Annotated in this window: 60 protein-coding genes and 1 riboswitch; of the genes, 20 read left to right on the top strand and 40 right to left on the bottom strand. The window is 37.5% G+C overall.

Annotation, left to right across the window (positions count from 1 at the left end):
- Positions 1-94: 94 nt before the first annotated feature.
- The 7 genes from KC820_RS05685 to KC820_RS05655 all read right to left on the bottom strand — a co-directional run bounded on the left by KC820_RS05685 (position 95) and on the right by KC820_RS05655 (position 4996).
- Complete coding sequence (locus KC820_RS05685; RefSeq protein WP_212369076.1) at positions 95-322, bottom strand: hypothetical protein; 228 nt, start codon at positions 320-322, stop codon at positions 95-97.
- 390 nt (positions 323-712) lie between these two features.
- Positions 713-1501: a membrane protein insertase YidC gene (gene yidC, locus KC820_RS05680; RefSeq protein ID WP_212369074.1), complete on the bottom strand. Its 789-nt coding sequence runs from the start codon at positions 1499-1501 to the stop codon at positions 713-715.
- Complete coding sequence (locus KC820_RS05675) at positions 1453-1821, bottom strand: hypothetical protein (protein ID WP_212369072.1); 369 nt, start codon at positions 1819-1821, stop codon at positions 1453-1455. Before KC820_RS05675 ends, yidC begins: the two co-directional genes overlap by 49 nt.
- 72 nt (positions 1822-1893) lie before the next feature.
- On the bottom strand, positions 1894-2424 hold the full coding sequence (locus KC820_RS05670; protein WP_212369070.1) for a GrpB family protein: 531 nt from the start codon (positions 2422-2424) through the stop codon (positions 1894-1896).
- Positions 2425-2539: 115 nt separating this feature from the next.
- Positions 2540-2803, bottom strand: a complete 264-nt coding sequence (locus tag KC820_RS05665; RefSeq protein ID WP_236782542.1) for a hypothetical protein — start codon at positions 2801-2803, stop codon at positions 2540-2542.
- A gap of 342 nt (positions 2804-3145) precedes the next feature.
- The gene (locus KC820_RS05660; protein ID WP_212369068.1) at positions 3146-3328 is read right to left on the bottom strand and encodes a hypothetical protein; all 183 of its coding nucleotides are present in this window, start codon (positions 3326-3328) and stop codon (positions 3146-3148) included.
- A 756-nt stretch (positions 3329-4084) separates the two neighbouring features.
- Entirely contained in the window at positions 4085-4996 is a 912-nt protein-coding gene (locus tag KC820_RS05655) for a helix-turn-helix transcriptional regulator (RefSeq protein WP_212369066.1), read from the bottom strand.
- Between the two features lie 139 nt (positions 4997-5135).
- Here KC820_RS05655 and KC820_RS05650 point away from each other — a divergent pair, with 139 nt between their 5' ends.
- Complete coding sequence (locus KC820_RS05650) at positions 5136-5321, top strand: hypothetical protein (protein ID WP_212369063.1); 186 nt, start codon at positions 5136-5138, stop codon at positions 5319-5321.
- Positions 5322-5435: 114 nt separating this feature from the next.
- Here KC820_RS05650 and KC820_RS05645 read toward each other — a convergent pair whose 3' ends face one another.
- The 4 genes from KC820_RS05645 to KC820_RS05630 all read right to left on the bottom strand — a co-directional run bounded on the left by KC820_RS05645 (position 5436) and on the right by KC820_RS05630 (position 10897).
- Positions 5436-6392 (bottom strand): acetamidase/formamidase family protein, encoded by a 957-nt coding sequence (locus KC820_RS05645; RefSeq protein WP_212369060.1) that lies wholly within the window; start codon positions 6390-6392, stop codon positions 5436-5438.
- Between the two features lie 208 nt (positions 6393-6600).
- Positions 6601-7056 (bottom strand): GrpB family protein, encoded by a 456-nt coding sequence (locus KC820_RS05640; protein ID WP_236782541.1) that lies wholly within the window; start codon positions 7054-7056, stop codon positions 6601-6603.
- A gap of 15 nt (positions 7057-7071) precedes the next feature.
- On the bottom strand, positions 7072-7638 hold the full coding sequence (locus KC820_RS05635) for a hypothetical protein (protein WP_212369057.1): 567 nt from the start codon (positions 7636-7638) through the stop codon (positions 7072-7074).
- Between the two features lie 103 nt (positions 7639-7741).
- Positions 7742-10897, bottom strand: coding sequence for a DEAD/DEAH box helicase (locus tag KC820_RS05630; RefSeq protein WP_212369053.1), 3156 nt, complete (start codon positions 10895-10897; stop codon positions 7742-7744).
- Between the two features lie 171 nt (positions 10898-11068).
- On the opposite strand from KC820_RS05630, the gene dndB reads away from it, so the two are divergent.
- The 5 genes from dndB to KC820_RS05605 are packed head-to-tail and all read left to right on the top strand — an operon-like array spanning position 11069 to position 17247.
- A complete protein-coding gene (gene dndB / locus KC820_RS05625; protein ID WP_212369050.1) occupies positions 11069-12175 on the top strand; it encodes a DNA sulfur modification protein DndB in 1107 nt (368 codons plus the stop codon).
- Positions 12165-13733: a DNA phosphorothioation system sulfurtransferase DndC gene (gene dndC / locus KC820_RS05620; RefSeq protein WP_212369047.1), complete on the top strand. Its 1569-nt coding sequence runs from the start codon at positions 12165-12167 to the stop codon at positions 13731-13733. Before dndB ends, dndC begins: the two co-directional genes overlap by 11 nt.
- A 19-nt stretch (positions 13734-13752) precedes the next feature.
- Positions 13753-15735 (top strand): DNA sulfur modification protein DndD, encoded by a 1983-nt coding sequence (dndD, locus tag KC820_RS05615; RefSeq protein WP_212369044.1) that lies wholly within the window; start codon positions 13753-13755, stop codon positions 15733-15735.
- The gene (dndE, locus tag KC820_RS05610; protein WP_212369041.1) at positions 15732-16100 is read left to right on the top strand and encodes a DNA sulfur modification protein DndE; all 369 of its coding nucleotides are present in this window, start codon (positions 15732-15734) and stop codon (positions 16098-16100) included. Before dndD (KC820_RS05615) ends, dndE begins: the two co-directional genes overlap by 4 nt.
- 19 nt (positions 16101-16119) lie before the next feature.
- The gene (locus KC820_RS05605; protein ID WP_212369038.1) at positions 16120-17247 is read left to right on the top strand and encodes a cysteine desulfurase family protein; all 1128 of its coding nucleotides are present in this window, start codon (positions 16120-16122) and stop codon (positions 17245-17247) included.
- Between the two features lie 71 nt (positions 17248-17318).
- Here KC820_RS05605 and KC820_RS05600 read toward each other — a convergent pair whose 3' ends face one another.
- The 8 genes from KC820_RS05600 to KC820_RS05565 form a co-directional block, all read right to left on the bottom strand.
- Entirely contained in the window at positions 17319-17783 is a 465-nt protein-coding gene (locus KC820_RS05600; RefSeq protein WP_212369035.1) for a DNA phosphorothioation-associated protein 4, read from the bottom strand.
- Positions 17784-19775: an AAA family ATPase gene (locus KC820_RS05595; protein ID WP_212369032.1), complete on the bottom strand. Its 1992-nt coding sequence runs from the start codon at positions 19773-19775 to the stop codon at positions 17784-17786.
- Positions 19775-19954: a hypothetical protein gene (locus KC820_RS05590; RefSeq protein WP_212369029.1), complete on the bottom strand. Its 180-nt coding sequence runs from the start codon at positions 19952-19954 to the stop codon at positions 19775-19777. The genes KC820_RS05595 and KC820_RS05590 overlap by 1 nt, the downstream gene beginning before the upstream one ends.
- A 16-nt stretch (positions 19955-19970) precedes the next feature.
- Positions 19971-22073 carry a DEAD/DEAH box helicase family protein gene (locus KC820_RS05585; RefSeq protein WP_212369027.1) on the bottom strand — a complete coding sequence of 701 codons (2103 nt, stop codon included), beginning with the start codon at positions 22071-22073 and terminating at the stop codon, positions 19971-19973.
- Positions 22074-22089: 16 nt separating this feature from the next.
- On the bottom strand, positions 22090-22518 hold the full coding sequence (locus KC820_RS05580; protein WP_212369024.1) for a hypothetical protein: 429 nt from the start codon (positions 22516-22518) through the stop codon (positions 22090-22092).
- The gene (gene dndD, locus KC820_RS05575; protein WP_212369021.1) at positions 22518-24497 is read right to left on the bottom strand and encodes a DNA sulfur modification protein DndD; all 1980 of its coding nucleotides are present in this window, start codon (positions 24495-24497) and stop codon (positions 22518-22520) included. Before dndD (KC820_RS05575) ends, KC820_RS05580 begins: the two co-directional genes overlap by 1 nt.
- The gene (locus KC820_RS05570; protein ID WP_212369018.1) at positions 24472-24753 is read right to left on the bottom strand and encodes a hypothetical protein; all 282 of its coding nucleotides are present in this window, start codon (positions 24751-24753) and stop codon (positions 24472-24474) included. The genes dndD (KC820_RS05575) and KC820_RS05570 overlap by 26 nt, the downstream gene beginning before the upstream one ends.
- 118 nt (positions 24754-24871) lie before the next feature.
- Complete coding sequence (locus KC820_RS05565) at positions 24872-26341, bottom strand: o-succinylbenzoate--CoA ligase (protein ID WP_212369015.1); 1470 nt, start codon at positions 26339-26341, stop codon at positions 24872-24874.
- Between the two features lie 319 nt (positions 26342-26660).
- Between KC820_RS05565 and KC820_RS05560 the strand changes: the two genes are divergently transcribed.
- Positions 26661-26927 (top strand): AbrB/MazE/SpoVT family DNA-binding domain-containing protein, encoded by a 267-nt coding sequence (locus tag KC820_RS05560; protein ID WP_212369012.1) that lies wholly within the window; start codon positions 26661-26663, stop codon positions 26925-26927.
- A 1-nt stretch (position 26928) separates the two neighbouring features.
- The gene (locus KC820_RS05555; protein WP_212369009.1) at positions 26929-27264 is read left to right on the top strand and encodes a type II toxin-antitoxin system PemK/MazF family toxin; all 336 of its coding nucleotides are present in this window, start codon (positions 26929-26931) and stop codon (positions 27262-27264) included.
- A 29-nt stretch (positions 27265-27293) separates the two neighbouring features.
- On the opposite strand, the gene KC820_RS05550 is transcribed toward KC820_RS05555, so the two are convergent.
- The 6 genes from KC820_RS05550 to KC820_RS05525 all read right to left on the bottom strand — a co-directional run bounded on the left by KC820_RS05550 (position 27294) and on the right by KC820_RS05525 (position 33210).
- On the bottom strand, positions 27294-27887 hold the full coding sequence (locus KC820_RS05550; protein WP_212369006.1) for a class I SAM-dependent methyltransferase: 594 nt from the start codon (positions 27885-27887) through the stop codon (positions 27294-27296).
- 210 nt (positions 27888-28097) lie between these two features.
- Complete coding sequence (gene menB, locus KC820_RS05545; protein WP_144163438.1) at positions 28098-28916, bottom strand: 1,4-dihydroxy-2-naphthoyl-CoA synthase; 819 nt, start codon at positions 28914-28916, stop codon at positions 28098-28100.
- Between the two features lie 12 nt (positions 28917-28928).
- Entirely contained in the window at positions 28929-29750 is an 822-nt protein-coding gene (gene menH, locus KC820_RS05540) for a 2-succinyl-6-hydroxy-2,4-cyclohexadiene-1-carboxylate synthase (RefSeq protein ID WP_212369003.1), read from the bottom strand.
- A gap of 5 nt (positions 29751-29755) precedes the next feature.
- Entirely contained in the window at positions 29756-31483 is a 1728-nt protein-coding gene (gene menD, locus KC820_RS05535) for a 2-succinyl-5-enolpyruvyl-6-hydroxy-3-cyclohexene-1-carboxylic-acid synthase (protein ID WP_212369001.1), read from the bottom strand.
- The gene (locus tag KC820_RS05530; RefSeq protein ID WP_212368998.1) at positions 31484-32875 is read right to left on the bottom strand and encodes an isochorismate synthase; all 1392 of its coding nucleotides are present in this window, start codon (positions 32873-32875) and stop codon (positions 31484-31486) included.
- A 137-nt stretch (positions 32876-33012) separates the two neighbouring features.
- Entirely contained in the window at positions 33013-33210 is a 198-nt protein-coding gene (locus KC820_RS05525; RefSeq protein ID WP_212368995.1) for a YwbE family protein, read from the bottom strand.
- A 447-nt stretch (positions 33211-33657) separates the two neighbouring features.
- Here KC820_RS05525 and KC820_RS05520 point away from each other — a divergent pair, with 447 nt between their 5' ends.
- The 4 genes from KC820_RS05520 (at position 33658) to KC820_RS05505 (ending at position 36761) form a co-directional block, all read left to right on the top strand.
- Complete coding sequence (locus tag KC820_RS05520) at positions 33658-34593, top strand: 1,4-dihydroxy-2-naphthoate polyprenyltransferase (RefSeq protein WP_212368992.1); 936 nt, start codon at positions 33658-33660, stop codon at positions 34591-34593.
- Between the two features lie 48 nt (positions 34594-34641).
- Positions 34642-35022 (top strand): hotdog fold thioesterase, encoded by a 381-nt coding sequence (locus tag KC820_RS05515; protein WP_212368989.1) that lies wholly within the window; start codon positions 34642-34644, stop codon positions 35020-35022.
- A 22-nt stretch (positions 35023-35044) separates the two neighbouring features.
- The gene (locus tag KC820_RS05510; RefSeq protein WP_212368985.1) at positions 35045-35398 is read left to right on the top strand and encodes a TraR/DksA C4-type zinc finger protein; all 354 of its coding nucleotides are present in this window, start codon (positions 35045-35047) and stop codon (positions 35396-35398) included.
- Positions 35399-35768: 370 nt separating this feature from the next.
- Positions 35769-36761 (top strand): potassium channel family protein, encoded by a 993-nt coding sequence (locus tag KC820_RS05505; RefSeq protein ID WP_212368981.1) that lies wholly within the window; start codon positions 35769-35771, stop codon positions 36759-36761.
- 1 nt (position 36762) lies between these two features.
- Here KC820_RS05505 and KC820_RS05500 read toward each other — a convergent pair whose 3' ends face one another.
- The 3 genes from KC820_RS05500 to yugI all read right to left on the bottom strand — a co-directional run bounded on the left by KC820_RS05500 (position 36763) and on the right by yugI (position 38961).
- Positions 36763-37155 (bottom strand): YugN family protein, encoded by a 393-nt coding sequence (locus KC820_RS05500; RefSeq protein WP_144089316.1) that lies wholly within the window; start codon positions 37153-37155, stop codon positions 36763-36765.
- A 135-nt stretch (positions 37156-37290) separates the two neighbouring features.
- Complete coding sequence (locus KC820_RS05495; RefSeq protein ID WP_144089315.1) at positions 37291-38448, bottom strand: iron-containing alcohol dehydrogenase; 1158 nt, start codon at positions 38446-38448, stop codon at positions 37291-37293.
- A gap of 126 nt (positions 38449-38574) precedes the next feature.
- Positions 38575-38961, bottom strand: coding sequence for a S1 domain-containing post-transcriptional regulator GSP13 (gene yugI / locus KC820_RS05490; RefSeq protein WP_144089314.1), 387 nt, complete (start codon positions 38959-38961; stop codon positions 38575-38577).
- A gap of 302 nt (positions 38962-39263) precedes the next feature.
- Here yugI and KC820_RS05485 point away from each other — a divergent pair, with 302 nt between their 5' ends.
- Positions 39264-40433, top strand: a complete 1170-nt coding sequence (locus KC820_RS05485; protein ID WP_212368979.1) for a MalY/PatB family protein — start codon at positions 39264-39266, stop codon at positions 40431-40433.
- A 130-nt stretch (positions 40434-40563) separates the two neighbouring features.
- Here the strand turns inward: KC820_RS05485 and KC820_RS05480 are convergent, their stop codons facing one another.
- Positions 40564-40872 (bottom strand): hypothetical protein, encoded by a 309-nt coding sequence (locus KC820_RS05480; protein ID WP_212368977.1) that lies wholly within the window; start codon positions 40870-40872, stop codon positions 40564-40566.
- 265 nt (positions 40873-41137) lie between these two features.
- Positions 41138-41692 carry a DUF7010 family protein gene (locus tag KC820_RS05475; protein ID WP_144089586.1) on the bottom strand — a complete coding sequence of 185 codons (555 nt, stop codon included), beginning with the start codon at positions 41690-41692 and terminating at the stop codon, positions 41138-41140.
- Positions 41693-41903: 211 nt separating this feature from the next.
- Between KC820_RS05475 and KC820_RS05470 the strand changes: the two genes are divergently transcribed.
- Positions 41904-42737, top strand: coding sequence for a DUF5700 domain-containing putative Zn-dependent protease (locus KC820_RS05470; RefSeq protein WP_212368976.1), 834 nt, complete (start codon positions 41904-41906; stop codon positions 42735-42737).
- Positions 42738-42860: 123 nt separating this feature from the next.
- Here KC820_RS05470 and KC820_RS05465 read toward each other — a convergent pair whose 3' ends face one another.
- The 6 genes from KC820_RS05465 to ribD form a co-directional block, all read right to left on the bottom strand.
- A complete protein-coding gene (locus tag KC820_RS05465; protein WP_212368974.1) occupies positions 42861-43442 on the bottom strand; it encodes a superoxide dismutase family protein in 582 nt (193 codons plus the stop codon).
- A 95-nt stretch (positions 43443-43537) separates the two neighbouring features.
- On the bottom strand, positions 43538-43762 hold the full coding sequence (locus KC820_RS05460) for a hypothetical protein (protein ID WP_144089583.1): 225 nt from the start codon (positions 43760-43762) through the stop codon (positions 43538-43540).
- Between the two features lie 93 nt (positions 43763-43855).
- Positions 43856-44323, bottom strand: coding sequence for a 6,7-dimethyl-8-ribityllumazine synthase (ribH, locus tag KC820_RS05455; protein ID WP_212368972.1), 468 nt, complete (start codon positions 44321-44323; stop codon positions 43856-43858).
- Between the two features lie 45 nt (positions 44324-44368).
- Positions 44369-45556: a bifunctional 3,4-dihydroxy-2-butanone-4-phosphate synthase/GTP cyclohydrolase II gene (locus KC820_RS05450; RefSeq protein WP_212368970.1), complete on the bottom strand. Its 1188-nt coding sequence runs from the start codon at positions 45554-45556 to the stop codon at positions 44369-44371.
- A 15-nt stretch (positions 45557-45571) separates the two neighbouring features.
- Positions 45572-46222 carry a riboflavin synthase gene (ribE, locus tag KC820_RS05445; RefSeq protein WP_212368967.1) on the bottom strand — a complete coding sequence of 217 codons (651 nt, stop codon included), beginning with the start codon at positions 46220-46222 and terminating at the stop codon, positions 45572-45574.
- A gap of 11 nt (positions 46223-46233) precedes the next feature.
- On the bottom strand, positions 46234-47325 hold the full coding sequence (gene ribD / locus KC820_RS05440; RefSeq protein ID WP_236782540.1) for a bifunctional diaminohydroxyphosphoribosylaminopyrimidine deaminase/5-amino-6-(5-phosphoribosylamino)uracil reductase RibD: 1092 nt from the start codon (positions 47323-47325) through the stop codon (positions 46234-46236).
- 45 nt (positions 47326-47370) lie between these two features.
- Positions 47371-47504, bottom strand: a riboswitch (FMN riboswitch).
- A gap of 359 nt (positions 47505-47863) precedes the next feature.
- Here ribD and KC820_RS05435 point away from each other — a divergent pair.
- The 4 genes from KC820_RS05435 (at position 47864) to KC820_RS05420 (ending at position 51070) form a co-directional block, all read left to right on the top strand.
- A complete protein-coding gene (locus KC820_RS05435; protein WP_144089579.1) occupies positions 47864-48526 on the top strand; it encodes a DUF4352 domain-containing protein in 663 nt (220 codons plus the stop codon).
- A 143-nt stretch (positions 48527-48669) separates the two neighbouring features.
- Entirely contained in the window at positions 48670-49479 is an 810-nt protein-coding gene (locus KC820_RS05430) for a VLRF1 family aeRF1-type release factor (RefSeq protein ID WP_212368965.1), read from the top strand.
- 104 nt (positions 49480-49583) lie between these two features.
- Positions 49584-50294 carry a purine-nucleoside phosphorylase gene (gene deoD / locus KC820_RS05425; RefSeq protein ID WP_212368963.1) on the top strand — a complete coding sequence of 237 codons (711 nt, stop codon included), beginning with the start codon at positions 49584-49586 and terminating at the stop codon, positions 50292-50294.
- 173 nt (positions 50295-50467) lie between these two features.
- Entirely contained in the window at positions 50468-51070 is a 603-nt protein-coding gene (locus KC820_RS05420) for a biotin transporter BioY (protein WP_212368961.1), read from the top strand.
- A gap of 327 nt (positions 51071-51397) precedes the next feature.
- On the opposite strand, the gene KC820_RS05415 is transcribed toward KC820_RS05420, so the two are convergent.
- Entirely contained in the window at positions 51398-52879 is a 1482-nt protein-coding gene (locus KC820_RS05415; RefSeq protein WP_212368959.1) for a leucyl aminopeptidase, read from the bottom strand.
- A 167-nt stretch (positions 52880-53046) separates the two neighbouring features.
- Between KC820_RS05415 and KC820_RS05410 the strand changes: the two genes are divergently transcribed.
- Positions 53047-53520 (top strand): divergent PAP2 family protein, encoded by a 474-nt coding sequence (locus KC820_RS05410; RefSeq protein WP_212368956.1) that lies wholly within the window; start codon positions 53047-53049, stop codon positions 53518-53520.
- Between the two features lie 50 nt (positions 53521-53570).
- On the opposite strand, the gene KC820_RS05405 is transcribed toward KC820_RS05410, so the two are convergent.
- The 3 genes from KC820_RS05405 to KC820_RS05395 all read right to left on the bottom strand — a co-directional run bounded on the left by KC820_RS05405 (position 53571) and on the right by KC820_RS05395 (position 55992).
- Positions 53571-54200 (bottom strand): 3D domain-containing protein, encoded by a 630-nt coding sequence (locus tag KC820_RS05405; RefSeq protein WP_212368953.1) that lies wholly within the window; start codon positions 54198-54200, stop codon positions 53571-53573.
- A 95-nt stretch (positions 54201-54295) separates the two neighbouring features.
- Entirely contained in the window at positions 54296-54613 is a 318-nt protein-coding gene (locus KC820_RS05400; protein ID WP_212368952.1) for a YuiB family protein, read from the bottom strand.
- Positions 54614-54771: 158 nt separating this feature from the next.
- Positions 54772-55992, bottom strand: a complete 1221-nt coding sequence (locus KC820_RS05395; protein ID WP_212368949.1) for an NAD(P)/FAD-dependent oxidoreductase — start codon at positions 55990-55992, stop codon at positions 54772-54774.
- Positions 55993-56410: 418 nt separating this feature from the next.
- Between KC820_RS05395 and KC820_RS05390 the strand changes: the two genes are divergently transcribed.
- Positions 56411-57397: an NAD(P)/FAD-dependent oxidoreductase gene (locus tag KC820_RS05390; protein WP_212368946.1), complete on the top strand. Its 987-nt coding sequence runs from the start codon at positions 56411-56413 to the stop codon at positions 57395-57397.
- Positions 57398-57671: the final 274 nt, after the last annotated feature.

Here is a 57671-nt window from a genome sequence, read left to right as displayed (position 1 = left end):
TTTTTTTGCTTTATGTATTATCTTTTTGCTCACCAATCGCCGATTGCTTAACAACGATCAATGGTTCAAAAAAGAGTGCGTATTTATGCACTCTCTAGTTATTATTTTTTGTTTTTAAAATATAAAGTTCTTTCTCCATTTTATTTACTTTGTCAACAATAAAATCCATTTCATTAATTCTCGATTCGTTCGTTAATTCAAACTGGTTTCCAACACCTTCCAGCTTTGCTTCTATAGAGTCAAACCGGCTATGCATTTCTGATTTCATACTTTTCATTTCTTTGTTCATTTCTGTAAGCAAATCAAAAATGTCCTTATCCACTCGTATCGCCTCTGTGATAATTATAATATAGATTAACCAAATAATCACTGTTAAAACTTACTCGTTAATTATGTAATCAGGCCATATGGAGTGTAATTATTGCTTACTCTTAATCTCTTCTAAGAGAGAAATAATCTTATCATTCTGTTCAATCACTGTTTGATTCTGTTTTCTGATTTTAGCAAAGTCAAACAAATATACTATCAAAATTACTATCACAAATATCGCTAACACTTCTATCCCTCATTTTTCACAACGTTCAGACAAAAATATCTTGAACCTCTCCCTTAAAAGACCTTTTAATTGCAGTGCTATGTGTATAATCCTTCATACCTGAAAAATTAGGGTGCTAAATCCATTACGATTTGCACCCCTAAACAATATGCTACTTTATGTTACGTGGATGGTTTTCTTAATAATCAGCGTCTGAATGATTACAAATAAACCACTCACTGCCCAATATAACGGTAAGGCTGCTGGTACGTTTAACGAAATGATTCCGATCATAATCGGAGAGATTACAGCCATCATCGCCATTTGTTTTCGTTGGGGTTGCTCCAAGCCAATCAAACTGACTCTTGCTTGCAGATAGTAAATAATCACAGCCAATAAAACGAATAAAATATCGGTTCCCCCGAGACTAAACCATAAGAAAGATTGCTCGGCAATTTCAGGTGTGCGCCTAATCGCATAATAAAAACCAATTAGAATCGGCATTTGAAGAATCATAGGCAGACAACCTGTTACCATTTTCACCGGATTAAAATCATGTTTTTGATAAAGAGCACTCAGTTCCTTTTGCATACTCAGCCGATCTTCTGGGCTGTTCTTTCCTTTGTACTTCTCTTGTATCGCAGTCATTTCCGGTTTGATCAATGCCATTTTCCCTTGGGATTCCTTACTATTCTTCGATTGCTTAATGAAGAATGGCAATAGCGCAAAACGAATCCCGATTGTAATAACAATAATAGCCACTGCATAATTTCCTTGTAAAAAAAGAGCAGTTTTTTTAATCAAAAGTGACAGCGGATATACAAAGTAATGTGAAAAGAACCCTGTAGATGAACTATCCACAGGTGTAAAGTTATTGCTACACCCGCTGAGTATAAGCAAAAATGCCAGTAGTAAAATTAAAAAAGAATACTTTCTGAAGAAAGTGAGTAAGCTGTTTTGTTCCATTCTTGTCCTCCTCTTATTTTAAAAATCTGTTTAAAATAAGAGGAATTGTCATCTGCTTTGTCGTCTTTTTCATCTATTCTTTTAAACGTCATGATCAGCCATACGACAAATGATTCATTGGTTATAATCGGTTTCTCAAATGGGTTCATATTGACCTTGGTGTTTTGGTGACTATCTGTAAATAAATAACTACTGTTGTGAAGTTGTTTGTTGTAAAGGTGGTTCACATAGATTGCACCAAAAACAATCAACAAAATCCCTAAATAGAGATAAAAGGTAGTCGCATCAATAAACAACGTGTTTAACAAGTCTAGAAACATACTTACTCACCTCCTTTAGCAATATTTAAATAAATGAAATTAACAACAGCGCCAAATTGCGAAACGGATTACTTAATCAGTTCTTTTCTTAAAAATTTCTTTAACAAATTCCTCTTTAAAATCAGTATATTCATTTACCCCTGTCGAAGAGTCTTTTAGGTACTCTCGTTTTATTTCTAAGTATCGTTCTCTTGCTGCTTCATTCGAATTCAAATAATCTCTAAAGAACACCAGATTCTTCCAAAGTTCTTTTTGATAGTCTACTAAGTGGATAAAATGTGTTTTTTCTTTGTAGGTATCGTCGGTAAACTTCGCTAGCACAATCTCTCCAGGTCTTTCAACTTTTAATTTTAAGAAACCTGCTTCATAAAATTTCTTCATTAAAGGTTTATCTACTATTTGTAAATCGTCTACACCCACTATTATGTCTATGATTGGCTTCGCAGACATACCTTTAATCGCTGTACTCCCAATATGTTCAATACGATTATCCTCAAGGTTTGTATGTTTCATTAATTCATTTTTTACTTTTATAAATTCTTCTTTCCATTCGGGTGTATAGCTAGCTAATCTGACTTCATCATACCCTAACCCTAATTGCATGGTTTATTCCCCCTGACACAACTTATGAATATGTTTCAGACTTGCTCCATAACCTGGCTCCGTTTTTGTCACAACTTAGTGCAACAATCGCGCCCGATTGAAGAATAGATCAGGCTCAACCGAGATAAGTAATTTCGCCTTCTTTTTCTTTCGCTCTAATGGTGATTTTTGCAGTTAGTTGTTCAGGTTGTTGTCCATAATCACCCTTTACCTCTTCAAAGATGGTTGATATGTAATTTTCAAGCTCCCCCAATGTTATTTCTTTTGACAACACCTTATTTCTCGCAACTTCATATCCCTTAAATGAATCATTATAATCATCTATTTTTTCTTCTCCAAAAGCTTTTATTTCGAATTCGACTTTAATATCATTAGACACATTTTTTCGCTCCTTTACGATCTCTATCAAGAATATATCTTGCATAAGACATTATTAAATTAACGCGCCCTATAATGGTACCAGTAATACTAAGAATAAAATACTTGCTACCAAATCATATGAACTTAATAACGTGTAACCTAATTTTTTAAGAAAGTTCCTTTTTCTTTGCTTTCTTTATATAGCCTCCATACGCCAATACCGGCCATTAATAAGGCTGCTAAAGAAAGAAAAATGTTTCCCAATTTAATTCCATCCTTGTTTTACTTTGCATACAACAAATTCAATACTATGACTTTAGAACAGCCAAATTTTTTGCCAAATAAGTGCCTACTAATGGAACTAAAGCGGAAGACTTTGAAAAAGCGAAATGATTATAATTGATGTTGATAAAGAACCTGCAAACAATAAGGTTAACATCTTTCGCCAATTTAGCTCTTTTGGAGGTTTTACAGACTCTTGGGAAACCGCTATCCATATTACAGCAGAGACTATTCCTACTATCGCAATAACACCATTAGACATATTTAGCACTCCTCTGAATTATATATGGCTTAAACTTTAGTTCACGAACTGGCCCGCTTGTTAAACATAAGTAGTTATATTCTTATAATCATTTTAACATAATTATGTTGGTACATTCTGAAAAATCTGATATCCATTTGCAGAAAAATACTGTAGTGATTCATGGGGACTTGTGGAACAATCATCAATTTAATATTAATAAAAAAACAGGGTGCTAAACCTATTGTGATTTGCTCATCAATAATATATTATGCGCTTTTCCTCTATAACTGGACCCTTTTCCTATATTCTCGGTTGATTTCGCATCAATATAGGTGGTGTGTTATGCAATTAAATGAATGTTTCATCAAAAGTAACTTATTCCACAGAAGAAAGCTCACTTTCAGTTACCTTTTACACAAAAAAAGAAACGACAATGAGCTCTCGTTTCTTTCACAACCTCTTTTATAATGCAACAGAATTAAAATATAGCTTTAATTAAATTGATCACTAGCCTAGGAATACAAAAGTGCATCTGCACTCCAACCGATCAGCGTACTAATCATATTGGTTTTAGTTTCATCATTTTTGTTTTTACGTAATGATTTCACCATCCTTCTCAGCAACCTCGTACGAAGTTCAATGCGCGACTACCTTTGTTTTATTTCTCGGTCTTCTCCAAACAAAAATCCAAGTCCAATAAGATAAGTTACTGAATTAATAAGTACTAATAAAACCGATAATATTTTTCTCACGAATCATTAACTCCTCTCCCCATCAATTGGTTTTCTCTGTTGCAGTATTATCTTCAAAATTTAAATTTACAGGTTCACTGGATAAACCTTCTGTGGCGCGTTGGTCTGTAACGGGAACATCATCGCCTACCATTTCAAAGCCAAGTTCATCTATCCAAATTTGGCCTGGTCCGTTGAGCAATACGCCAAATGAGATTACTTCACTTTTTACTGGAATATCCAATACGACGCTAAAATGATTCCATTCATTTGTTCCCTTGATCGGACGATCCATCATATTATCAAAAGCAAGGACCTCTCCAGAAGAATGGTCGATCCGCATCCACAAGCCAGCAGCTTCTTTAATATCTACGCTTTTTACAAATGCAGAAAAACGAACTCGTTCTCCCCGATAGTGAACTGCCTTGATTTGTTGCATGAGTGTTGCGAAACCTCTTGCTTTTTCATGCTTTGATTTCAAATAAGCGGCGTAATTTCCACTATGCACAATGTTATTGTCTAATCCGGTTTCATAATCAAATGGATTTTCCCCAGTCATAAGCCAACCATTCGGTGTGTTACTCGTCTTACTCACAATGACCTCTCCTTTGCTAACTAATTGTTTAAGCAATTTCCTATATTCACTAGGTGTTACGTCATAAACTTTTTTAAAAGCTCTCGTGAAGGATTCTTGCGACTTAAACTGATAAGTCATCGCAATGTCAATCACTCGTTGATCCGTCGTAATTAACTCCCTCGCACTTTGTGTCATACGCTGCTCTCTCACATATTCAGCAACTGATTTCCCAATGATTTTTCGAAAAACACGTTGAAAATGGAATCTCGAATAACCAGCATGTTCAGCCAAACGGTTGAGCTGCAATGGTTCAGTCAGATGTTGTTCAATAAAATTCAATGATCGTTGAATAGCCTGTTCATGATCTTGATAGGACATTGGATCACCTCTTACTCTTACATACCAGTATAACTGAATGATTCTGGGAAACTTGATTTTTTGTGCTAATGTGAAAAAGAACGTTGAGAAGTGATATTATATGAGCATATGATTATACAAAATAAGTAGGTGGTTATTAATGGATCTTTTTCAAATCGATAGTTGTTACTACCTAACGGATGCTAATGAAGAAGAGTTGAGGAATATCGTCCATGAAGTTAATCAATCAGGTGGGTATGTCTTGGAAGTTGAAGAGGAACTGATTCGTTTAGGATACAAGGTGAAGTTTTTTGATGATGTTCAATTAATTCAATTTCCTCGTTAAAGTTATGTAATGATATCCTGGCTGAACAGACTATAATTAAAATAGAACTCCGAGGTCGTCTGGAGTTCTATTTTTAACTTTTCTATTCAATTGTCCATCGAGCATTATATTAACCTATCTAAAAATAGACTTCGGTAAAAACGCAGATACCAATCGGTTCGGTGAATTGACGATCTCGCTAATTCTTAAATCTACCGAGATACTACAAAGCATATAAGCTTCTTCTTCTGTCATGCGGTATTCACTCACCAAGTGCTCAATCATATAGCGGATCGCATTTTGAGAAGCTTTGAAGAGATCTTCTCCATGTCCAGTCGTCACAAAGTAGCCCCGGCTATCCGCTTCAGGTGTTGGTGGTCCAGGAATTTCATAACGCGGCTCGGCAATCGTTTTCCCTTTATGCAACTTAAAGCGAACGGTTGCCTCCATCGAAGCTTCAATAGCCGTACCACATACTTCACCGTCTCCTTGAGCGGCATGCGTATCACCTATGGAAAACAACGCGCCCTCTACCCATACAGGTAAGTAAAGCTTTGCTCCTTTTGTCAGGTGGCGGATATCCATGTTACCTCCATTTTTACGTGGAGGTACAATACTGAAATCCCCTGCTTCAGGAAGCGCAACTCCGACTGTACCTGGGAAAGGTTTTAGAAATAAATCAATGCCATCTAAAAATTCAGTTGTGTTTCTCTTTTTCAAATCAAAAATTTTAATCGCTGGGTCTTTAAAATCCTCTGCAAGTAAACCAAAGCCAGGAATGAGTGCCGTCCAACCCCAATCCAATTGTTTAAAGTCGAGAAATTCGACCTCTAACGTATCGCCAGGCTGAGCACCTTTCACATATACAGGCCCTGCTACTGGATTCACTTTTGTGAAATCAATGTTTGCTACATCTTGTGCTGTAGATCCCTTTGTGAATTGACCGCCAGACGCCTCGGTGATCTCATAAGTTACCACTTGTCCAGATTCCACTTCAGCTATCGGCTTTAATGAATTGTCCCACCCAATATGACTGTGCTCGTTGAAATCATGAATCGTCATGTACGGATGATTGTGATGATGAATACCCATTGAATATGCCCCCTATGCTGTATCGTCCTTTGTAAGATGAAATATAAAAAGAAGTTTCTCAATAATTGTCGAAACTCCTTTTTTCTTAAAATTATATAAATTGTAGTAATTTTGTGTGGGAAAGTCAATGGGTGGTTGGAAGTTTTACAAACTTAGCGATTTCACTGTTAGCACTAAAGTTATAAACGCTTATACTCCGGCGACGACATCAACTTTTCAAAGAAATCACTTTTAGCATCTCGGTAGGCTTCCATATCTTTCTTTTTAAATCATCGTATTCTTGTAAGAACTGGTCATTTAACTTTAATACATCTCGAATCTTCCAAAAGAAATCAAGCTCAGAATCAATAACCGTTAATTGGATGCCTAACTGTGGGTCTGCTCTATCGTCTTGAAATGCTCGAAATGTATCTGTTTGTGTACTTCCCTCATTAACCCCGTAATGTTTCGCTAACGCAGTAACAGCGCTCGGAAACTCTGCAGCTGTCACTCTCACTTGAATATCCAAATCCCCTTTGGTTAGACTTCGTGGGATTGCTGTACTGCCGATATGTTGGATGTCTGCTTTCGGAAGTAACTTTTGAAGGAATGCTTGATGTCTAACAAAGGATTCTTCCGCTCTTTTGTATAATTCTTCATCTGAAATGAAATGGACTGTTTCCATTGGATTCCTCGATTCTTATAAAATAAATTTATATGCAAAAGCATCATTTTTCTTGTTCAATAACTCTCTTTTATCGATCATCACATTTCTGAAATCAATCTCTAAATAATAAGTTGCTTGGCTAAGCCTGTCATAAAAGAAATGTATAAACTCTAATTCTCTAAAATAAAAAACTTCTATCTCAGGATTATTACTTCGATTCGTTTCAAAAATTCGATGATTTCCATTAATACAAAACGGCTTATTATCAGTTAGAAACTCACTTTGAAGCACCATCACAGGATTTTTGTGATTTGGTTTAATACGTGTTGAATCCTGATTGATATTACCCGGGTCTACTGCTTCGTTAATCTTAGCCGGAGACACCTTGAGCGGCTCTATGGCTTTCTCCCTTATGAACGTAGTAGCCCCGTCGATGTCCAATGCATATTCAAATACACCTGTTGGAAACTCTTTATATAGAGAAAATGTCTCTCTGCCGATTGGGTGTACAGTCGGATATAATTCATTAACAATCGATTCATTTAAAATCTCTGTCCATTTGGATGCAATCTCCGTTCCATAGTCGGAATGTTCCTTCATGACTTCAATTCTAGAAGTAAAGTGTTCAAGCGGGTTAAAATTTTGAGATTCATTTTCATAGTATGCTATTTTACATTAGTTTCCCCTTACCTTACTAGATTCATTAGAGAATATGTTTGTTAGCTTGTGTGACTAAATATGAAGGCATCTCCTGTCTCAACCTCCATGTAATACTCATCGGTTTCTCGCCGGAGTGTTTAACATAATCAACTGTACCTAAAAATACATACGGTGACGGATAACCGTTTTGGTTTTTGTATTCACGAACGAACAACGCGATCTGTGTTCCCTTTTTTCGATGGTGTATATATCGTTGACCGACATCAGTCTTGCTCGATGTTTTATTTTGAGATTGCCAATGAAAGAGCTTTTCATTAATGGCATAGTCTTCATACAAAGTAGAAGGTGAAAAATCTTTTTCTGATTTATTTAACGTCACAAACAGAGCATCTACATTTTTCTCTTTAATATACTTAACTCCTTCTCTAAAATCAGGTCGTTTTTCTTCGTTGTAGTGCCCTAAAGCTGCCATAATCTGATCAGAGGTGTATAGTGAGTGGACCATTAATGGCGTGACAAAATTTAGATCAGTATCCCACTCTCTTGTTTCAATCTTCGAGTAGTTATATTTCAAAATGGACCGTATTTCTTCTTTTAATTCAATAGATGATAAAATTACATCTAATCCTTCTTCAATTGTTGAAAAGCCTAACTTCTCAGGTGTTGCTCGGTAATACGTATAATAAAAAACATTTCGCATTAACGCTTCTTCTTCATTTTCAACTTTACGATGATCAATATACTTCAACAAAAACGCTAATAGTTTCCTAGAGTTTAAGTGGATTAAATAAGGAAGACGCTTGACGATTTCTTCTTCCTGTTCAAAATAAAAATCCTCTTTCAAATCCGCTTCTACCAACAATCTAGCGAATGAACGATTTCCACTTCTTCCGTATAAATCATAAAGTGACATCTGATAATGATCCAAAAAGTTTGCCAGTGTTAACTCACGATCGGAGTCAAAGCGGAAGTTCTTTAGCTTCTCAATCAAACTGGCTTTTGTGTACGTAGCAGATTGGATATTACGCAAAATATATTTCTTCGCTTGCTTCTCCAATTGAATGAAGCTACCCTTTGGTAAATTCGCAAATCCGTTTTCTACGTAGTGCTTAACCGAGTGCTTTGCTTTCCCGATTAATGCTTTATACTTCTTCTCAAAGAAATCATAATTTTTATGAGCCTGTCCGATGAAATCCAATACAGTTAAACATTCTTTCCCGTCTGCCAAACGAAGCCCTCGTCCAAGCTGCTGTAAAAACACGGTTAAACTCTCTGTTGGACGTAAAAACATCACCGTGTTTACATCCGGCAGATCAACCCCTTCATTATAAAGATCGGCAACGAAAATGAACCGAATTTCCCCGGCTAATAATTTTTGCTTTGCCGTCTCACGAACGTTACGTTCAGAGCTTCCGTGCAATGAAATAGAAGGGATCCCAAAATCATTGAAACTTTTAGCCATGTATTTGGCATGTTCTACGCCCACACAGAATCCTAAACCTTTGACCTCATCAATGTCCGTCACATACTTATATAGGCTATTAACAATTTGTCTTACACGAATTTTGTCGCTAGTATAGACATTTTCTAGCTCCCGAAGATCGTACCCTTTTTTTCTCCACGTCACATTGGAAAGATCAACAGTATCAGACACACCAAAGTACTGAAAAGGACTTAGCAGTTTACGATCAATTGCTTCTGTTAGTCGAATTTCCGCAGCAATCCGGTCATCAAAATAGGTTAAAACACTCTTTCCATCCATACGCTCTGGGGTAGCAGTAAGGCCAAGTAAGATTTTTGGTTTGTAGTAATCTAGTAACTCTTGATAAGATTTTGCAGCAGCATGATGAAATTCATCTACAATTATAAAATCATAGAAATCTTTATCCGTCTTTTCCGTCAATTTTGTACTATTTAAACTCTGAACACTTATGAAAAGATGATCCAGGCTTTCCGGCTTTTCTCTCCCTACAAGCAAATCAGCAAAGTTAAAATCCTTTAAGATCGTACGGAACGTTTCTAAACTTTGTTTAAGGATTTCCTCACGATGAGCAACAAATAATAATCTAGCAGGTCGACCATTCTCCTTTAAAAATCGTCTATAATCAAAGGCAGAAATTACTGTTTTACCTACACCTGTTGCTGCAACGATTAAATTTTTAAATTTCCCATGGATATCTCTTTCTGTACTAAGCTTTTCTAATACCTCTTTTTGATAATGATACGGTTTAATATCAAATAAAGCCGTCCGGCGGATATTTTCTTCTTTCGACTTTTTCAACATTGTTTTTAAATGGTCGTGGTCTTCTTGACGATTAAAATGAAAAGTCACGAACTCCTGGTCATTCCAATACGATTCAAATGTCGCATACACTTTTTGCATAACATCGAAAGAATCCTTTTCTGTCACCTTCACATTCCACTCCAAACCGGAAGTCAGCGCAGGATTAGAAAGATTGGAGGAACCGATGTAAGCCGTACTGAAATTCGTATCTCGCTTAAAAATATACGCCTTCGCATGTAAACGAGTCCGATTCGTATCGTAGGAAACTTTCACTTCAGTATTGGCTAACTGACTCAACTCATTAATTGCCTTGTAGTCCGTCGCTTCCATATAGGAGGTCGTGATGACTTTAAGCACTCCACCTCGATCAGTGAACTCTTTCAATTCTTCTATAATTACCCGCAGACCACTCCATTTAATGAACGAAACAAGCATATGTACTTCGTCTGCAGTTATAATCTCCTTCTTTAATTCATTCATCATATTCGGTTCATTCTGTGCACCAGTAAATAAGCTACTCTCAGAGATCGGCGTTACAGGACGAATCGGTTTATCATCCTTTATACCTTTGATCGAATTCATTTTTGAATACAAAGAAGTTAAGACTTCAGCCTCTTCTTCGATCTGAAGTTCATTAAGCTCCTCTTGCCCCAACTCCCGACTTAAATAATGGATAATTTCATTGCATAAGCGGATTTGCTCGATTAATGATCCATCTGTTTTCTTTTTCGTTGTATCTCTAACATCCGTTAACGCTTTCCTCGTTATATATGATATATATGCAGCTAGTTTTTTACTCGCTTCTTCTTGATCAATCGGCTCTTTGCCAATCGCAAATTTCTCTTTTTCCAACTCAGATAATGAATGAGCTAGCTTTTGATTAATAACTTCCTCATAGATTCCTTCTCTCAGCATCTCCCTCACCTCTTGGGTGCATTATAACAAATTTTGAATATTATGATAGTTGATTAACAAGTTACACTAAAAAATATATAAATTCTGTAGTAAATTATTTAAATTCTTTTGCTTATGTAATATACTTAGTGTAAGAATTACGTACGTAATAAATGGAAAGGAATTTTACTTATGGATACTGCATTTAGCTATACTTTTCCAGCTTTAAGAGGCTACCAGGCAGAAAAAGAGTATTATGTTGTTATGTGTCCTCTTCGTTTGATACCTAAAATCTTTCTTTTCAATGAAGAAGAAATTCCTGCTCAACATCGAGCACAAAGAATTCTAAATAAGAATAGGGTACCGGAAATAACCAATTACATACTAGACAATACAGATAACTATGTATTTTCGTCTTTGACCGCTTCAATTGATGGCGAAATGGAATTTCAGCCATTTAGCGAAGAAAAAACCTGGGATGATCTTGGACGCTTACAAGTTTCACTTGATTCTAGATTTCTAATCAATGATGGTCAACACCGAAGAGCAGCTATCGAAGAAGCGTTAAAAATCTCTCCAGAACTTGGTGAAGAAACAATTTCAGTTGTATTTTTTGCTGACGAAGGATTGAAGAATTCTCAGCAGATATTCGCAGACCTAAACAGACATGCAGTGAACACAACTACCTCAATAGGTATCCTTTACGATCACCGTGATCAACTTGCATTACTCACAAAGGATGTAGTTTCTGAAAATGAACTATTAGCCAGATATACTGATACAGAACGAGTTAACTTATCTAAGAATTCTCCAAAGTTAGTTGCCTTAAATCATATTTTTAACACGATTCTCCGGTTGTTAGGCAAATCTAAGGGAGATTTATTGGATGAAACTGAAGAAAAATTTGTAAAAGAATTTTGGGAAGTTCTTTGTGAGAGCATTCCAGAATGGAAGATGGTATTCAATAAAGAGATGAGTCCTAAAGAGTTAAGAACAAACTTCATTGTCGGACATGGAGTTTTTCTTGAAGCTGTGGGTTTAGTTGGTAAAGCAGCATATGAACAAGATCCAAGTAAATGGAAAAATTATATAAGATCACTTAAGAAGATTGATTGGAGTAGAACGAATACCAAAGATTGGGAAGGTCGTGCTTTTTCAACAAAAGGAAGAATTCAAAAAACCAATTTGACCATACAGCTCACTGCTAATCTTATTAAAGAAAAAGTAGGGCTTAAGTTATCTGAGAGCAATAAGAAACAAGAAAGAAAATTTAAGGAGGCTAAAGGCCATGCAAAGTAATATCATAGACACTATGTTAAATAAAAATAAATCTCTAATCGAAGAAGCTAAAGAACAAATAAAAGAGGTTTATTTAGAAGACGATAGACCATGGGTAGTTGGTTATAGCGGTGGAAAAGATTCAACTGTTGTCAGTCAAATTGTTTTTGAAGCCCTAAAAGAATTAGACTCTAATCAACTCCATAAAAAAGTGTATATTATTTCATCTGATACATTAGTAGAAACACCTTTAATTATTCAATCGATTAATACGACGTTACATCGCATTCAATCAGAAGCACTAAAACTGGGTTTACCTATTGAAACACACAAGGTTAAACCTGAACCAGAACAATCATTTTGGGCTAATATCATCGGTAAAGGGTACCCTTCTCCTAATCAACAAATGCGCTGGTGTACTGACAGAATGAAGATCGATCCTGCTAACAAATTTGTTAAGGACAAAGTTTCTAAATTCGGCGAAGTTATTATGTTGTTAGGTGTTCGTGAAGATGAGAGTGCAACTAGAGCAAATGTAATTAACTCTCATACTGTAGAAGGAAAACGGTTGATGAAGCATTCGACTTTAACGAATGCATATGTTTTTGCTCCCATTAAGAAATTTAAATTAGATGATGTCTGGGAATACCTTTTAAATAATACTTCTCCTTGGGGAGATGACAACACGGAATTATACAAATTGTATTCAGATTCAAATAGTGGTGAATGTCCGTTAGTAATTGATAAGACTGTAAAAGAATCCGCAGGCTCTTGCGGTAATAGTCGTTTTGGTTGCTGGACATGCACCGTTGTGAACGAAGATAAAGCTTTAAATGGTTTTATCGAAAATGGAGAAGAATGGATGCGTCCTTTACTAGAATTCCGAAATTGGTTAGCAGGAATTCGTGATGACCGTACAAGAAGAATGAAATACCGCATGGACGGACAAATTTACTTCTTAAATGTTCAAACTGAAGAAATCGATGAAAAATTATATGCTGTCCTACCTAAAAAAGGAAGTCGAGCCAAAAAAGTTATTCCTGTCGATCAATTTAATCTTGTTCAGGAAAACGAGCTAAGTAATTACTTAGCAGAAAATAATATCGACCTAAGTGCACCAGGAGACGATAATATTCTTATTGAAAAAAATGATGGGAACTATGCTCAATTGGGATTAGGGCCTTTCACAATGGAAGCTAGACAGGAAATCTTAAAATATTTGTTGGAAATTCAAAGAGATCTTAACCACCCATCCGACCCATCTTTTGAGCTTATACAAGAAGAAGAATTAAGAATTATTAGAAGGTATTGGCTAGAAAAGGGTGACTGGGAAGATAAATTGCCTGAAATCTATCAAGAAGTTATGGGATACGATTTAGATTGGGATTTTGATGATCAGCCACTCTTTGACCGCGAACAAATTACCGATCTGGAGATTTTGTGTGAAAGAAACAATATAGACTTTAAATTAGTACAAAAGTTAATCGGCATAGAAAAGAATTACTCTGGTTATAAAATTAAGCGCGGTATTTATGAAGAAATTGAAAAAGCTTTAACACAAGATTATTTACACATCTAACACGAAGGGATCAGAAATTATGCAATTAAAATCTATAACCCTCGAAAACTTTGGCGCTTATAGAAAGAAAAATACAATTGCTTTTAGTATTAACAACCCTAAGAAAAATATTATTTTAATTGGTGGTCAAAATGGTGCTGGAAAAACTACACTTCTAAACGCAATCAAGATAGCACTATTTGGCCCCTATGCTTATGGTTATAAAACGGAAAACAGTAAACCATATATTGAAAAAATCACAAACTATTTAAATACAAATGCTATAAAAAATAATGAGAATCAGTTTTCCATTACACTAGATTTTTCGGAAGTAGAAGATTACAAAAAAGCTGATTTTAGCTTTACTCGTTCTTGGAAATTGAAGGGAAACAACTTTGGAGAAAGCTTAGTTATTAAAAGAGATAACATTATATTAAATGAAACAGAAAAAGAACTCTATCAGTCAAAACTAAATGAAAATATGCCTCCAGAATTATTTGATCTATGTTTATTTGATGGTGAGGAAATTTCTAGAATAATCAACGATAACTTACTTTCAACTTATTTACAGAACTTATCAAGAGTCGTATTTAATCTAAGTTTATTTGAGAACTTAGAAAACGATTTAGATACTTTCTCTACTCGTAAAGTAAACAGTGATCAAGCCAGTAAGGTAGATAAAGAAATTATCGAATTAAAGAATTTAGTAAACGAAAAAACTGAGGTTATAAAAGACTTCCAATCCAAGATCAATCATAAAGAAGAAGTTATAGCTAAGTTATCTAGTGACTTATCTTCTATTGAGAAGGACTTTGAAACACACGGAGGCCTTTATAAAGAGCAAAGAGATGAACTCCTTGTCAAACTAAATACGATTGAGAATAGGAGAAAAGAAATTAATAATGAAGTTAAAGAATATATTGCCACAATTCTTCCCTTCTATATCAATAAAGAGTTACTAGAAGAAACGACAAAACAACTTGAGGATGAAAACACTCAAAAAATATTTAAAGAGTTCTCCAAGAGTCTTTCTGAGGATAAGTTAAATAAGATTCAAACCGACTTAGGACTTGAAAACCAAGAAGACAAACTAAAAAATAGTTTGTTAGCTCATATGAAACCAGAAAAAGAGCTCATTCTACATGATGCTTCAAATGATCAACGTAACAAAGTATTTCAAATGAACAGTATGGTTTCAATAAATACTTCAGATTATTACACTCAATTACTAAAAGAGAACCAAGACTTATTAGAAGAGGCACAAAATATTAAGAAAAAATTAAAGACTCATGATGAAACTAACGAATTCACTCAAATGATCAAACAAATCGAGCAGTTAAAATCGAACATCGAGAAAGAAGAAAATACACTAGAAGAACTAAAACTTTTACTTACTGAACACTCCCAGAATGTTGAAGAACTACAAGTGAAACTAGAAGAGAGACAAAAAGAAAGACACAAACAAAGTAAGCAAATGAACGCATTTGGTCTTCTAGACAACTTAATAAATACAAGTAAACAATTCAGAGAAATACAGGTTCAAAAAAAATTGCAAGAAGTTGAATCTGAGGCTTTACGAATGTTAAAGCGTTTAATGCGTAAACAAAATTATATTTCACACTTATCGATCTCACATGAAGATTATGAAATATATGTTTATAACCAGAGCATGGAAGAACACAATATTAATAATCTATCTGCAGGTGAAAAAGAAATAATTTTACTCTCGATCATATGGGCGATGTTTAAAGCATCAGGCCGGAGAGTTCCATTTATTTACGATACTCTACTTGGAAGACTAGACAAAAAACACAAGGCTACGGTTCTCAGCGAATTATTACCATCAAGTGGCGAACAAACCTTAGTATTATCTACAGACACAGAAATTGATGAGAAGCATTATAATTTAGTTGAACCATATCTATCACAAGCGTATACGCTAGATTTTAATAACGAAACCCAAAGTGTCACTATTCATGATGAATATTTATTTATAAATGAGGAAGATGGTGTTAGAACATGAATTTCAGATTAAGGACTTCTTCTAAGACAGCAGAAAAACTAAAAAGTCTACAAGCATCAACCAAACTAACACCAAATATCCTTTCGAGACTAGCAGTTTCACTTTCACTTAAAATAGCCGAAGAGCCGCAATTAGAATTAACAGATACTTCAGGTTTAGAGTTTAATAGAAATACATTGACCGGGGAACATGATTATGTATTTAAAGCATTAATTACTCAACGAATGCAAAAAGAAATTTCGGATGAAGAGTTTTTCCCAGATTTATTTAATGCTCATTTAGAACGAGGCATTACAATTCTCGATAATGAATATCGACATGCAGGTAATCCCGATCGTTTTATAAATAATCTTTTAAAAATATAAGTTAAATGGGGTGAAGTTTATGACACTTTACTTGGATAATAGTGCGACAACCCCTGTACTACCAGAGGTTAAAGATGCTATGCTCCCCTATCTTTTAGAGGAGTTTGGCAACCCATCTAGCAAATATTATTCAGAGGCAGAAAATGCCAAAAATGCTGTTAATAATTATAGAGAAAATGTTGCAAATTTAGTTGGGTGTAAGTCAAGAGAAGTTGTTTTTACAAGCGGTGCTACTGAAAGTAATAACATGATTATTAAAGGTGTAGCAGATTACTATGCTGATAAACGAGGAAAGCATATTATCACTTCACAAGTCGAACATCCAGCTGTGTTAGAAACATGTAGATATCTTGAATCAAAAGGTTTTCTAGTAACCTATCTAGATGTCGATCAATATGGCAGAGTTGATATTGAACAACTTAAAGAATCCGCAGAAGAAAACCCTCCTTTATTAATTACTTTAATATGGGGAAATAACGAAATTGGTTCGCTAAACCCTATTCGTGAAGTCGCTCAATATTGTAATAAGCGCAATATCTTATTTCATAGTGATGCAACTCAAGTAGTAGGGAAATTTCCAATTAATCTTGAAGACTATCCTGGTTTAAGATTCTTATCTTTGTCTGCTCACAAATTACATGGTCCAAAAGGAATTGGGGCTGCAATCATTCGAGAAGATGAGTTAGGACTACCTACTAAATTAACACCACTTCTACACGGTGGTGAACAAGAAAATGGGTTTAGGAGTGGTACCTTAGCTGTACATAATATTGTAGGCTTTGGAAAAGCTGCTGAAATTGCCTTGCAAAATTTAGAGGATAACATTTTAAAGCTTAAACAAAATGAAGAATACCTATGTAATATACTTAAAGAAAAATACAATGATCGAGTACAGTTTAATCACTCAAAAGAGAACAAAATTCCTGGTATTCTAAGCATTACTTTTCCCGGTGTTAACAACGAATTGCTTGTAAAGAACTTAGCTCCATACGTTGCTGTATCTACCGGTTCTGCTTGTAGTACTAGTAAACCAAGCCATGTATTAAAAGCTATGGGGTATGATTTAGAACATATCCGTTCAACAATTCGAATCTCTATGTCGCCAGAAATTAAAAAAGATGATTTAGACATATTTAATAACTTATAGAGTTAATTAGAAAAAAGGAACCGCATTAGGCTCATAAAGTCCTGTGGCGGTTCCTTCTTGATTTTATGAGGTTAATCAAAAGAGATAATATCCGCGATAGCAGCAATATCTCGATCTTGACTACCTCGTTGCTGTTTTGCCTCCATTAACAACTCAAATAAACTATTTACTGCAAACCGTTTATTTTCAACTAATTTTTCATAAAGTATAGTGGCTCCGCCAGCAGCAAACTCCTCAAAGATGGTTATTTTTTGATCAAATTTTTCTTCATCTTCAATTAGTATGCTTGGATCTTCCGACGTATTTAGTGCTACGGCATTAATAACCGTTTCATCTGTTTCTAAATTAAAAACAGTCCAAGAAATTGGTTCTAAGGAATTTTCGAAACTAATCCTCTTATCATTGAGATATCCTATTAAACCCGAAATCATGAAAATATCTTTATATGAATTAAAAACTCCAAATTCATCTTTATCTGTTAATTCCCTATAGATCTTTTCTTGATCTTTTGGACGTCTAATTCTTCGTTGACTCAATTAATTGACCTCCTTTACGTTCGTATATTCATACGGTTTATCCTTATTATAACGTGGATCATTGTACTCTAATTTGTATTCTTTACCAACTAGGCTCTTCATCTGTTCTTCAACTTCACCTTCCCACTGTGAAGTTGAGACGATCACTATTACCTGATCAGCTAGTTTGTAGATCCCCTTAGCTACTCTTTCTCTATGGTCTGAGTCTAATGCACCAAAAGGCGAGTCCATTACAAGTGGATATATTCCGCCTTCATCGAAAGCATTTTGAGTCTCTTTATTGAATGTTTCCCTTGCAATATCCACGATTGCTCCAATAAATGAAAGAGATGTAATTTGTCTCTCTCCTTGTGACATAGCAACAGGGTTCCCTTTTTCATTAAATACGTTTAACATATAATCTTCAGATAAATTAATACTATAATTCTTACGTAGAAATTGTGAATAAACCTTAGAAATTCGATCCTGTAACTGTTCTTTTACTATAGTTTCCCTAATTTCTAAGATATTTTCCATAACATCTATTAAGTTCCTACAAGTTTGCATCCGTTTTTGTGCTAAATTCGACTTCGTTTCTTTTAATTCCATTTTTTTCTGTTCGTTCTCTAATTCTACGATCTCTTCATCCAATCGCTCTATATTTCCGTTAATAGACCCAATATCCTGGTTAATTTTATCTTTTTGATTTGAAAGTTCTTTTCTTCTCTCTTCCAAAGCAGCTATATCTTCTGTTGTATGTTCACTTAGTTGTGTGCTAATCTCTTGTATTTTTTCATTTAGGAGTCGAATGTTAGTTGATTCACTACTTTGAGCTTTTTTCAATCGATCTAAATTTTTAAATAAATTTTCTTTTCTTTCTTCCACAGTTCTTCCATTTTGTTTAAAGTAATTTACTGTATTAATAAGCTGATTAGAGGTAGTTGCTTGTGCTAACTCCTGCAAATGGTTCAAATGAATTGAGTCTTCTTTAATTTCTTCTCCACAGATACATTTACCATCTTGGATCAATTTATCAATGAAATCTTTTGTTATTCCTTTAACAAATTGTTCTTCTGGTCCATTACTATCCAATATTTCATCGGCTTTTTCCATAATTGGCGATGTAAAAGCTAAATATCCTTGTTTACTCATAGTATTTACTAATTCTTTTTCAATTTCTTTCAGTCTACTTTCAGCCTGATAAAGCTCTTCTCTTTTGCTTTCTCTTAATTCTTGTAACTTCTTAGCCCCTTCTAACTGAGTTAGACGGATTTCTCTTTCTTCAATTTGTTTATCAAGAACTTTTATATTATCCTGCTTTATTTGTCTCTTCTCAATATAAGTATCTCTTTCCTGCTCAAGTTTCTCTAGTTCACTATAAACCTCTTGAGTTTTAGCATCACCTAATTCTTTAAGTTCTTCTCTAAACCTTTTTCTAGCTTGGTCAGTATGTCTTATAGATCTTTCCAAAATCTCTAAACCCATCATACTTTTAATTGCTTTCTCTATATCTTCATTGTTACCACTTTTTGTTAAGTTATCTATTCTTTCTCCGTCAAAAAAGAAATACGTACGTAAATCTTTGGGTAAGATTCTATTAATTTCTTCTGTGTAATTCTCTATTCTCTCGGACTGTCCTTCATGACCTATAAATTGCATAGAGACTTGGGGTTCTCCGTAGAGAATTCTATCGTCATTTGTTCTCTCGACAACAATAAAGCGCTTTAAAGAATATTTTTTAGAAAAAGCTTCAAAATGTAACTCAACATAAGATTCAATTGATTGATCCTTTTGTAGGTTACTCAACGCATGTTCATTACAAATGTTTTCTGGGTTTGGTAGGTTCAAATCACCGTACAGACACCAACCAAATGAATGTAGCAAAGCAGTTTTCCCTGAACCATTCTCACCATGTACTACTGTTACATTTTTGTTTTGTAATTGTGAAAACTCTAATTCTTGATAACCATAGTATTGTCTAAAATTATTTAAAACAATTTTCTTTAATAACACTATTCATCAACCCTCTCTTTCACTATGTCCATAATTTGTGAAACAATCGGTGTGCCTTGCAAGTTTTCTCTATGCAGGAATGACTTTTCTGCCTCCAAAATTTCTTTCAAAATTTTTGTTTGCTCACCCGATAACCCTTTCAAGATTGCTTGAAACTCTTCATTCTTTTCTTCTATCATAGTTTTACCTCCTCATCTAAACATCTAATAAATTATAAGCACGTGTTACGTCTGCTAAGGTTTCAATCGCCTCAGGACCATTCATTGCTAAGTTAGCAAACTCCGTTAATCTTTTAAGTTCACGTTTCAATAAGTTTCTTTCCATATTAAACAAAGCTGGTTCTAACTCACTGATCTCATCAATATTTCTAGGTAAAATTATAAAGTCATGTATATAAGAGTATTGTTTTCCTTTATGTTTTCGTAAAACTCTTCCTCTTCTTTGAATAAATTCTCTTGGATTTGTACTACTAGCTAAAATATATGCATTTTGAGTTGCTGGGACGTCTACTCCCTCATCTAGACATTTAATTGCCACTAGAGCTTGTAAGTCTCCCTCGCTAAACCTCTCTAATAATTCTTTTCTTTCAGAATGGTCCTCTCTCGCTGTAAAGCTGTGAACTTTCATTCCCAATCTATTACCAAGCATTTTTATTACTTTATCTAATTGTTTTTCACCATCTACATCACTATCACCACAATAGACGATATTATATTTCGATTCAGTTGACTGCCCCATTAATTCATTTAACTTATCAATTTTCTTTCTAGCACTGCTTAAGATTCTTGCTCGTTTGATAAGTAGTTTTTCTTTTATTTCAGATGACTTTCCTAAATCATCTGAACCTAATGTCTTTACTAACTTACGGGTAATTTCGTAATATTCCTCACTTTCATCTTCATCCAGATATACAATATGAGGATAGTAGAAATACTCAGTCAAAAATCTCCCTATTGCTTGGTCTAAACCAAATTGATAAACAGTTTTTCCTCCAAAATATTTTAAAAGCTTATCTGTACCCTCGTCGTCATACCATCTGTTAGGTGTTGCAGATAAAGCTAGCCGGTATGGGATTGCATCAATTAGTTTCGAGTTTAGATACTTTGCACCAAGGTGATGCGCTTCATCTGCGACAAACACCGTGTCACTCTTCAAATTTCTTAGCTGATTTTGCATTTTTTCTGATGAAAAAGTATCGTTAGTTGTTATGACACAAAAATGATTAATAATATCGTAATTGAATGAAGTAATCTGGTCGTTCAGTGTCTCTTCCCAATTCTTCCCACCATACGCAATGATTGGTGCCATATTAAATTTTTTCAAATCCTCTACCCATTGGTTTACTAAATGTGTATAAGGACATGCAATCACCACTGCTAATTTCCCAGTATTTTCATAAAGTTTCGATACTGCAGAAATAGCGGTTATTGTTTTTCCTGTTCCAGTAGCCATTTCTAGTAAGCCCTGCGCGCTATTTTTAAACCAACTTTTAATCGCTTCAATTTGATATTCTCTTAATTTTATGTAGTCAGGGATCCTAGGATAATTAATTTGATATCCCATACCTTGATCCTTAATTTCGTTATTTTTAACTTCTGGATCTCTATTGCTGTAAGTATTTTTACGATATTTCAACAATTTATCTTTGACCGCATCTGGAAAATCAATAATTTCTAATTGGGAATTAGAATTCGTCCATAAGTTTGAAAATGCTTGTTCTTTAGATGTTACTCTTTTTTCATCAGAGTTGTCCCAAGAGAAAAATACATCAATTGCTTCATAATTATTCACTAATCCACCTTCTGTTTCATTCGAGGAACCTGAAAAAGCTATTTTATTCCCTACAACATCTTCCAAAATTCCTAGTTTCTCATGATAGATTCCAAGAGAAGTTTGATCTTTCAATACAGCAATTTTGATATCAAGTTGATTATTGTATACGAGCCATGCTAAATAATTTAGTCGTTCTTGTATAATTTTATCTTCTGCGTCAAATTCTAATTCTTTAATTAGCCGTTCATTAAGAACTTCGTCTCGTGCCTTGTAACCTTGATTAATTGCTTCAATATCTTCTTTATTCAAGTGTGGTGAAGCAATTAATTGCATTTTACCTCCGTTTTTTATAAAGCTAGATAAACCCTTAGCAGCGATTGCTAGAGAATTGCTAGTAAAATATCCAACAGCTCTTTTATAAATTTTCGCTTCACTCAAAACAGGAACATAAAAATCATTTATGATATCGCCTGAAGACCCTCCTGTTCGATAGTGAAAAGAAAGATCAAGATCGGTAAAGGCCATTTTGCTCTCCCCCAATTTAAAATCCTAGTAAATCTTTAATCTTTTCCTGATCATTTTTGTTGTTTACACTCTCAGCTAAGTAAATTAAATAGTTATCCAATTGATCCAATTTATTAATTTCATCATGCATAATGTCAATACCCAAAATTAAATACTTTTTTATTACGGGTGTAAGATCTTCATCACTTATAAACTCTTCATGTTTTTGAATGATAGAATGCTTAACAAACAAATAGTTATCCCCTGGGCATAAAGTTTTTAGCGGTATTTCTCGTCCCTTACTTGAATCTATATTTAAATTACTATCTTTATTAGAGTGAATAATTCCTTTTGAAAGAGCAATCCGTAAAACAATCGGCCTGTCTTTATTACTTGTGAAACCCATAAAACCCATCAAGTCACTTACTTTTTCATCTGACTTTTCAGGAATAATTATATTTGCCATTAGCTATTGACTCCTTCTTTAAATGAAAAATAACCCTCTCTAATTGTTGTACACTTTGCATCGTTATCATAGTCCAATCGATAAGTTACATTCATATGATTTCCTAATTGATCAGTGAACTCTTCATTAACTTCAGTATCAGTTGAAAGTATAATGACTTGATCACTTAAATAAGGGAAATAGTGCTCCATTAAGTTTTTTCTGTGAACGCTATCTAGCCTTCCTAAAGGTGTATCGATAACATAAGGTAATTCCAATGGAGCGTTTTTAGTTAATGCCCAAATTAATGATAGGGCTATTATTTGTTTTTCTCCGGCTGATCGGTCTGTTAAGCGAATTTGAGTACCGTTTTCATTAAATATTTTGATTGTAAATGATTCTACATCAAACTCTACTTTTGAGAAATCTTGATTCTTACGTAAAAGTTTTTTAATTATATCCTCGAAGTCTTCTTTTATACATCTAGCTTTATAATTTGTAACGCCTTCTACATATTGCTGTGCTGCTTTCTGAACCCGTTGAATTAAATCAAATTGTTTCGTTATCGAACGATTCGAGTCGATATTTTTTAATTTCTCTCGGTAATTTGCTGTGACCTTTTTGAGTCTTTCTTTAATTTTAATTTCATCAGATCTAAGTTTATTAACATTTCTTTTAAATTCATTAACTTCTTGAGTTAACTTTGTAATCATAGTATCTTCATGTTTATAATCCTCGATCTCTGGAGTATTACGTATTTTTTCTTCAACTACTTCTTTTTCTTTTTCTAATTCCTGCTTCCTTTCAAGTAGGCTTTTAACATCAGTATCCTTTATATTTAACGAAGAAAATCTTCTCTGTTGATTTCTATCTATGTTATGTAGAATTTCAATTTCCTCTGGTAACTCGTATTCATAGATATTATTTATTTCAGCCCAAGCAACTTTTCCTTCTTTTTCAAGAATATTTATTTCATTCTCTGAGAGGGTATTTTTAATAACATCTCTATTTAATAAATTTGTTATAAATTCATTAAACTCCTCAAAGTTAAGCTGTATTCTATGCTTTTTATTTTGATATTCTTCTTCAATCTCAATCTGTTCTTTCGCTTTTTCAATTAATGGACTTAAAATCATTAATGGCAAAGATTGTTGTGAGAATTGTTGAATTTGAACTTTTATTTTTTCTATATCCTTATTGAGTGTTTCCAGACTTTGATGAAGTGAACCTTTATTCGTATAGTATTTTTCTATCTTTTGATTTTTAGAATCTTTATATTTTTTTAACTCAATTTGCTTTTCTTGCGTTTTTTCATTAAAGATATCTATATTGTCTGTAATTTTTTTTAGCTGGTCTTCCAACTCCATTTTTTCAATCTCAAGTGATTCGACTTGTGATTTTGGAACTAACTTTCTTGATTCTTTTTCAATTCTATCTTCTGCAGCTAGAATATCCTTTTGAACCTCTCTATAGAAGTTTAATCCTACAATTTTTTGAATTGGTCTCTTTAAAGAGCTGTGCTCCTGCTTATCAACTAAATCTTGTATCTTTTCTCCATCAAACAAAAAGAAAGATGAAATATCATAAGGAACATTTTTATCGATAAAGTTTTGTAATTCACTGTCACTTAATTTTCTATAAACACCATCTGACCTTAATTGTCTAGTAAAGTCTCTAAACGTTTGATTATTATTATATTTAAGTACTCCAATGATTTCATATGTATTATTGTTAGATTCAAATTCTAAATAAAGTCTTGCTTCGCGGCCATCTTTTTGGTAAAATTTATTATTTAATGTTCCATCTAGCATTCTTTTTTGTTCATTGTTTGCTCCTTGCCGATATAGCAATAAGTTTATCGCTGTTAAAATACTCGTTTTCCCTGCTCCGTTTAAACCTCCAATTAGAGTAATATTCCCTTCCTTATTCTTGTTAAAATTGATGGTTTGTTTCTCATAAAAAACCCTAAAGTTTTCAAGTGTTAGGCTTTTTAACTTCATATTGATTACCTCTTTCCGACCAAAACTTGATTTCTTTTAAAATTTCCTCTATCATTACTCGGTCTTTAGAATCATTCTGCAAATAATAATTATCTTTAGTTATAAAAATATTTCTCAAAATTTTGGGGTTAACGTTGTTATCTTTACAAGCTTTCATTAACAATATCTCTTCATCTCTACTACGCTTCATTTTAATCTCCTTTAATAACCTAAAATTCTGTAAATTACATTCAAGCAAATGTAAATATTCTTCCATATTGTCATTTTATCATATATTTAAGAATTATGAAGATCAGAATCACATTTTATTTATTAGCAATTCTAGTGAATATATTACTAAAGCTCCCTCAGACCAAGGGAGCTAAAATGTATCATTAATTTATATGTTCTACCAACCTATTCCTCATCAACTTCCTCGAAGCATTCCTCGGTAACTCATCAATCTCATAAAACTCTTTCGGCACTTTATATTTCGCCAAGTTTTTCTCACAGTGATCTTTCAAAGTTTCCGCTGAAAACGTCTCTTCTTCACGGATTACGACGAATGCAACGGGCACTTGTCCCCATCGTTCGTGTTTTTTACCGACGACCCCAGCGTCTTTGACAGATGGGTGTGATTTTAAAACGGATTCAATTTCTGCTGGATAGACGTTTTCGCCTCCAGAAATGATTAGGTCTTTCCTTCGATCGACAACATATAAAAATCCTTCTTCATCCAAATAACCTAAGTCGCCGGTTTTTAGCCAACCGTCGTGAATGGTTTCTTTGTTGGCATCTGGGCGGTTCCAGTAACCTTTTGTAACGGATGGGCCTTTCATCAAAATTTCACCGACTTCGCCAACATGGCATTCTTCAGCATCATTCATGATTTTTAATTGCCCAGGAAATAACGGTTTGCCTGCAGAACCTAATTTTCTTAACGCATTTTCTTCATCTAGCGTACAAAATTGTGAGGCTGTTTCTGTCATCCCGTACGTTTGAAAGACAGGTATGCTTTTCTCCTTGCTCGATTCTAATAACGATTTCGACGCTGGTCCACCACCGAGTAACATGCAACGGAAGCTCTCTGGGTATGATTCATTTCCCAATCGTTCGACTAATTCTTCTAACATGACAGAAACGGCAGACATTGTCGTTACACCGTGATTCATGATGTCTTCGTGCACGCTTTCGACATCGAATCGCTCATGCAAGTGAGCGGGTATGCCGTATATCACACTACGGAATAAAATGGATAGTCCGCTCACATGGAATAGTGGTACACAAAGTAGCCAGCGGTCATCTGCATTTAGTCCAAGGTTTAAGACAGATCCATTCGCATTCCACCAATGGTTTCCGTAAGTAAGCTGAACGCCTTTTGGCAATCCAGTTGTTCCACTTGTATAGAGAACCGTCGTTATGTGGTCCAAATCGAATTCAGCGATACCTTCGTCTACCTTTCCTTCAAAAGAGAATTGCTCAAAAGACACGCTATGTAGATTGACTTCGACAGTTAGTTCATCGACGACGGATCGAAAGCCTTCTTGGAATAATAGGTGAGTCACTTCTCCGTCTTTTAGTTGAAATAAGAATTCATTGACGGATAAACGTGTATTTAATAGAAACATGACTGCACCAATCTTTTGCAGTGCATGAATCATGACAAACATTTCATAGCTATTTTTGGATAATACAGCAACATGGTCGCCTTCGTTTATTCCTTGTTGCTTCAGTTGATATGCATATTGACCTGCATGCTCGTTTAATTCTTTAAATGTATATCGTGTATCATCACTTAAAACAACCGCTTCTCGATCCGGTGTCATGGCAGCTCGTTTCTTCAGCCATTGTGGCATGATGGTCATTCTCTCATCCCCTTGCTGTGTATGTATATATATGTCTATTGTAACATTTGAAATGAAGAATTTGGTCGAAGTTTGACGGTTAAATATGTTATAGACTTTTAAGTTTTTGAGATTAAGATTGGTCTTTGTTCACATGAAGGGTTAGATTTGTTTCGTTCTTCGTCTGTCGTCTTCAAAAGAATCTTTCTTGCAGAGGGTATGTTAACAATCGAAATTATCAAGAACAGAATTCTAATCATTTTTTGGTAAAGATTCCAGTATCATCTTCGCCAATATTGTATATACTAGAGTATACATTTAGTGGTGGGAGGGGGATATAATGGAGTCAAACGAGGAAACAAGGAGGCATCATATAACTGTGAAAGCACAAAAATGGGGAAATAGTATTGGAATTCGTCTACCTTATAAGTTAGCTGAGAAATATGGGATTGAAAAAGGAACAGAATTAGAAATCCGTGAAACGAATAATGGAATTTATTTAAAACCAAAAGGTAAACCAACTTTAGACGATCTACTAGCTCAATGTGAAGGTGAAAACCCGTACGATGAATTCTTTGATAAATCAGTTGGAAAGGAAGAGTTATAATATGAAGGTTCCAGATCGAGGGGATTTTATATATTTAGACTTTTATCCACAAACAGGCACCGAGCAATCAGGCAGAAGACCTCCTATTGTATTATCTCCAGCGAAATTTAATCGTGTAACTGGTTATGCAACCGTTTGTCCCATTAGCGGAACAAAACGAGAATGGGGGTTCAATATTCATATACCAGAAGGTTTTGCTGTCGAAGGAGTTATCATTAGCGACCAAGTTAAAAATTTAGATTGGAAAACTAAAAATGCTAAAATAACAGGAAAAGCACCGAATGATCTTGTTAATAAGGTTGTTCAGGTGATACATACTTACATTTACGAAGAATAATAAATTAATGAACTTTCAACCTTACATTTTTATTTCTCATTCCTCGCTCGTATCTCCAAAAACAGCCCTTTAAAATGCTGGTCCACTTGCTCTACACGGAAGCCATTCTGTTTGATGCTTTCCAATGTATTGCGATTGAGATGGCAACCATCACACATTCGTTTCCAGACAGGCGTCACCACATCTTGCAATCTACCAACAATTGGTTGATCTAGGCGGACGTGTTCCAAAAACAAGATGGGTGCTTCATATTTTGCCACACGTTTAATTTCTTGAAGAGCCTGGTTTAAATCAGTGACCGAGCAAAGCACCAATGTTCCGACAACGACATCGAATGTATTGTCGTCAAAAGGTAAACGTTCAGCTGACGCATTGACTAATTCGATTGGTACAGTCGCCTCGCTTCGCTTTTTCTCTGAAAGCTCTCTCATCGAATGATCGGGTTCAATGGCAATAACTTTTTCGGCATTTTTATAATACGGAAAATTTGCGCCTGTCCCTGAGCCGATTTCCAAAACTGTTCCTTGTTGATTGGAGACAAGCTTTTTCCGTATTTTTCCGAAGCGTCTTTGTTCAACTGGTTTCATCACGCGGTCATATGCTTTTGAAAATAATGAGCCCATCTCAATCCCTCTTTTACGTGTAGAAATAATTACTTATTCTTTTTCGAATTAAACATGATGGCAATAATAAAGATGACAAATACGGCGACAAAGATTGAAGAGTCCATTGTATTCACTCCGTTCTCTTTTTCGATTTGAGCCTATTTTATTTCGCATGATAATGAAAAAGACCACACCTAACCATATAGATGTGATCTTTGTTTCTGCGACTTATGGGAAGCGAGGGAACTGGTCGAAGTCCGGCTTGCGTTTTTCTTTAAATGCGTCACGGCCTTCTTTCGCTTCATCTGTTGTGTAGTAAAGTAGTGTTGCATCTCCACCCATTTGTTGCAGTCCTGCCAAGCCGTCTGTGTCAGCGTTGAAGGATGCTTTTAGGAAGCGTAGTGCAGTTGGTGATTTTTCGAGCATTTCGTTACACCATTGGATGGTTTCTTCTTCTAATTTTTCTAGAGGTACGACAGTGTTGACTAAGCCCATGTCTTCTGCTTCTTCTGCACTGTATTGACGGCATAAGTACCAGATTTCACGTGCTTTCTTATGTCCAACCATACGAGCAAGAAGTCCTGCGCCGTAACCAGCATCGAAGCTTCCTACTTTTGGTCCTGTTTGGCCGAATACAGCGTTGTCTGCAGCAATCGTCAAGTCACAGCATACGTGCAACACGTGGCCGCCTCCGATTGCATACCCGGAAACCATTGCAACGACTGGTTTAGGGATCACGCGAATTAAGCGCTGTAGGTCCAATACGTTCAAACGTGGTACTTCGTCTGTTCCTACATAACCACCGTGTCCACGGACAGACTGGTCTCCACCAGAACAGAATGCTTTGTCCCCTGCACCTGCAAGAACGATGACACCTACTTCTTTATCATCACGCGCTCTTGTGAATGCATCGATCATTTCTTTAACCGTTAATGGCGTAAACGCGTTACGCTTTTCAGGGCGGTTAATGGTGACTTTTGCGATTCCGTTGTACTTTTCATAAATAATTTCTTCGTAGTCTCGAACTTTTGTCCATTCGACTGCCATATTGTTTTCCTCCTACGTACGTATTTTATGTTTCATATGGATTTGTAAAAATTCACTTACTATTTTAACAAAAGAATGAAGATTTTCCACGTGAACTGCATGTCCTGCTTCTTCAACAATGTTCAATTCCGCTTGTGGCATGCGTTCAGCCATTTTTTGATTGATTGTCGTAAATTTCTCATCGAGCTCGCCTGTGATTAAACATGTCGGAAGATTCAGTTGTTCTAAACGATCCCACAAAGACGGCATGACGCCGGTTCCCATCGTTTGAAGTGACAGTGCCAGTCCGTGTTCCGTTTGGATGAGTCGTTCTTTTCGAATCGCTTGTTGGATGTCGTTCGGTAACTGTTTTTGTGTTTCGAAGAGCGGAATGTTTTCCCAATAGTCGACAAACCGCTCGATTCCTTTTTCCTCGATAAATGCAGCCAGTTCTTCGTCTTTCTTTTTTCGTTCAGATCGTTCTTCTTCCGATTGAAGTCCTGGCGATGCACCGACCAAGGTTAAGCTTTTGACACGGTTCGGGTGCCGGTCTGCGAGAAGCATAGCGGTGCGGCCACCCATGGAATAACCGACGAGATGAAAGCGATTGAGCTCCAATTGATCGATGACTTCAATCAATTCATCGACATAGCCTTCCATCGTTTTTTCATCACGAATGATGGTTTTTCCATGTCCCGGCATATCTATTCCAATCCACTGACAAAGTACGTCTGATTGATTTACAAGGTTTTCCCATTGCTTAGCGGAACCGGTAAAGCCGTGTAGCAGGACGACTGGTTCGCCAGCACCTGCCAGCCGGACGAAGTATTGTTGATTTCCTACTGGTACAATCATTTCAATCAACCTTCTTTTTGAATACTTTCTGTGATGCGTTGCCATAACGCTCGGTGGTGTTGTTTATTTTCATCACGATCCGTTACGACTTCGATGATTTCCATTCCTGAAATTGGCTGTCTTACTAACTGTTGAAATTCTTCGGATGTTTTCGGCTGGTGATAACGATAGCCTACTGCTTCAGCCAATGTTTTGATCGGCGGGTTAAATGGCGTGCCGAACAATGTTTCAAAATGGTCCGCTTCAGTGTTTTGCGGCAAGAAAGAGAAGATTCCTCCTCCATTGTTGTTGACGACGACAACACGTAGATTCAGTTCATATTTTCTTGCGATAAATAAAGCTGTGTAATCATGTAAAAAGGATAGGTCGCCGAGAAATAGGGTTACGGAATTTCCTGTTGCTGCAAATCCAGTTGCTGTGGAGATTAATCCGTCAATACCGTTCGCTCCACGGTTCCCATGGATACGAATCTTTTCTTTTTTTGCCAGTGAGAACGTATCCATGTCCCGGATTGGCATGCTGTTGCCGACGAAAATAACGTCATCGGTGTTAGCCGCTTCGGTTAATTCAAATGCGACTTTTCCTTCGGTTAACTGTTCCCCTTCAACCGTTCCACGAATCTCTTGCATCGCTTTTTCATCCATTTTTGTCCACATCTCTAACCATGCCATATCGCCTTTAAGCTGGACGGATGAGTTCAACAGTTGTTGAACAAGCTCATTCGGTTCGCTGTATACCATTGTCGTTTCCAGGCTTGCCGGTTCGCGGTACCCGCTCGCTTGGTCGACAACGATATGATGTTTAAGTGGGACGGCTTGAATCCATTTCAAATAGGGCTTTGATACAGGCATTGCACCGAAGCGAAGGATAAAGTCTGGCTCCAGCGTGTGTGCGATCTTTTCATCTTTCAAAATGGCATCATACGTTGAAATGACTTGTGCGTTTCCTTTATTTCCATGGCGCACATGCGATAGGACGTCCGCAAAAATAGGAACGTTCCAATGCTCTGCCAATTGGTGGATTGCCTCAACGTCTGTATCACCTGGCAATTCTCCACAAACAATGATGCCTTTTGATAAGTCTTTTAGTTGATGGATGAGGGTCTCGGTCTGGCTTGGATGTAACTGTTCATGCCCAGTGATTCCTGTCACGTAATTTCCTGTCGCATTGCCCCAAAGATTTTCTAATGTGAAATCTGGTATGAGCGGATCTCTGAATGGAAAGTTCAATTGGACGGCACCTGGTTGGGTCGTTTCCGCTTGGCTATATGCTCTTGCTGCTTGGCGTCTTGCGTACGTAATAAGCGATGGGGCCGCTTCAGGGATTGCCATTTCATGAAAATATTTGACGTAATCACCATACATTTTAATTTGGTCAATTGCTTGTGGCGCCCCGTTATCACGAAGTTCGTGTGGGCGGTCTGCTGTCAAGACGATTAACGGTACTCGGCTATAATACGCTTCAACGATTGCCGGGTAATAGTTCGCTGCGGCTGTTCCTGATGTACAAACTAATGCGACGGGTTTCTGTTTTGATTTCGCCATCCCTAAAGCAAAGAAAGCAGACGAGCGTTCATCAAAATGCACCCATTCCTGAATGGCTGGGTGCTCGGTGAACGTTAATGCTAAGGGAGTCGAGCGAGAGCCCGGCGAAATGACGACATGTTCCATTCCGTTTTGGGCTAACTCATCGACAAAATTGGTTAAATATCTAGACGCTTCTCCCATATTCATTTACTGCGTACCTCCCAAAGCATCAAGCATTGGTGTAAACTTGATCCGTGTTTCTTCATATTCTGCATGTGGGTCAGAATCTTTCACCACACCACAACCTGCGAATAATGTCGCTTGATTTTCAGTAATAAGTCCCGAACGAATCGCGACGGCAAATTCCCCGTCAAAATTGGCATCCAACCAACCTATCGGACCTGCATACCAACCGCGGTCAAACGGTTCTTTCTCATCAATAAATTGAAGTGCTTTGTCACGCGGCTCCCCACCTAATGCCGGTGTTGGATGTAATTGTTTCACTAACTCCAAGATCGTTGCATCATTTTTCAATGTAGCAGTCACCGGTGTGAATAAATGTTGCAAGGACTTCAAGGGGTAAATGACGGGTGTGTCAGGAATATCGAAGCTTTCAACATAAGGAGCGACCGACTGCTTAATCATTTGCACGACATAGTCATGCTCTTCACGGTTTTTCTCATCGTTTAACAGCTGCCATGCGAGCATTTCGTCATCTTCTTCTGTCTTTCCTCGAGCAGTTGTCCCAGCAAGGCAGGCGGATAACAATTCATTTCCTTTTACTTGAACGAGCCGTTCCGGTGTTGCACCGATAAATGCATCGTTCTCTTGCTCAATGACAAATACGTAGCTATTCGTCTGTTTATCGATCATTCGTTCAATGACTTCAGCTAGTGGAATATTGTTATCGAATAAGACGTCTGTTTTTCTCGCCAATACGACTTTTTCAAGTGATTGTTCACGGATAGCGTCGATTGCGTCATTTAATAATGTTTCCCAATGCTCATACGTAAATTGATCATGCATCGATTGCATCGTCGGTAACGTTTCTTCAATTGTTGGCTTGCTTAATACTTTTTTCATTTCGGTAAAACGGTTTGCAATTTCATTCACATCCGTTGTCTCATCTATCGTCGCGTGATGCGTTAAATATGTCTGACCGTCTTGCTCTGTCAGCATCCATTTCGCTAAAATCATCTCACCTGATGCGAATGCTTTCCACGTGTCGTCTGTTTGATCGATGTGATCCATAAATGAAAAGCCGCCAAATAAAAGGGGACCTGTCCCAGTTACTCCCGCTTCAGGAAGCAAGCAATTCTCCAAATACGCTTCCCATTGCTTTCGAATGGACTGGAAGCGGTCCTCCCCTTTTTCGGGTGTCAATCGTTTATGTGCACCAACGCCAGCAATTTGCATGTCGCCGGTTGGGTTTTTCCAAAAAATGCGTTCGCCTAAGTGCTGCGTTTTTTTGAAAAACTGTAGTGCAGATATTTCATTAATTGGTTCCACAAGGGAAACCTCTATTTGTTTTTGATTTATAAGTTTAGCCGTTGCTTGATTTAATTGGTCATGCACGGATGTTTTCGTGATTTGAATCATGCATATTCCTCCACCTATTCTCATTAAAAACGGTCCACCCTATATTGTAAGTCTTTTTGAGGATGTGGACAAGAATAAGCACTGATTGGAAGGGTGGGAGGGTGAGGAAATGAAGAGAGGATTTTCCTTGATTTTACTTATTGACCGATGATGTTTTTCACTCTGCCGACTTGTCCGTCTTGTAGTCGCACTTTAATCCCGTGTGGGTGCTGGGGAGATTTCGTCAGTATGTCCTTAACAATTCCACGCGTCGTTTTTCCAGTTCGTTGGTCTTGTTTTAAAACGATATCGACCTCTATACCCGGCTGAATGTTTTTGCGCTCTTGTCCGTTCATCTGTTCACTTCCTTTGTGTCTTCGTGATTCGGTTTAGTTTACTGTATTCGCGGTTCAAAATCAATGGGTAAAATAGCATACCGATTCTTTCTGTTAATGATGCAATATTAATTTCTTCATGTTTTATCGGTGGCTTTTCTCTATTTTTCGACGGCTTTGAGCCGTTTATTGGCGGCTTTACTCAATTTATCGGCGGCTTCTTCCGATTTATCGGCGGCTTCGATCCGTTTATCGGCGGGTTCTCCCGATTTATCGGCGGGTTCTGGCAGTTTTTCAACGGCTTCACATGGTTTATCGGCAGAACGATGTTACCCATAGGACGTGTGTCGCTGTAACGTAGCCTTTCTAATAAGCTTCGAAAGTTGTTCACATTGACATCCTAGTAGGCATTATCTAAACTTATTTTAGATTAATTAACGTATTATTTGGGAGAGAGGGAATTGTTTCATGTCCAGCGATAAATCCATCCGAGATGCACTTCAAGAAAAATCGGGCTTTCAAGTGTGGTGGCGTATGATTCGACCACACACACTGACGGCGTCATTTGCACCTGTTTTTATTGGCACGATGATCGCCAGTTTGGAGACAGGCATTCATTTTGGTTTATTTATTGCCATGTTATTGGCATCGATGTTAATCCAAGCAGCAACGAATATGTTTAATGAATACTATGATTTCAAAAAAGGACTTGATAATGATCAGTCCGTTGGAATCGGTGGAACCATCGTTCGTGATGGTGTTTCACCAGAACGAGTGAAGAATTTGGCCTTTATCTTTTATGGAATTGCCGTTTTATTAGGTTTCTACATATGTTTAGAAACGACGTTCTGGATTGCGGTCATCGGCTCAGTCAGTATGTTATTTGGTTATTTATATACCGGTGGTCCGATTCCGATCGCCTATACGCCATTTGGTGAACTTTTCTCCGGATTTTTTATGGGAACCGTCATTATCGGCATTAGCTTTTTCATTCAAACAGGAGATGTCACTGGCGAGTTACTGTTATTGACGATTCCGATCGCCATATTAATTGGAGCGATATTGCTTGCCAATAATATTCGTGACTTGGAAGGCGACAAGGAACACGGCAGGAAGACGCTTGCAATTTTAGTCGGACGTGACAATGCAATTCGCGTTCTTGCAGGATTTTTTATTTTCGCTTACTTATGTGCTGTTATTTTTATGGCAATCGGCATGATGCCAATCTGGGGACTGATTGTATTTATCAGCGCGAAAAAAGCATATGATGCGGTGAAAACATTTAAAGAGAATGACACACCTCTTCAAATGATGCCAGCGATGAAATATACCGCACAGACGAATACGTTTTATGGCTTGTTATATGGATTATCTTTCTTACTTGCTCATGTTTTTACACTCTAAATCGAATAAGTTTTTGTAAAAAGGGAAAATTGAGAGGGGCTACTGTAAATGAATTTAGACGGTACGTTGTTTGAAACGTTAGGAATTGAGGTATTAGAAGGAACAAAAGAAAAAGTGGTTTTATCCATGCCTGTTACACCTACTGTTCATCAACCAATGGGCTATTTGCATGGAGGAGCCTCTGTCGCTTTAGCTGAATCCGCCGCGAGTCTCGGTGGTTTTCTCAATGTCGATTCAGAAAAATATAATGTCTTCGGAATTGAAATTAATGCCAACCACATCAAAAGCAAACGTGATGGAACGATTTATGCTTATGCGACACCAAGACATGTAGGACGAACGACGATGGTATGGGAAATTGAGATTAAGGATGAAGACGATCGATTGATTTGTTTATCACGTTGCACAATTGGAGTGGTGGCAAAATAACAAATCAGGAGTGATGTAATTTATGGACGAGCAAGTTTTGAAAGAACTAAAAAATAAACTAGAACATGAAAAACGCGATTTGGAGGAACGAATCGATAACTATTTAAATCAAGAAGATTTAATGGAAGGATCTGTCGGAGAACTGAACTCCTTCGACGAGACACATCCTGGCGATCAAGGGACAGAGCTTTTTGAACGTGAAAAAGATATGACACTCTATCACCGTGATAAGCAGCAGCTTGAAGAAGTCGATCATGCATTAGAGAAAATAGATGCAGGCACATACGGTATTTGCGAAGAAACCGGTAAAGAAATTCCGGTTGAACGCTTGAAAGCTGTGCCAACTGCACGTACGGTCGTTTCAGAAGCAGAATAATATTAGTTTATTTGAAAAGCAGCTCATTACGGTGGGCTGTTTTTTTATTTTGCCTGAAAATTTTATCGACAGTTTCAACACATTTATCGACAGTCGGAGCGACCGTATCAACAGTTACAACACGTTTATCGACAGTCAGAGCGCGCGTATCAACAGTTACAACGCGTTTATCAACAGTCAGAGCACGCGTATCAACAGTTACAACGCATTTATCGACAGTCAGAACGCTCCTATCGACAGTTACAACACGTTTATCGACAGTCAGAGCGCTCCTATCAACAGTTACACTCCTCCGATCAATACATTTAATAATTTCAGAGCAATTTGGTTAAAATATCCGTGAGTCGCTACATACGAGGGTGGTTTTACTATGTTTCAACAATTGCTACGTACATATTTTCAGTTACCGACATTGTTTCGATTGGTTATTACGGTTTTATCTTTTTTGTTATTGTTCGGAACGGTCATTTTTTTAGTAGAACCGGAGCAATTCAACACGATTTTTGAGGGGATTTGGTGGGCATTCATTACGGGCACGACAATCGGTTACGGCGATTATGCTCCAGTGACGATGCTCGGCAGATTGTTGACGATGATTATGATTTTATTAGGTGGAGGGTTGGTGGCCTACTATATGGTTGCTGTATCGAATGAAACACAGAAAAAAGAGCGGGAGTTTCATCAAGGAAAGGTTGCGTATCAAGGGAAGGGGCACATCATTATTGTCGGTTGGAATGAGCGGACGCGGAGGCTCATTTATTTGTTTAAAGAAAATAATCAGAAGCCGCCAGCGATTGTGCTTGTTGACCGAACGTGTCGTTCAAATCCTTTACCGCTCACATTCGTTCATTTTATTAAAGGTGACCCGACTATTGATGAAACGTGGGAGCAGGCGAACATCGATGAAGCTGAAAAGATTATAATTACTGCTGATCAATCACTGAAAGAAGTGGAAGCCGATTATCGTTCGACATTATTGACGATTACAGCTCGTGGCATTCACACGGATATTCCTATATTTACAGAGGTGTTGACTGAACAACAAAAAAATAATGTTTTACGAGCTGGAGCAACAGAAGTCATTTGTACGAATGAAACGACGAGCTTACTCATTTATCAAGAGATGCTTGGCGCTGGACATGCAAGAACATTTGATTATTTGGCTTCCGTATTGTCCACGAAGAAGTTGCACCTACAAGCTATCTCAAAAAAATGGGAAGACCATACGATTCTCGAACTGACCCATCAATTACAAAAAGAAGGTAAGCTCCTGCTTGGGTTGGTGCGTGAAGAAGAACGAATCATTAATCCAGATCCGAATGAAAAAATCCAAGCAGGTGACCAAGGAATTTACATGGATTGATCTATTGCAGTAATGCTTTTTCGACTTGTTCAATCACTCGTTCCGCTTCTTCCATTAATGCTGCATCTAAGGCGACGTCCGCTTCTGTTTTAGTTACTGCAGAGGATAGGTTTGCTGAAAGTCCTTCCGCTGCCAATCCTTCTTCAAACGACTGTGACATAATATACGGCTTAGCAATTCGGACTTTTGCTGCTGGTTCATTGAAATGACCAATTTCAATGTAAATCGGAATACGTAAAAACGCTCGCCCTCCATGTGGTTGATGTAACGGGTAATCAATCGAACCTTTTTCAAACTCAATGTCCTCGTTCTCAAAACCTAAGCGGGACAAGATATAAGATAAATCTTTATAATCATACACTTGATTTTCAATTCCAGAGTGAATCGGATACATTTTGGTTCACCAACTTTTCTAAGTTTGTTTGTTATTATATACGGCTAAAAAGTTATCATGTCACCAATTTTATGTAAAAACATTTTAAGCACACAAAAAACCAGCCGTGAACGCGTCACGACTGGTTTCGAAATTTTATAATGACTTACTTAAAATCGCATGCACATCTTCTTCATGAAGTGTTCTGAAGTTACCGAATGGTCCGTTTGCCATTGCTTTTTCGACCATTACGTCTAATTGTGAATCATCGATATCATAATCAGCAAGTCGAGTTGGTGCTCCAAGTGCTGTCCAGAATTTACGTAGGCGGTCTATTCCTTCTTGACCGACTTGCTCATCCGATTTACCTGTTGGATCGACGCCGAGAACACGGACGGCCATTTGCTTAAATCGTTCTGTATGAACATGCAAGTTATGCTCCATCCAGTTCGGGAAGAGAATTGCTAGACCTCCTGCGTGAGGGATGTCATATACAGCTGACACGGCATGTTCAATATTGTGTGTCGCCCAATCGCCTCGATAGCCCATTTGGAGGAAGCCATTCAGCGCAAGTGTACCTGCATACATAATCGTTTCACGGTACTCATATGATTCCAAGTTTTTAAGTAACTTCGGTGCCGTTTCAATGATCGTCCGAAGAATACCTTCTGCCATCCGGTCTTGTACCGGTGCGTTCGTTGGCTTATGGAAGTAATCCTCTAAAATATGGCTCATCATATCGACGATGCCGTATACGGTCTGCTCTCTCGGTACTGAATACGTATGAACGGGATCAAGAATCGAGAATAATGGCCACGTATACTGTGAACCCCACCCGTATTTCTCGTTCGTTTCCCAATTTGTAATAACCGAGCCTCGGTTCATCTCAGAACCCGTTGCAGCAGCAGTCAAGACAGTTCCAAACGGCAATCCACCTGGTGCTTGTACTTTTCGGGTAACTAAGTCCCAAGCGTCCCCGTCATATTTGGCACCGACGGCAATTGACTTTGTACAGTCAATAACACTGCCGCCACCAACTGCTAAAATAAAGTCAATATTATGTTGTTTACACAAATCAGCACCACGGTTAACCGTTGTAATTCGTGGGTTTGGTTCAACACCTGCAAGCTCAAAAACTTCATAGTTCTCGAGTTTTTTCATAACATTTGAGTAAATTCCGTTCCGTTTAATGCTGCCGCCACCATAGACAACTAACACACGCTCAACACCATCCGGAATTAACTTCGGTAGCTTTTCAAGTTGACCACGACCAAAGACTAATTGCACGGGATTATGAAACTGAAAATTTTCCATTTGCTAATCTCCTTTCAACTAACGTTCACCAATGTATTGCTGGTTTCTATTATGTTTAAAAATCGCAATGAAATCAAAAAAAGTGTCCTCTGTAAATGAAAAAATTACAAAAGACACACTTTTATGTTAGCGACGGAAAGTTTTCTCGCGCTCTTTTGATTGTTCGATCCAATCTTCTAGCTTATCTTTCAACACGTTGAAACCGCCAGAATCTTCTTCTGTTGACTGTGCAACAGGTGCTTGGCGTTTCTGAGTTTGCGCTTGTGGTTTTTCCTGCGTCGCGCGGATTGATAAAGAATATTTATTGTTTTCTTCATCAACATTCAATACTTTTACAGTTACTTCGTCGCCTACAGACAAATGCTCGTTAATATCTTTTACAAAACCATGAGTTACCTCAGAAATATGCACGAGACCTTGTGTTTGGTCGCCAATTTCAACAAATGCGCCGTATGGCTTGATTCCAGTGACTTTTCCTTCAATCACTTGTCCTTCTTGGATGTTACTCATCATATACAACTCCTAATTCTAAACTTTTTACACAGTTAGTTATTTTATCACACTTTGTCGAATGAATCAAAAGTTGGCAGATTGGTTCTAGTTGCGTTTTTGGTGTGATTTCCAGATGTATTTATAAAAATTCAAAATAAAATTAAATTTTTTTATAAAAAGTGGTTTATTTTTTGTTTAAATGGTTATACATAGTAATGTAATACTTTCTCGTATTCCCCCTTTGGCAAAGTGGATTCCCCCGCTTTGCCATTTTTTTTGCTTTAAATTATGATAGACGTATAGATCAATAAGGGGGAGTTACGATGAAAGAAATCTTCGAACAAGGAATCAATCGTGAAAACACAAATTCAGCAAAATGGGATGCACGAGAAAAATTCTTTGGTACGAGTGATGTTTTGCCGATGTGGGTGGCTGACATGGATTTCGCCGCACCGCCTACGTTGAAAGATGCGTTGATTAAACGTGCTGAACATAACGCATACGGCTACACAATTCAAAATGATGAGTTATTACATAGTATCGAAAACTGGGTGCAAGGACGTCATCAAACGAATATTGATACAGATTTACTAAGCTTTAGCCCGGGTGTCATCCCTGGTCTACACGCAGTGATTCAAGCCTTCACCGAAGAGAATGATCAAATTGTTATTCAACCGCCTGTGTATCCGCCGTTTTTCTCAGTAATTGAAACGCATAATCGAACAATTGTCGAAAACCCACTCGTACTAGGTGACAATGGTTATGAAATGAATTTCGTTGAGCTTGAAGAACTATTCAAAGCAGGCGCGAAAGCTCTCCTTCTTTGTAGTCCTCATAATCCTGTCGGTCGCGTATGGACGGAAGAGGAAATGAAGAAAGTAACAAACCTTTGTGTGAAATATGATGTGCTGTTGTTTTCTGACGAGATTCATGCAGATATCGTTTTCTCTAAGTCTGAGCACTTCCCTGCAATTCGAGTAAATGAAAAGGTGAAAGAATTGACCTTTACATTGATGGCTCCCTCCAAGACGTTTAACATCGCTGGATTGCAAGGTTCATTTATTCTTTCACCTAACGAAGAACAAAAAGAAAAGCTCGACAAACAACTTCAAAAGCAAGGCATCGGCATGTTAAATACATTTGCCTATACAGCTATGCAGACGGTATATGAAACTGGCGATGAGTGGCTAGAAGAACTAAATAAGACGTTAGAGAATAACCGTGATCTCGTTAAAAATATGTTCGAAGAGAGTGGTCTTCCAATTCGTACGGTTTCATCTGAGGGGACGTATCTTGTCTGGATTGATTTTCGTGAAACAGATACACCTCACGATGAGTTGAAGAAGATTTTGATTGAAGAAGCAAAAGTTGGTTTAAATGATGGCACGACATTCGGAAAACAAGGTGAGCAATTTATGCGGATGAACATCGCAGCACCACACTCTACTGTGGAAGATGGAGTCAATCGGATTATTGAAGCTTTTTCTGAATAAGATAACAAACAAAAGACGCACAGAGGTTCTCTGTGCGTCTTTTATGTGCCATTAACAAAGAATGATGTGCTCGATGTTTGGCTTTCTAGAACTAGTCTATTTCTATGGCTGGTTAGGAAAAGCTATTCTGCTACTTGATTGTTCCTTCTGAAAACTTCTTTTTTTCTTTCTCTAAAATTTTTTGTATCTTATTTTTGTAACGGTCTTTATGGGCATTTCTTTTTAATCTTTCAGTATTTAGATAGCCGATTTCGTAACGAACATCTTTATTATGAACAATAAGTTCGCGATGTTTTTCATCTTTCATTAATGCTTGGAACCATTGGGTTCTTTTCAGGACTTTTAAATTATTACTAATATCATTTGTATCTACATCTGGATAAGGAGCCGAAAAACTAATATAGCCTAAAATATCAAGTAATACTTTCTTTAGTTTCAAGATCGCAACTCCTCCTTGTTAGAATTATTACAATCTTTTATTAGAATTCATATTCAATATAATCGCCCGTTCGTATAGTTGAACTTTTTTATTCTTCTACACCTATTCGTTTTTTATTTTTTCAATGTCTCTTTTTAGGACTCTAATAATGTTTTTAAATCTTCATCTATGAGATTTTTTAATAGATTTTGCTAATGAAATGTTCTGTTCAACCTTTGGACCCAATTTCTTCAGTTCATCCGGTTGTATTAATCCCGCAGTTCAATCAAGCATTCTTCATAGCACATTCTCTGTTCTCAATCGTAACCCACGTCGCTAATATAATTAATGATGCTACCATTACAACTGGAATGAACCAGAGCTGACTCGCTCCTAATGTCCAACCGACTATCGTTATCACCACTGCAACAAGTGGTGCAATCATGTAATATGCTTTCGACTCGTAGTACCAACCGTATGGGAAAAAATGCGCAGCCGTTATGATGGCGAAAAATAACACAACCTGTTCAGGTGATTTTGCAAACGCCCAAAAGATAAATGGAAAATAAGCAAACTGAGCAAGGTTGATAATCAAACCGAGCATGTTCAATGGATTCCCTTCCAACTTCCAATCTGCTTTCAGTAACGTCGACATACCAACGGCAAGCGGGAACATCATTCCTGTAGAAAAGAGCATGTAAATATTTTTTGTTTCTAACGGTAAATTCGGCATCAAAAATATAGCTGTAATGATGATCCAAATAAACGTACCTGCTAATATAAATGAGACCCCTCTTTTTCCTCGTATTGCTGCATCCCTTTTTGCTTCTTCTACTTGCACTGTACTCTCCCCCTATTGTTTTCGAAACAATAAATGTATGCCTCAAATTTATTTGTGTCTAAAACAGTCTTTTGTTTATATTGTATTTACTATATAATTTATCATAATTATCAAAATAAACCAGACAATTATTTAAAGCTTCGTTTTAAGATGGTGGATTTATTTTATTTAGATCTGCCGGATAATTGAGATGGATCAGGTGATTTGGCAAATGAAAGTTATAAATTTAGCAGAAAAACAATTGATAACAAAAAACAAAGAATTAAATGAACATCCATTTTTCAAAGAATACTTTCGTTTATTCAATTCAAATCCATGTTTCATACAAGATACAAATGAGTTGATGCAACCATATTCATTACGAGATGTTTCTAAGGTGATTTCTTTTTTAGAACCACTTGCTAAGGACATGCTTAACCGAATAAACAATAGACTTCACCTGAATATTGACCTTGATCTCATTGTCTTCTTTGGCGATAGTCGTTTTGATGGTCATGGAATTTTGATTGATGGAATGCCTTATGTATTTTTCGATTTAAATGCTGTAATTCCGAGACTTGATCTGTACAATTTTAAAACGATTATGACTCATGAAATACTTCATTCCATTCATTATTGTCTTAACCCTCATTTCTACCGAGATAACCACAACAATGTTGAAGAAAAGTATTTCAAGTTATTACTCTCTGAAGGTATAGCAACGTATATCAGTTACGTGATGTTGGATGAGAAAATAGAGGATTCGTATTGGTTTGGGTTTATTGATCATGAGCAGGTTTCAGAGTGGGTTAGAAACTGTGAAAATATGAAACGAGAGATTGGTTATAAGTTACACAATGCGGTGAATGAAGGAATATTGAATACTACACTTTATCATAGGTTGTTCGGTATTGAAGACTTTACGAGACTGACATCATATCGGTTAGGATATTATTATGGCGCGGAAATTGTACGAAGATTATTGGAAGAAAGTAATATAAATGATGTTTTAACAGTAGATTATGGGGTAGCAAGAAAGGTTATATACGATTACTTTGATCATTAAGCTACAGAAATAAGAATTGCAGTTAATTTAAAATCTACCTGTTGTTGTAGGAATTAGCGTTATTAAATATCTAGCTAATAAGAGATGCACTTATTAACTAGATATTTAAGGATTAGATAAAAATCATGATTCTTCCTCTTCTTTTTGCTCAACTTGATCGCCTGGGTTCGTGCCTTCTTGTAGCTCTGAATCTTTCTTAATGACTGCACAGGCGACTCGCTCACCTGAATTCCCAGCTGGTTGGCTTACACCGTCATCTTGGCCGGAATGAATGATCAGTGACTTCCCTTCATCTGAGAATATTGAGCCCTTTCCGTCTTTTAATGTTGCTTCTGGTAAAACAAACTCATAATCAGCAATCGTTCCGTCTCCACCTACTTCGATATTTGGCATATCCCCAATATGCGGCCCTTCAGGATGCATTAAACCATGTTTGGAATCATCAATCGTCCAATGATTTCCTGCCGTCTCGAAACTCGGAGCTTCACATTTAGGAAATTCATGAATGTGAATACCATGAAAGCCAGGTTCCAATCCTTCAAGTGCAACTTTTACTTTTACGCCTTCCGGTTCTTCAGAAATGGTCGCTTTTCCGATAATATCTGAATCTGCGTTGTAAATATCGGTTTCTACCATTGTTTTTTGGCTGGATTGGCATCCGATTAAAAAAGCTGTCATTGAAATTATTAAAATTGCTCGTTTCATTTTTTTACCACCTCACCTGACAGTTTGGCTAGTCTGTAAGGATTTTAAACGATTATAACTAAAAAAACACCCACTACTCGTGAGTGGATGTTTCATTAGTTCTTATTCGTTTGATCTTTTTCCTTATTTTCTTGAATAATCGAACCATATTCCTCATTAAATTTCTCTTCTTGCTTTTTAGAAATTCTCTTAATGAGAATAAAAGCCAAGATAGCAACGATTAGAAAAGCGATCATCGTCAAAATGGCTGGAAGATATTCTGTTTTATCATTAGGAAAATAAAGAAAAGGCATTAAAATTGGAAATTGTATCAAAGGCATGACGAACACCTACTTTTTTGTCTATGTGATTAGCTCAAGTATAACATAGGAAATTGCACGTTTGTCAGTAGAGTGTTTCACCTTTTTGACAATTTACTTATCGATTTCTTGTAATAGGTTTGCCATTTCAATTGCTGCAATGGCACAATCATAGCCTTTGTTTCCTGCTTTCGTTCCTGCACGCTCAATCGCTTGTTCAATCGTATCTGTTGTTAAGACACCGAAAATTGTCGGTACGCCTGTTTCTTTGCTGACAGCAGCAACGCCGCTAGACACTTCTCCACTGACATACTCAAAATGTGGTGTCGCACCACGAATGACAGAGCCAAGTGTAACTAACGCATCGTATTTTTTAGTTTCCGCAAGTTTTTTGGCTGCTAATGGAATTTCGTAGGCGCCTGGGACCCAAGCTACTTCAATATCATTTTCGTCTACACCGTGACGCTTCAAAGCACTTACGGCACCGTCTAACAATCTTTCATTAATGAATTCATTAAAACGACCGACGACGATCGCTACTTTTAGTCCTGTTCCGACTAGACTTCCTTCATATGTTTTCATCTCATATTCCTCCTCAAATGTTTACGAGTGTAGTTTCACTTTAACTTAAAACAAATGGCCTAATTTATCGCGTTTTGTTTGCAAGTATTTCTCATTGTTTTTATTTGATTCCATTTTAAGTGGTACACGTTCAACTAGTTCAAGCTCATAACCGTGGAGTCCTTTAATCTTACGTGGATTATTCGTAAGTAGGCGCATTTTGCGTACACCGACGTCTTCTAAAATTTGTGCACCTAAACCGTAATCCCGTAAATCAGCTGGAAAACCAAGCTTATGGTTCGCTTCAACGGTATCATAGCCTTCTTCTTGAAGCTTATAGGCTTTCAGTTTATTCAACAAGCCAATTCCGCGACCTTCTTGACGCATATAAAGCAGGACACCTTTTCCTTCTTCTTCAATTTGTTTTAAAGCGGCTTCTAATTGTGGTCCACAATCACAGCGGTGAGAGCCAAATACGTCGCCTGTTAAGCATTCACTATGCACGCGGACTAGCGTAGGCTCATGTGGGTTAATATCACCTTTCACTAAGGCAAGGTGCTCACGACCATCTAAATCATTTGTGTAAGCAACTACATTGAAATCCCCGAACGATGTCGGTAAATTAATTTCGATTTCACGGCTGATTAATTTTTCGTGCTTTCTACGATACTTTATTAAATCTTCAATCGTAATCAATTTCAAGCCTTTTTCATCCGCCAATTTACGAAGTTCTGGCACACGAGCCATCGATCCATCTTCATTCATAATTTCACAAATGGCACCGACAGGTTTTGAACCGGCGATTCTCGCCAAATCAATGGCCGCTTCTGTATGACCTGCTCGACGCAAAACGCCGCCTTCTTTCGCGATTAACGGAAAAATATGTCCAGGTCGTTTAAATTCGGTTGGAACGACATCATCTTCAGCTAGACGCATAATTGATTTAGAACGTTCACCTGCACTAATTCCTGTCGTTGTTTCTACATGGTCGATACTGACGGTAAATGCAGTACCATGACTGTCTGTATTCACATCAGCCATCATGTTCAGTTGAAGCTGTTCTGCTTTTTCTTTCGTAATTGGTGCACAGATTAAACCTCTGCCTTCTGTTGCCATGAAGTTAATCATTTCAGGTGTAGCTTTTTCGCCTAGTGCGACAAAGTCCCCTTCATTCTCTCTATTTTCGTCATCTACAACGATGACGGTTTTGCCTGCGCGTAGGTCTTCTATTGCTTCTTCTATTGAATCAAACATGGTTTGCCCCTCCTATTAACCAAGAAACCCTGATTCTCGCAGTTGTTCCAAGGATACTCCTTTTTCTTTTTGTTCTTCGTTCGGTTGTATGAGTTGATAGACATATTTTAACAATTGATCGCATTCGATATTCACTAAATCCCCTGTCCCTTTGCTCGTTAAAGTTGTTGCATCTTGCGTGTGCGGGATTAACGAGATCGTTAACACATGATCTTCTAAGCCAAATATCGTAAGCGATGTTCCGTCAATGGCGACAGAGCCCTTTAACATCATGTATTTACTTAAACTTTCAGGAACCTCAATATGAAAATATTCCGCATTCTCACGCGTTTCACGTTTAATGATTTTCCCCATACCGTCGACATGTCCTGAAACGAAATGACCTCCAAATCGTCCATTTGCAGCCATTGCTCGTTCAAGATTCACTTTTGAACCGACTTTCAAATCTTTTAATGCGGTATGATGAAATGTTTCAGGCATTACATCCATCGTAAAATTCGTATCTGTAAAAGAAGTCGCTGTTAGACAAACACCGTTAACTGAAATACTGTCACCCAAATTCAAATCCTTCGTCACGACAGATGCTTTTACATCTAATTCGAGCGATTCTTTTGCTTGGTTAATCGTTTGTATTTCACCGACTTCTTCAATAATTCCAGTAAACATTGTATAACCCCCTACCGTTTCGGTTTGGCAATAATTTTCAAGTCATCATCCATCTGTTCAATCGATTCAAACGCAAGCTTTACACTTTGGCTAACTTCCGCAAATCCATTTTGGTTAAAGAATGGCTTACTCGTTGGTCCACCGATTAGCTTTGGCGCCATATAAACGTGAAGCTCATCAAAAAGTTGTTTATGTATAAATGACGAATGGACCTTTGAACCGCCTTCTACATAAACACTCATGATTTTATCTTCTGCTAATTTTGCCAATAATTCGTTTAAATCGATTTCGCTTGTTGGCATGCGCAAAACATCAATGTGTTCTATTTCATTTAATTGTTTTTCTGTCGATTCGCTCGCATGATTTCCACAAACGATGATGGTGCGAACTGCTTGATCTGTGAGTATTTTGGCATGAAAAGGGATGGATAAATGAGTATCCAAGATGATTCGTATGGGGTTAATTCCTCCGTGGGGCAAACGGGTTGTTAATTGAGGATCGTCATGTTTAACGGTTTCAATTCCTACTAAAATAGCATCATGTCGGTGACGGTTTTCGTGAACATCACGTCGTGCCGCTTCACCGGTAATCCATTTACTATCACCACTGTTCGCTGTCATTTTTCCATCAAGCGAAACAGCTGTTTTTATCGTAACGTAGGGTCGTTTAGTTCGCATGTAGTGCATGAAATCTTTATTGATCTCGATTGCATCTTCTTCATATAAACCAACTTCTACGTCAATTCCTTCATCGCGCAACCATTGGACGCCTTTTCCAGCAACTTTCGGATTCGGATCTAAGGTCGCGACAAAAACTTTTTTAATTCCTGCATCAATGATCGCTTTGGCACATGGTGGTGTTTTTCCATAATGCGCACAAGGCTCCAAGGTCACGTAAATGTCAGCACCCTTTGCCTCTTCACCTGCTTGCTGGAGTGCAAATACTTCAGCATGCGGTTCACCTGGCTTCATATGTGTTCCAACGCCAACCACTCGGCCGTTTTTAACGACAATTGCGCCAACCGATGGATTCGGATGCGTCTGGCCGATTGTCAGCCTTGCCATTTCCAAAGCATGTTTCATATAATCTTTTGATTCTTTCAAACGTTAACCTCCTAATCAAGCAATCTCTTTTGGCCGTTAACGTTTCAGATCCTTCTCCCCTCCAGACTCTAACTGTCGGTTCCAGATTCGCACTGGATCAACCGCTCGCGCGGGTCGTGGACTTCAAGCTCTCACTTGTTACCACCGGTCGGGATTTTCACCCTGCCCCGAAGAATCGTAACCCTATAATTTAATTGTATCATCATCATTATAATTTAATTGGTTTATTTCTGCTAGCCATTTGTTTTATTTTCATTTTTTCTTGCATTGGTTGATATTTCTTAAATTTATCACTTATACCCCTTAAATTCTTTGTAATATTATTGTAATATATAGTTAGAGACAAAACGATTCATTCTTTTTCATTACGACATTAATTGCATCTATTGTTTCTTCATAAATTGTTTTTTTTATCATGTTCACTTAACCAAATATAGGTAGATGCAATTACGAGTCAGTGAACGGGCTCTGTTTTTTTATGAAAAATTTACTTTGATTAAACGGTTTGTCTCAAAAAAATAATGAGGGGGATCTAGTGATGAAAAAGTTTTTATTTGTTTTGTTCACGTTAATGCTGACTGCATTTCTAGCAGCATGTGGAGGAAGCGACTCAAGCGAGGAAGCCAGTGCTGAAGATTCCGATCAAGAAGAACGTACAGAAAGTGCTGATGAAAGCGATGATCAACAGGAAAGCGAAGAGTCCAGCAATGAAGAGTCCAGTGAAAGTGAATCAACTGAAGATGTGATCGAGACAGAAGGTGGCGTTTTTACAGCACATGCAAAAAATGAAGAAAAACATACATTTGAAACAGGACCTGTCGTGTTGACCATTGAGAAAGTTGTTGCTACTTCAGGTGAGTTAAATGAGGAAGGCCAGCAGTTTTTCGAAACAGATGAGATAGACTATATTCAGGTAGATATTTCTGTTGAAAACACATCGGACGAAGATATTAGTTTTTATGCCGGTCAAGGTACGGTGTCAACGAATACTGGTGAACAAATCGAACCGGATATGTGGTTAAGTGATCATATTGAAGGTGAAATGATGGCTGGAACTAAAGGAAGCGGAACGATGGCTTATGTACTTGAAAACTCGAATGCAGAAGACATTGAGAGTATTCGACTTGTATTCGATGCCCCGTTAAATGAAGATTGGGATACAATCGGTGAAGATCTCGATTTTGAAATTGAACTTAAATAAAGTTATTTCTAGAAGCCTCTGTGATGGAGGCCTCTTTTTTTTATTGCATAATAAATTGTTTGCGACTATCTCCTGCGTTTAATCACTTCTTTAAACGGAAATACTTTAATAGAGTCACTTTTATTAAAAGGAGTGTTTCTATTATGGATTTAAATAAAGAACTGAAGAAGCTTGAATCACTATATCTCGAATCTCCCCATCGTGTGTTTACGATGTATTTGAACACAGATCCAGCCGACCCTGGGAACTTAGATGGTAAGTGGCAAATTCATTTCAAAAATGCGATGCAGAACTTTGAAAACTATCTTAAAGAAGATGACGATTCTGACGAAAAGCGTAACTTTTGGAATGTAAAAGAAAAAGTAGAACGTTTTGTACAAGATGAACAGCCGAATTTCAAAAAAAGCTTGGTCATTGTAGCCGCTTCAGATGATTCAGTTTGGTTTGCTGAAACGTTACAAATGCCTGTGGAGAATGAATTCCATTGGGAAGAAACAGCAAAGCTAGACCAGTTAAAACGAATACAAGAGGAATTTCCGAAGACAGGCATTATTTTAACGCAACAAGAAGAAATTAAATGCATTGATGCCAATCTTGGCAGCGTGAATGATATGAAAGTGTTTGAGTTAGATTTAGATACAGAGGATTGGCGCCTCCACGAAGGAGCTCACTTAGCCGATCGAAACATGGGAACATCAGGCGCGAAATCATCCAAACAAGATGAGTTCAAGGATCGCTTTGAAGCACATCGTGAACGATGGTATAAACAAGTCGCACCAAAATTAGATAAACTCGCCAAAGATAATGGTTGGCAGCGAATTTATTTAGTCGGTGCACATGAAGAGACGGATGACTTGGAACAAGCGATGAATAAACCTGTAGAAGATAAAATCAATAAAAATTTATTAAATCATGAAGAGACGAAAGTGATTGAAGAAGTTGTATTTGCTTAACGCAACTCATCCCTATGCAAAACAATTGCATAGGGATTTTCTTTTTCTTTTCGCCTATCTTATGATAACTTTTATACAGAACAGTTGAAGGAGGAACTTTTGAAATGAGTACAGCACATATTGGAGCAAAAAAAGGCGATATCGCTGAAACGATTTTACTTCCGGGGGATCCGCTTCGGGCAAAATATATTGCAGAGAACTTCTTGGAAGATGTCACGCAGTATAATGAAGTACGTGGCATGTTAGGTTTTACAGGTACGTATAAGGGTGAGCGTATATCGGTTCAAGGTACTGGAATGGGCGTACCAAGCATTTCGATTTACGTCAATGAATTGATTAATGAATATGGTGTAAAGAATTTAATCCGTGTTGGTTCTTGTGGAGCATTGCAAAAAGACGTAAAAGTACGTGACGTCATTTTAGCTCAAACGGCAACAACGGATTCCCAAATGAATCGCATGGTTTTCGGGGGTATTGATTATGCACCGGCTGCTGACTTCGGTTTGTTGAAAAATGCATATGACGTCAGCGAAGAAATGAACTTGAATCTTCGTGTCGGTAACGTATTTACAAGTGACAGCTTCTATCGAGAAAACGCAATGGAGTTGTTCGAAAAATTAGCGGAATACAATGTTTTAGGTGTTGAAATGGAAACTACTGCTCTATATACATTAGCTGCAAAACATGGCTGTCGTGCGCTTTCTGTATTGACGGTGAGCGATCACATTTTAACAGGTGAAGAAACAACACCAGAAGAACGTCAGACAACATTCAGTGAAATGATTGATGTCGCATTGGAAGCAAGTATTCGATAAGGATTGAGTTTAATCAATGACTTCTCAGAAGTTTTCGAGCTTTTGAGAAGTTTTTTTATTTCTTCGTGGTAAAAAACTTTTCTATTGTTAACCTATTTAATTTAAGGTTGACAATTGGTTGCTTTCTCTTATATCATAAAGAAAAAGAATTCAGAAAAAGAGGGGTAACCAATATGAATAATCAAAGATTTCGTACAGTCGACTTGACGATGGGAGCAGTTTTTGTCGTCCTCATGATGATTGGAGCCAACTTAGCTTATTGGGTTCCTGCTTTAAAAATTACATACGCAGGCGGGGAAGTTCCGCTTACTTTGCAAACGTTCTTTGCGATCCTGGCCGGGATTTTGTTAGGTAGAAAACTTGGCACATTTTCGATGATTGTTTATCTCGCTGTTGGAGCTATCGGTGTGCCTGTATTTGCAGAAATGAGTGGGGGGATTGCCAGCTTTGCAATGCCGACAGGTGGATTTTTAATCTCATTTGTTTTTGTAGCCTATATCTCTGGATTGATTATTGAAAAAGCTTCCAATAATAGTTTGGCTACGTATTCTTTCGCTGTCTTCGGTGGACTAATCGTAAACTATTTAATTGGAACACCTTATCTATATTTTTCAATGAATAATGTGTTGGAAGTGCCAATTTCCATGTATGGATCCATGTTGATGATGTTGCCATTTTTCATTAAGGATGCTGTGATCACTGGTTTACTGGCAGTTAGCCTGCCTTCTTTTGTAACAAGAATCCAACGAGTTAGCCCGTCATTGCGAAATCAATAAATGATTGAAACGTCATTCACTTGGTGAATGGCGTTTTTACTTTTGTTATAGCGATCGGTTTCAACCTATTTTTCATAGAATTGAGCAAAGACTCGCTTTACGATGATTATTTCGGGTACTGCAAGAGATAGATTTCGACGGCTTGCCACGTTTATTCGACGGCTTCTGGATGAGTTTCGACGCCTGCTTATATACCGAAACGTGCACTATAAAGTAGTAACACTAATGACCGCGGATCATGTACAAAAAAATAGCGGATGAACGGTAAATAAAAGGCCAGCACCTACTAATGATTGCTAGCCTTTTTTATGGAATTTAGTATTAATGTTATTTGTCTAAATCAAAAGCTTTAGCTAATGTTCTTGCCATAACACCTGTTGATCCTTTTGGCCCGAGGTCATATTCTGAATCGGATACTGCTGTACCTGCGATATCTAAATGTACCCATGGCGTGTCATCGGCAAATTCACCGACGAAAGCTGCTGCTAAAATTGATTGTGCTTTTCTTCCTGGTGAGTTGTTTAAGTCAGCGATATGGCTTGTTCGAACTTCTTCACGGTAATGTTCCATGTATGGGAACGCCCAAACTGGTTCATCCATTTTTTCAGAAGCTGTTTTGATTTCTTCAAACCATTCATCGTTGTTTGTTAGGGCTCCTGTGACTTTATCACCTAATGCAACAATGACACCGCCGGTTAAGGTAGCGATATCCACAATTTTAGCTGCGCCTTCTTTTCTTGCGTAAGCAACAGCATCTGCTAATGCTAAGCGCCCTTCTGCATCTGTATTGCGAATTTCGATTGTTTTCCCGCTCATGGATACGATGACGTCGTCTGGTTTAAATGCTTTTCCGCTAATCATGTTGTCTGTTGCTGCAATTATGCCCATGACGTTTTCTTTCGGTTTCGTTTTACCGATTGCTTCCATAGCGCCAACAACTGCTGCTGCTCCGCCCATATCCATTTTCATGCCGACAATGCCGTCTTTCGGTTTTAATGAATAACCACCTGTGTCGAATGTGATTCCTTTTCCGACAAGTGCTGTTGGGTTCTCCCATGTCTCTTTTCCTTGATATTTCATGACGATAAAGCGTGGTGGCTCATCGGATCCTTGGTTGACGGCAAGGAGTGCACCCATGCCAAGCTCTTCAATTTCTTCTTTACCAAGAACCTTAATTTCCAGTTCGTTTTCATTGGCAATGTTTTCAGCGAAATTAGCCAGGTCAGTTGCTGTTAGCAAATTGCTTGGCAGGTTCACTAAATATCTCGCCGTGTTGGCACCTGTTCCATAAGCGTAACCTTTCTCTACAGCTGACAGATCAAGCTCTTGATTACTAATGAATTTTAATGAACCTAAATTTGTTTTTTCTGGTTTATTTGTATGACATGTAGATTGCTCAAAGGTTGATAATGCAAATGCATCGCCAATTGCTTCAAGCTGTTCTTCTGTTGGGTTTTCTTGAAAAATGCTGGCTACAGAAACAGCCACTTGATCGACACCATCTTTTTGAATGGATTGAAATGTTTTGCCTATGGCTTTTCGTAAACGGTTCGTCGTTAGTTCTTCTCGTTTGCCAAGACCGACGAAGTATAAACGCTCCGCTCCAATCTTTCCTAGCGTATGTATTTTCCCAAGTTTCCCGTACTTGTTGGAAAGATCTCCTGCTTGCATCAGTTCATCCAACTGCTGATCGAACGCTTGATTTAGTTCTTCATAGGTTGTTTGATTATTTTTTTGTTCTTCAAATAAGCCAAAAATTAAGGCTTTCGTCGAAGCTTTTGTGACATTTTCTTGTGTTTGCTGAAACATATCCTCACTCCTTTTATCGTATACAATTATCATATCAGATTACTTCGTTATGCGAAATAGACAACCTCCCAACTCCAATCCTTGTCATAATTTCTTCATCATATCCGTTTGTCATTCGGCATTTTTTGGGTACTATGAGAATAGTATGTTTAAAGGTAGATGATAATATGGAAATTTTTACGAATACGCCGCTTTGGATCGCTTTGTTGGCTGTTCTGTTTGCACAAGTGGTTAAAATTCCCATTCACTTTGTTGCAACACGTGAATTTAAGCCAGGATTGGCTTTTAGTACTGGGGGCATGCCAAGCAGCCATTCGGCCTCTGTCACTTCGTTAGCGACGGCAATCGGAATTGAGAATGGTCTCGGTTCACCATTTTTTGCGATTGCAGCTGTACTGAGTATTATCGTCATGTACGATGCGACAGGGATTAGACGCCAAGCGGGAGAGCATGCGACCATTTTGAATCAGCTCGTCAAAGATTTCCAAAGGCTCGTAGCTGATGCGAAAAATTGGCCACAAAAAGAACAACAACAAAAAAAGGATGAGTTAAAAGAATTACTTGGTCACCAACCGATTGAAGTTTTCTTTGGTGCCTTAACCGGAATTATTTTAGCGATTGTTGTTTATTCATTTATTTAATCAAAAAATCCGCTGCCAGCATTTATAGCTGATCAGCGGATTTTTCGTTGTTATAGGCTTTCTTTAAATGTTGGCAAGTCGCCTGTTTCAATCTTTTTGGACCATTGATCGAATTCTTCCTCCGTCAACTGCCCTTCCCCTTCTTCAATGAGGAAAACATCAATTTCTTTTTTGCCCCATTGACTAAATACTTCGTCAACGGTTTCATAATACAAATCGATTTTGTTTCCTTTGATTGCACTTCCTGTATCTGCAACAATTCCATACCCATAGTTTGGAATATACAATACACTTCCAAGTGGTAAGAATTCTGGATCCGCAGCGATGGTTGAAAGCTCATCACGTTGTACCTCTAATCCTGAAAATGTAATCCCGTAGTTCGGATGACCAGGGCTTTTCCCGGTTGATTCAACACCCGCCGTATAGCCAGTTGCAATCACCGTTTTTATTTCAAACTGACGATACGCTTCGGTAGATAGACTCGCAAGCTCAATTTCATAATCATCTATAGAATCCACTAAAGTTATGTCCGATTTTTTTGCCAAAGCCGATTCTTTGGCCGATAGATCCAACGTGAATTTACTTTCATCATTTTCACTTGAATAGGAAGTGAGTACGAAGTAAGAATTCATCAAAAAGAACATCCCCATAAATAAAAAGCTTCTTGTAGGAGTTCGCATGTAAACCACCTCACTATGGCTTAGCGTTTCCGTTTTAAGAAGCTTTTAAACATTTTTCGACAAAATTCTATGCTTTTCTACTTTTAGACTGCCCTTTAAAACATTTGGTATCCGTTTTTACGTAACATTTTAATGGAAATTCCAGAAACGACTGTTCCCAGGAATCCTGCTAATAAAATAAGGATATCCCATATTTTTAACCCGGTAACTTTTGCACCGAGGGCTGGAAATGCGACATCTGGTTCTGTCAAATAACTCATGAACGACACATCATCAATGATTAAGATGACGACAATTGGAAATATAAACGACATGATCCACGTCATGCGTAGTAACATATTCAGTATAAAAGCGATTCCGAAAAACAAGACGAAAAATAGCACTGCTGCTACAATCCCTTGAATAATATCCATACTTGCTCCCCCTAAAAATTCTCTAGACACTCCATCATTCTACCTTATTCCAAACGATTTTCAAAGTCGATTCACTCGAGCTTTATGGCTGTTTTTTGACGAATGGTAGAAAGTAAAAAAGCAAAAGCAGTGTATAACCGCTTTTGCTTCGTTAAACATTAATGGTACATATCCAGCTTTCCTTTTTTCAAGAACAGACCTACACCGCCAAGTTTCAATAAGTAACGGTTATCGATTACTTTCTTCATGATGGATGCAGAACGTCCAAATAGCTTACGGTCACCAAATATGACACCAATTGCATCTGTATTTCCAAGGGAAGCAACTGTTCCTTTGTTATCAAATTCAAAAGGTTCAAGTTCGTTGTTGCCGTGGACAACTTGCTTCAAATTGCGAGCTGTTAATTCAGCCATTTGAATAGCGATTTGCGCAGTTGGTGGGTATGGTCTTTCTGTTTCAGGGTTCATCAGAACAGCACAGTCACCAACGACAAATACATTGTCATAGTCCGGTGCACGTAAATCTTCACGTACAGGTACTTTGTTCCGGTTTACTTCGAATCCTGATTCGCCAACAATAGAGTTTCCTGTAACTCCGGCTGCCCAAACGACATTACGAGAAGGAATCATTTCTTGCTCGTCGTCTTTTTCGACAACAATACCATCTTCAGTTACTTTTTTGATCATTGTGCTAATACGGAATTCGACACCTTTTTCTTCAAGGCGGTTCATTGCATATTCAACAAGCTCTGGATCAAATCCGGCAAGTGCTGTCGGACCAGCTTCTACGTTAATAATTCTGACTTTTTCTCGTGGAATATCATACTCTTCACATAGTTCAGGTACACGGTTCGCAATTTCACCCAAAAATTCGATACCGGTGAATCCTGCACCACCGACAACAATCGTTAGAAGATCTTCGCGCTCTTCTGGTTCGTTGTTGTATTTTGCAAAGTTTCTTTCAATTTCTTCACGAATTAAACGTGAGCTGTTAATGTTTGTAATGGAGTGAGCATGTTCAAGCAATCCTTCGATTCCGAAAGTAGCTGTTTCGAAGCCCAATCCTATTACTAAGTAATCATACGTCAGTTCACCTTCTTCAAGCTGAACTCTTTGTCCTTCAGGATCAATCGATAAAACCGTGTCTTGAATAAAATTCACACGATTAAAGTCGATCAAATCACCGATTGGAATCCGTGCTCTATCATGATGTAACGTACCTGCAGAACTTTCATGCAACCAAGTAGTTTGATAATGGTAGTCATTTTTATTTACCAACGTGATGTTCGCATCGTTTGCTTTCAATTCTTTTTGCAAACGAACCGTTGTCATTATGCCTCCATAACCAGCACCAAGTACGACAATGTTAGGTCTACTCATTCTAATCACATCCATCCATAATATTTCTTCTCCTCATGAAAAACGCTTACACAACGTCACAGAAAAAATAACTTTACCTATTGCTCGATGACTTTGTGATTTTCTTCACGAACTTAACGAGAATGTCACATTTTTGTAAAATTCAACATCTAAAAACAATCATAGAACTTTTAAACCGCTTTTTCAAGTCCAAAAGTTAAATTCCAACCTTTCTGAAAATTAACTTGGGAAAGATCTCTCTATTCGCGCGAATTCGGTGCTGTCATGATGTTTGGTGAATTGTTTGATTAGTAGCTTAAAACATTGTTTCCAATTATTTTTTTCGCCATTTTTTGCAAACCATTTAGCATATTTTCTTGAAAATGTTATAATGATTCTTGGTGTGAAAAGTCATATTTGGACTTGGAGGTATTCAGTTATGAACGACAATATTCACGATATTACGATCATCGGCGCTGGACCGGTCGGTTTATTTACTGCATTTTATGGCGGTTTACGCGATGCTGATGTTCATATCATAGAGAGTTTACCCCATATTGGGGGGCAATTAACCGCGTTATACCCTGAAAAATATATTTATGACGTGGCAGGTTTTCCAAAAGTTCGTGCTCAAGAGCTCGTCGATAATCTATATGATCAAGTAAAACCTTTCGACCCGAAAATTACACTTGGTCAAGCTGTTCAAGAAATTGTGAAGTTAGAAGAGAATTTATTTCGCTTAACGACGGACAAGGAAACTTTCTATTCCAAAACAGTTATCATAACAGCCGGTAATGGTGCATTCGAACCACGTAAATTGCGTATACCAGAATGTGACCAATATGAACAGCACAATCTACATTATTACATTACTAACTTGGAATCTTTCCGTGATCGTCACGTAATGATTTGCGGCGGAGGCGATTCAGCTGTGGACTGGTCACTAATGCTTGAGCCGATAGCTAGCCAAGTCACTTTAGTTCACCGCCGAGAAGACTTCCGTGCGCACGAACACAGTGTTGCTCAGTTGAAGCAATCTTCCGTCAACATCTTGACGCCCTATGTTCCGACAGAACTTCATGGAACCGAAGCGATCGAGTCTGTCACATTGCAGAAGCCAAAAGATGATGACAAAATTAATGTAGAAATTGATGACATGCTCGTCAACTTTGGATTCGTATCGTCACTCGGCCCAATCAAAAATTGGGGACTCGAAATTGATAAAAACAGCATTGCCGTCAATACGAAAATGGAAACGAACATTGAAGGCATCTACGCAGTTGGCGATATCTGTACCTATACAGGAAAAGTTAACCTGATCGCCACAGGCTTCGGCGAAGGACCGACAGCTGTCAACAACGCAATGGTGCGCATGAATCCATCCGCCCGTGTTCAACCAAAACACTCGACTCATATGTTCGGTTAAAATATACCGCTACCCTTTGGAGGGGTGGCGGTTTTTGTTTTAGGATGGTGATATCTTTTCTATAGAACTTTCCAATATTGTTTCTTGCTCGATCGGGGGTATAGAACACTTCTATTCGACCTTTCAGCTTATTTTCTTACCCACTCGGGGGTATAGAGCACTCCTATTCGACGTTTCGGCTTATTTTTTTGCCCGGTCGGGGGGATAGAGCACTCCTATTCGACGTTTCGGCTTATTTTCTTGCCCGTTCGGGGGTATAGAACACTCCTATTCA

Source organism: Allobacillus saliphilus (assembly GCF_018138385.1).
Taxonomy (GTDB): domain Bacteria; phylum Bacillota; class Bacilli; order Bacillales; family Alkalibacillaceae; genus Allobacillus; species Allobacillus saliphilus.
This window is presented reverse-complemented; position numbering and strand designations above follow the sequence as displayed.

What these genes read in the sequence shown, in the direction of transcription:
- yidC (WP_212369074.1), bottom strand. Translation starts at nt 1,501, where the DNA reads ATGGAACAAAACAGCTTACTCACTTTCTTCAGAAAGTATTCTTTTTTA.
- KC820_RS05675 (WP_212369072.1), bottom strand. Translation starts at nt 1,821, where the DNA reads ATGTTTCTAGACTTGTTAAACACGTTGTTTATTGATGCGACTACCTTT.
- KC820_RS05670 (WP_212369070.1), bottom strand. Translation starts at nt 2,424, where the DNA reads ATGCAATTAGGGTTAGGGTATGATGAAGTCAGATTAGCTAGCTATACA.
- KC820_RS05660 (WP_212369068.1), bottom strand. Translation starts at nt 3,328, where the DNA reads ATGTCTAATGGTGTTATTGCGATAGTAGGAATAGTCTCTGCTGTAATA.
- KC820_RS05655 (WP_212369066.1), bottom strand. Translation starts at nt 4,996, where the DNA reads ATGTCCTATCAAGATCATGAACAGGCTATTCAACGATCATTGAATTTT.
- KC820_RS05650 (WP_212369063.1), top strand. Translation starts at nt 5,136, where the DNA reads ATGGATCTTTTTCAAATCGATAGTTGTTACTACCTAACGGATGCTAAT.
- KC820_RS05645 (WP_212369060.1), bottom strand. Translation starts at nt 6,392, where the DNA reads ATGGGTATTCATCATCACAATCATCCGTACATGACGATTCATGATTTC.
- KC820_RS05640 (WP_236782541.1), bottom strand. Translation starts at nt 7,056, where the DNA reads ATGGAAACAGTCCATTTCATTTCAGATGAAGAATTATACAAAAGAGCG.
- KC820_RS05635 (WP_212369057.1), bottom strand. Translation starts at nt 7,638, where the DNA reads ATGAAGGAACATTCCGACTATGGAACGGAGATTGCATCCAAATGGACA.
- KC820_RS05630 (WP_212369053.1), bottom strand. Translation starts at nt 10,897, where the DNA reads ATGCTGAGAGAAGGAATCTATGAGGAAGTTATTAATCAAAAGCTAGCT.
- dndB (WP_212369050.1), top strand. Translation starts at nt 11,069, where the DNA reads ATGGATACTGCATTTAGCTATACTTTTCCAGCTTTAAGAGGCTACCAG.
- dndC (WP_212369047.1), top strand. Translation starts at nt 12,165, where the DNA reads ATGCAAAGTAATATCATAGACACTATGTTAAATAAAAATAAATCTCTA.
- dndD (WP_212369044.1), top strand. Translation starts at nt 13,753, where the DNA reads ATGCAATTAAAATCTATAACCCTCGAAAACTTTGGCGCTTATAGAAAG.
- dndE (WP_212369041.1), top strand. Translation starts at nt 15,732, where the DNA reads ATGAATTTCAGATTAAGGACTTCTTCTAAGACAGCAGAAAAACTAAAA.
- KC820_RS05605 (WP_212369038.1), top strand. Translation starts at nt 16,120, where the DNA reads ATGACACTTTACTTGGATAATAGTGCGACAACCCCTGTACTACCAGAG.
- KC820_RS05590 (WP_212369029.1), bottom strand. Translation starts at nt 19,954, where the DNA reads ATGATAGAAGAAAAGAATGAAGAGTTTCAAGCAATCTTGAAAGGGTTA.
- KC820_RS05585 (WP_212369027.1), bottom strand. Translation starts at nt 22,073, where the DNA reads ATGGCCTTTACCGATCTTGATCTTTCTTTTCACTATCGAACAGGAGGG.
- KC820_RS05580 (WP_212369024.1), bottom strand. Translation starts at nt 22,518, where the DNA reads ATGGCAAATATAATTATTCCTGAAAAGTCAGATGAAAAAGTAAGTGAC.
- dndD (WP_212369021.1), bottom strand. Translation starts at nt 24,497, where the DNA reads ATGAAGTTAAAAAGCCTAACACTTGAAAACTTTAGGGTTTTTTATGAG.
- KC820_RS05570 (WP_212369018.1), bottom strand. Translation starts at nt 24,753, where the DNA reads ATGGAAGAATATTTACATTTGCTTGAATGTAATTTACAGAATTTTAGG.
- KC820_RS05565 (WP_212369015.1), bottom strand. Translation starts at nt 26,341, where the DNA reads ATGACCATCATGCCACAATGGCTGAAGAAACGAGCTGCCATGACACCG.
- KC820_RS05560 (WP_212369012.1), top strand. Translation starts at nt 26,661, where the DNA reads ATGGAGTCAAACGAGGAAACAAGGAGGCATCATATAACTGTGAAAGCA.
- KC820_RS05555 (WP_212369009.1), top strand. Translation starts at nt 26,929, where the DNA reads ATGAAGGTTCCAGATCGAGGGGATTTTATATATTTAGACTTTTATCCA.
- KC820_RS05550 (WP_212369006.1), bottom strand. Translation starts at nt 27,887, where the DNA reads ATGGGCTCATTATTTTCAAAAGCATATGACCGCGTGATGAAACCAGTT.
- menB (WP_144163438.1), bottom strand. Translation starts at nt 28,916, where the DNA reads ATGGCAGTCGAATGGACAAAAGTTCGAGACTACGAAGAAATTATTTAT.
- menH (WP_212369003.1), bottom strand. Translation starts at nt 29,750, where the DNA reads ATGATTGTACCAGTAGGAAATCAACAATACTTCGTCCGGCTGGCAGGT.
- menD (WP_212369001.1), bottom strand. Translation starts at nt 31,483, where the DNA reads ATGAATATGGGAGAAGCGTCTAGATATTTAACCAATTTTGTCGATGAG.
- KC820_RS05530 (WP_212368998.1), bottom strand. Translation starts at nt 32,875, where the DNA reads ATGATTCAAATCACGAAAACATCCGTGCATGACCAATTAAATCAAGCA.
- KC820_RS05525 (WP_212368995.1), bottom strand. Translation starts at nt 33,210, where the DNA reads ATGAACGGACAAGAGCGCAAAAACATTCAGCCGGGTATAGAGGTCGAT.
- KC820_RS05520 (WP_212368992.1), top strand. Translation starts at nt 33,658, where the DNA reads ATGTCCAGCGATAAATCCATCCGAGATGCACTTCAAGAAAAATCGGGC.
- KC820_RS05515 (WP_212368989.1), top strand. Translation starts at nt 34,642, where the DNA reads ATGAATTTAGACGGTACGTTGTTTGAAACGTTAGGAATTGAGGTATTA.
- KC820_RS05510 (WP_212368985.1), top strand. Translation starts at nt 35,045, where the DNA reads ATGGACGAGCAAGTTTTGAAAGAACTAAAAAATAAACTAGAACATGAA.
- KC820_RS05505 (WP_212368981.1), top strand. Translation starts at nt 35,769, where the DNA reads ATGTTTCAACAATTGCTACGTACATATTTTCAGTTACCGACATTGTTT.
- KC820_RS05500 (WP_144089316.1), bottom strand. Translation starts at nt 37,155, where the DNA reads ATGTATCCGATTCACTCTGGAATTGAAAATCAAGTGTATGATTATAAA.
- KC820_RS05495 (WP_144089315.1), bottom strand. Translation starts at nt 38,448, where the DNA reads ATGGAAAATTTTCAGTTTCATAATCCCGTGCAATTAGTCTTTGGTCGT.
- yugI (WP_144089314.1), bottom strand. Translation starts at nt 38,961, where the DNA reads ATGATGAGTAACATCCAAGAAGGACAAGTGATTGAAGGAAAAGTCACT.
- KC820_RS05485 (WP_212368979.1), top strand. Translation starts at nt 39,264, where the DNA reads ATGAAAGAAATCTTCGAACAAGGAATCAATCGTGAAAACACAAATTCA.
- KC820_RS05470 (WP_212368976.1), top strand. Translation starts at nt 41,904, where the DNA reads ATGAAAGTTATAAATTTAGCAGAAAAACAATTGATAACAAAAAACAAA.
- KC820_RS05465 (WP_212368974.1), bottom strand. Translation starts at nt 43,442, where the DNA reads ATGAAACGAGCAATTTTAATAATTTCAATGACAGCTTTTTTAATCGGA.
- KC820_RS05460 (WP_144089583.1), bottom strand. Translation starts at nt 43,762, where the DNA reads ATGCCTTTGATACAATTTCCAATTTTAATGCCTTTTCTTTATTTTCCT.
- ribH (WP_212368972.1), bottom strand. Translation starts at nt 44,323, where the DNA reads ATGAAAACATATGAAGGAAGTCTAGTCGGAACAGGACTAAAAGTAGCG.
- KC820_RS05450 (WP_212368970.1), bottom strand. Translation starts at nt 45,556, where the DNA reads ATGTTTGATTCAATAGAAGAAGCAATAGAAGACCTACGCGCAGGCAAA.
- ribE (WP_212368967.1), bottom strand. Translation starts at nt 46,222, where the DNA reads ATGTTTACTGGAATTATTGAAGAAGTCGGTGAAATACAAACGATTAAC.
- KC820_RS05435 (WP_144089579.1), top strand. Translation starts at nt 47,864, where the DNA reads ATGAAAAAGTTTTTATTTGTTTTGTTCACGTTAATGCTGACTGCATTT.
- KC820_RS05430 (WP_212368965.1), top strand. Translation starts at nt 48,670, where the DNA reads ATGGATTTAAATAAAGAACTGAAGAAGCTTGAATCACTATATCTCGAA.
- deoD (WP_212368963.1), top strand. Translation starts at nt 49,584, where the DNA reads ATGAGTACAGCACATATTGGAGCAAAAAAAGGCGATATCGCTGAAACG.
- KC820_RS05420 (WP_212368961.1), top strand. Translation starts at nt 50,468, where the DNA reads ATGAATAATCAAAGATTTCGTACAGTCGACTTGACGATGGGAGCAGTT.
- KC820_RS05415 (WP_212368959.1), bottom strand. Translation starts at nt 52,879, where the DNA reads ATGTTTCAGCAAACACAAGAAAATGTCACAAAAGCTTCGACGAAAGCC.
- KC820_RS05410 (WP_212368956.1), top strand. Translation starts at nt 53,047, where the DNA reads ATGGAAATTTTTACGAATACGCCGCTTTGGATCGCTTTGTTGGCTGTT.
- KC820_RS05405 (WP_212368953.1), bottom strand. Translation starts at nt 54,200, where the DNA reads ATGCGAACTCCTACAAGAAGCTTTTTATTTATGGGGATGTTCTTTTTG.
- KC820_RS05400 (WP_212368952.1), bottom strand. Translation starts at nt 54,613, where the DNA reads ATGGATATTATTCAAGGGATTGTAGCAGCAGTGCTATTTTTCGTCTTG.
- KC820_RS05395 (WP_212368949.1), bottom strand. Translation starts at nt 55,992, where the DNA reads ATGAGTAGACCTAACATTGTCGTACTTGGTGCTGGTTATGGAGGCATA.
- KC820_RS05390 (WP_212368946.1), top strand. Translation starts at nt 56,411, where the DNA reads ATGAACGACAATATTCACGATATTACGATCATCGGCGCTGGACCGGTC.